Source organism: Spiribacter roseus (assembly GCF_002813635.1).
Classification (GTDB): Bacteria; Pseudomonadota; Gammaproteobacteria; order Nitrococcales; family Nitrococcaceae; genus Spiribacter; species Spiribacter roseus.
This window is the reverse complement of the sequence record NZ_CP016382.1, coordinates 1,128,349-1,186,019: the sequence shown is the minus strand read 5'-3', so window position 1 is coordinate 1,186,019 and position 57,671 is coordinate 1,128,349. Positions and strand designations below refer to the sequence as shown.

General features: G+C 64.4%; 46 protein-coding genes and 3 tRNA genes (2 of these 49 only partly in view). 27 read left to right on the top strand and 22 right to left on the bottom strand.

From position 1 onward, the window contains the following. Positions 1–621: the 5' portion of a histidinol-phosphate transaminase gene (gene hisC / locus BBH56_RS05805; RefSeq protein WP_148122237.1), read on the bottom strand. The gene continues 450 nt to the left of window position 1, outside the view; only the first 621 of its 1,071 coding nucleotides appear in the window; it begins with the start codon at positions 619–621; the stop codon falls past the left edge of the window. A 134-nt stretch (positions 622–755) separates the two neighbouring features. Between hisC and BBH56_RS05800 the strand changes: the two genes are divergently transcribed. Further along, entirely contained in the window at positions 756–2,453 is a 1,698-nt protein-coding gene (locus tag BBH56_RS05800) for an ABC transporter permease (RefSeq protein WP_318262508.1), read from the top strand. Here BBH56_RS05800 and BBH56_RS05795 read toward each other — a convergent pair whose 3' ends face one another. Further along, a complete protein-coding gene (locus tag BBH56_RS05795; RefSeq protein WP_144348207.1) occupies positions 2,454–3,593 on the bottom strand; it encodes an ABC transporter ATP-binding protein in 1,140 nt (379 codons plus the stop codon). Positions 3,594–3,736: 143 nt separating this feature from the next. Here BBH56_RS05795 and BBH56_RS05790 point away from each other — a divergent pair, with 143 nt between their 5' ends. From BBH56_RS05790 to xerD, 3 genes are all read left to right on the top strand, one after another. Next, on the top strand, positions 3,737–4,762 hold the full coding sequence (locus tag BBH56_RS05790; protein ID WP_148122235.1) for a Fe(3+) ABC transporter substrate-binding protein: 1,026 nt from the start codon (positions 3,737–3,739) through the stop codon (positions 4,760–4,762). A 99-nt stretch (positions 4,763–4,861) separates the two neighbouring features. After that, positions 4,862–5,674 (top strand): slipin family protein, encoded by an 813-nt coding sequence (locus tag BBH56_RS05785; protein WP_110883009.1) that lies wholly within the window; start codon positions 4,862–4,864, stop codon positions 5,672–5,674. Continuing rightward, positions 5,667–6,581 carry a site-specific tyrosine recombinase XerD gene (gene xerD, locus BBH56_RS05780; protein ID WP_148122234.1) on the top strand — a complete coding sequence of 305 codons (915 nt, stop codon included), beginning with the start codon at positions 5,667–5,669 and terminating at the stop codon, positions 6,579–6,581. The genes BBH56_RS05785 and xerD overlap by 8 nt, the downstream gene beginning before the upstream one ends. On the opposite strand, the gene fdxA is transcribed toward xerD, so the two are convergent. The 5 genes from fdxA to BBH56_RS05755 all read right to left on the bottom strand — a co-directional run bounded on the left by fdxA (position 6,582) and on the right by BBH56_RS05755 (position 14,489). Then, positions 6,582–6,905: a ferredoxin FdxA gene (fdxA, locus tag BBH56_RS05775; RefSeq protein ID WP_069133923.1), complete on the bottom strand. Its 324-nt coding sequence runs from the start codon at positions 6,903–6,905 to the stop codon at positions 6,582–6,584. A gap of 66 nt (positions 6,906–6,971) precedes the next feature. Continuing rightward, the gene (gene mutS, locus BBH56_RS05770) at positions 6,972–9,578 is read right to left on the bottom strand and encodes a DNA mismatch repair protein MutS (protein WP_318262507.1); all 2,607 of its coding nucleotides are present in this window, start codon (positions 9,576–9,578) and stop codon (positions 6,972–6,974) included. Positions 9,579–9,585: 7 nt separating this feature from the next. Continuing rightward, positions 9,586–12,759, bottom strand: a complete 3,174-nt coding sequence (locus tag BBH56_RS05765) for a hypothetical protein (RefSeq protein ID WP_148122232.1) — start codon at positions 12,757–12,759, stop codon at positions 9,586–9,588. Beyond that, on the bottom strand, positions 12,759–14,045 hold the full coding sequence (locus BBH56_RS05760; protein ID WP_148122231.1) for a metallophosphoesterase family protein: 1,287 nt from the start codon (positions 14,043–14,045) through the stop codon (positions 12,759–12,761). The genes BBH56_RS05765 and BBH56_RS05760 overlap by 1 nt, the downstream gene beginning before the upstream one ends. Positions 14,046–14,138: 93 nt before the next feature. Then, positions 14,139–14,489, bottom strand: a complete 351-nt coding sequence (locus BBH56_RS05755; RefSeq protein WP_148122230.1) for a hypothetical protein — start codon at positions 14,487–14,489, stop codon at positions 14,139–14,141. Between the two features lie 152 nt (positions 14,490–14,641). Between BBH56_RS05755 and BBH56_RS05750 the strand changes: the two genes are divergently transcribed. Continuing rightward, positions 14,642–15,568: a LysR substrate-binding domain-containing protein gene (locus BBH56_RS05750; RefSeq protein ID WP_148122229.1), complete on the top strand. Its 927-nt coding sequence runs from the start codon at positions 14,642–14,644 to the stop codon at positions 15,566–15,568. A gap of 71 nt (positions 15,569–15,639) precedes the next feature. Further along, positions 15,640–16,608: a transporter gene (locus BBH56_RS05745; protein WP_157809110.1), complete on the top strand. Its 969-nt coding sequence runs from the start codon at positions 15,640–15,642 to the stop codon at positions 16,606–16,608. 6 nt (positions 16,609–16,614) lie between these two features. Here BBH56_RS05745 and BBH56_RS05740 read toward each other — a convergent pair whose 3' ends face one another. From BBH56_RS05740 to yqeC, 6 genes are all read right to left on the bottom strand, one after another. After that, positions 16,615–17,211 carry a response regulator gene (locus BBH56_RS05740; protein WP_148122227.1) on the bottom strand — a complete coding sequence of 199 codons (597 nt, stop codon included), beginning with the start codon at positions 17,209–17,211 and terminating at the stop codon, positions 16,615–16,617. Continuing rightward, positions 17,208–18,956, bottom strand: a complete 1,749-nt coding sequence (locus BBH56_RS05735; RefSeq protein WP_198515192.1) for a PhnD/SsuA/transferrin family substrate-binding protein — start codon at positions 18,954–18,956, stop codon at positions 17,208–17,210. The genes BBH56_RS05740 and BBH56_RS05735 overlap by 4 nt, the downstream gene beginning before the upstream one ends. A gap of 55 nt (positions 18,957–19,011) precedes the next feature. Beyond that, positions 19,012–20,052 (bottom strand): NADP(H)-dependent aldo-keto reductase, encoded by a 1,041-nt coding sequence (locus BBH56_RS05730; RefSeq protein WP_148122225.1) that lies wholly within the window; start codon positions 20,050–20,052, stop codon positions 19,012–19,014. A gap of 102 nt (positions 20,053–20,154) precedes the next feature. Continuing rightward, positions 20,155–21,399, bottom strand: coding sequence for a molybdopterin molybdotransferase MoeA (gene moeA, locus BBH56_RS05725; RefSeq protein ID WP_148122224.1), 1,245 nt, complete (start codon positions 21,397–21,399; stop codon positions 20,155–20,157). Further along, positions 21,396–21,998 (bottom strand): molybdenum cofactor guanylyltransferase MobA, encoded by a 603-nt coding sequence (mobA, locus tag BBH56_RS05720; RefSeq protein ID WP_148122223.1) that lies wholly within the window; start codon positions 21,996–21,998, stop codon positions 21,396–21,398. The genes moeA and mobA overlap by 4 nt, the downstream gene beginning before the upstream one ends. After that, positions 21,995–22,831, bottom strand: a complete 837-nt coding sequence (gene yqeC / locus BBH56_RS05715) for a selenium cofactor biosynthesis protein YqeC (RefSeq protein WP_148122222.1) — start codon at positions 22,829–22,831, stop codon at positions 21,995–21,997. The genes mobA and yqeC overlap by 4 nt, the downstream gene beginning before the upstream one ends. A gap of 141 nt (positions 22,832–22,972) precedes the next feature. Here yqeC and dsrO point away from each other — a divergent pair, with 141 nt between their 5' ends. From dsrO to BBH56_RS05655, 12 genes are all read left to right on the top strand, one after another. Beyond that, the gene (gene dsrO / locus BBH56_RS05710) at positions 22,973–23,737 is read left to right on the top strand and encodes a sulfate reduction electron transfer complex DsrMKJOP subunit DsrO (protein ID WP_069133934.1); all 765 of its coding nucleotides are present in this window, start codon (positions 22,973–22,975) and stop codon (positions 23,735–23,737) included. Then, the gene (nrfD, locus tag BBH56_RS05705) at positions 23,734–24,840 is read left to right on the top strand and encodes an NrfD/PsrC family molybdoenzyme membrane anchor subunit (RefSeq protein WP_148122221.1); all 1,107 of its coding nucleotides are present in this window, start codon (positions 23,734–23,736) and stop codon (positions 24,838–24,840) included. The genes dsrO and nrfD overlap by 4 nt, the downstream gene beginning before the upstream one ends. Then, a complete protein-coding gene (locus tag BBH56_RS05700) occupies positions 24,833–27,937 on the top strand; it encodes a molybdopterin dinucleotide binding domain-containing protein (RefSeq protein ID WP_148122220.1) in 3,105 nt (1,034 codons plus the stop codon). Before nrfD ends, BBH56_RS05700 begins: the two co-directional genes overlap by 8 nt. A gap of 376 nt (positions 27,938–28,313) precedes the next feature. Next, complete coding sequence (locus BBH56_RS09710; RefSeq protein WP_148122219.1) at positions 28,314–28,901, top strand: QcrA and Rieske domain-containing protein; 588 nt, start codon at positions 28,314–28,316, stop codon at positions 28,899–28,901. A gap of 85 nt (positions 28,902–28,986) precedes the next feature. Then, a complete protein-coding gene (locus tag BBH56_RS05690) occupies positions 28,987–30,660 on the top strand; it encodes a PQQ-dependent dehydrogenase, methanol/ethanol family (protein WP_148122218.1) in 1,674 nt (557 codons plus the stop codon). A 121-nt stretch (positions 30,661–30,781) separates the two neighbouring features. Then, positions 30,782–31,651, top strand: a complete 870-nt coding sequence (locus BBH56_RS05685) for a substrate-binding periplasmic protein (RefSeq protein ID WP_157809108.1) — start codon at positions 30,782–30,784, stop codon at positions 31,649–31,651. A gap of 8 nt (positions 31,652–31,659) precedes the next feature. Next, positions 31,660–32,610 (top strand): ABC transporter ATP-binding protein, encoded by a 951-nt coding sequence (locus tag BBH56_RS05680; RefSeq protein ID WP_148122216.1) that lies wholly within the window; start codon positions 31,660–31,662, stop codon positions 32,608–32,610. A 13-nt stretch (positions 32,611–32,623) separates the two neighbouring features. Further along, on the top strand, positions 32,624–33,451 hold the full coding sequence (locus tag BBH56_RS05675) for an ABC transporter permease (protein WP_148122215.1): 828 nt from the start codon (positions 32,624–32,626) through the stop codon (positions 33,449–33,451). Next, a complete protein-coding gene (locus BBH56_RS09605; RefSeq protein WP_157809107.1) occupies positions 33,435–34,178 on the top strand; it encodes a type 2 periplasmic-binding domain-containing protein in 744 nt (247 codons plus the stop codon). The genes BBH56_RS05675 and BBH56_RS09605 overlap by 17 nt, the downstream gene beginning before the upstream one ends. Before the next feature lie 891 nt (positions 34,179–35,069). Further along, positions 35,070–37,088 (top strand): sigma-54-dependent Fis family transcriptional regulator, encoded by a 2,019-nt coding sequence (locus BBH56_RS05665; RefSeq protein WP_157809106.1) that lies wholly within the window; start codon positions 35,070–35,072, stop codon positions 37,086–37,088. Positions 37,089–37,119: 31 nt separating this feature from the next. After that, on the top strand, positions 37,120–37,635 hold the full coding sequence (locus BBH56_RS05660; RefSeq protein WP_148122212.1) for an OsmC family protein: 516 nt from the start codon (positions 37,120–37,122) through the stop codon (positions 37,633–37,635). A gap of 583 nt (positions 37,636–38,218) precedes the next feature. Next, on the top strand, positions 38,219–39,505 hold the full coding sequence (locus tag BBH56_RS05655) for a S9 family peptidase (protein WP_159309993.1): 1,287 nt from the start codon (positions 38,219–38,221) through the stop codon (positions 39,503–39,505). 8 nt (positions 39,506–39,513) lie between these two features. Here BBH56_RS05655 and pqqE read toward each other — a convergent pair whose 3' ends face one another. Genes pqqE through pqqA form a run of 5 tightly spaced genes read right to left on the bottom strand, consistent with a single transcriptional unit; the run spans position 39,514 to position 42,673 of the window. Further along, positions 39,514–40,647 carry a pyrroloquinoline quinone biosynthesis protein PqqE gene (pqqE, locus tag BBH56_RS05650; protein WP_148122210.1) on the bottom strand — a complete coding sequence of 378 codons (1,134 nt, stop codon included), beginning with the start codon at positions 40,645–40,647 and terminating at the stop codon, positions 39,514–39,516. After that, positions 40,637–40,921, bottom strand: coding sequence for a pyrroloquinoline quinone biosynthesis peptide chaperone PqqD (gene pqqD / locus BBH56_RS05645; protein ID WP_148122209.1), 285 nt, complete (start codon positions 40,919–40,921; stop codon positions 40,637–40,639). The genes pqqE and pqqD overlap by 11 nt, the downstream gene beginning before the upstream one ends. Then, a complete protein-coding gene (gene pqqC, locus BBH56_RS05640) occupies positions 40,918–41,667 on the bottom strand; it encodes a pyrroloquinoline-quinone synthase PqqC (RefSeq protein WP_148122208.1) in 750 nt (249 codons plus the stop codon). Before pqqC ends, pqqD begins: the two co-directional genes overlap by 4 nt. Beyond that, complete coding sequence (pqqB, locus tag BBH56_RS05635) at positions 41,645–42,559, bottom strand: pyrroloquinoline quinone biosynthesis protein PqqB (RefSeq protein WP_148122207.1); 915 nt, start codon at positions 42,557–42,559, stop codon at positions 41,645–41,647. The genes pqqC and pqqB overlap by 23 nt, the downstream gene beginning before the upstream one ends. A 39-nt stretch (positions 42,560–42,598) precedes the next feature. Next, a complete protein-coding gene (gene pqqA / locus BBH56_RS09705; protein ID WP_148122757.1) occupies positions 42,599–42,673 on the bottom strand; it encodes a pyrroloquinoline quinone precursor peptide PqqA in 75 nt (24 codons plus the stop codon). Between the two features lie 464 nt (positions 42,674–43,137). Between pqqA and BBH56_RS05625 the strand changes: the two genes are divergently transcribed. Both BBH56_RS05625 and BBH56_RS05620 read left to right on the top strand, forming a co-directional pair. Beyond that, a complete protein-coding gene (locus BBH56_RS05625; protein ID WP_148122206.1) occupies positions 43,138–44,439 on the top strand; it encodes a M16 family metallopeptidase in 1,302 nt (433 codons plus the stop codon). Beyond that, positions 44,439–45,701 (top strand): M16 family metallopeptidase, encoded by a 1,263-nt coding sequence (locus BBH56_RS05620; protein WP_148122205.1) that lies wholly within the window; start codon positions 44,439–44,441, stop codon positions 45,699–45,701. The genes BBH56_RS05625 and BBH56_RS05620 overlap by 1 nt, the downstream gene beginning before the upstream one ends. Positions 45,702–46,048: 347 nt before the next feature. Here the strand turns inward: BBH56_RS05620 and BBH56_RS05615 are convergent. Next, positions 46,049–46,123 (bottom strand) — tRNA-Val (locus BBH56_RS05615). Positions 46,124–46,238: 115 nt separating this feature from the next. Between BBH56_RS05615 and gltX the strand changes: the two genes are divergently transcribed. The 4 genes from gltX to BBH56_RS05595 all read left to right on the top strand — a co-directional run bounded on the left by gltX (position 46,239) and on the right by BBH56_RS05595 (position 48,392). Beyond that, positions 46,239–47,663 (top strand): glutamate--tRNA ligase, encoded by a 1,425-nt coding sequence (gene gltX / locus BBH56_RS05610; RefSeq protein WP_148122204.1) that lies wholly within the window; start codon positions 46,239–46,241, stop codon positions 47,661–47,663. Between the two features lie 41 nt (positions 47,664–47,704). Then, a tRNA-Ala gene (locus BBH56_RS05605) sits at positions 47,705–47,780 on the top strand. Between the two features lie 121 nt (positions 47,781–47,901). After that, positions 47,902–47,978, top strand: a tRNA-Glu gene (locus tag BBH56_RS05600). A 75-nt stretch (positions 47,979–48,053) separates the two neighbouring features. After that, entirely contained in the window at positions 48,054–48,392 is a 339-nt protein-coding gene (locus BBH56_RS05595; RefSeq protein WP_157809104.1) for a helix-turn-helix domain-containing protein, read from the top strand. Here BBH56_RS05595 and BBH56_RS05590 read toward each other — a convergent pair. Next, on the bottom strand, positions 48,369–49,727 hold the full coding sequence (locus BBH56_RS05590; RefSeq protein WP_144348226.1) for a TrpB-like pyridoxal phosphate-dependent enzyme: 1,359 nt from the start codon (positions 49,725–49,727) through the stop codon (positions 48,369–48,371). The genes BBH56_RS05595 and BBH56_RS05590 overlap by 24 nt on opposite strands. A gap of 155 nt (positions 49,728–49,882) precedes the next feature. Between BBH56_RS05590 and lon the strand changes: the two genes are divergently transcribed. After that, entirely contained in the window at positions 49,883–52,282 is a 2,400-nt protein-coding gene (gene lon / locus BBH56_RS05585) for an endopeptidase La (protein WP_148122202.1), read from the top strand. 6 nt (positions 52,283–52,288) lie between these two features. On the opposite strand, the gene mdoH is transcribed toward lon, so the two are convergent. Beyond that, the gene (gene mdoH / locus BBH56_RS05580) at positions 52,289–54,187 is read right to left on the bottom strand and encodes a glucans biosynthesis glucosyltransferase MdoH (RefSeq protein ID WP_157809103.1); all 1,899 of its coding nucleotides are present in this window, start codon (positions 54,185–54,187) and stop codon (positions 52,289–52,291) included. A gap of 36 nt (positions 54,188–54,223) precedes the next feature. Here mdoH and BBH56_RS09600 point away from each other — a divergent pair, with 36 nt between their 5' ends. Next, positions 54,224–55,831 carry an alkaline phosphatase family protein gene (locus BBH56_RS09600; protein ID WP_157809102.1) on the top strand — a complete coding sequence of 536 codons (1,608 nt, stop codon included), beginning with the start codon at positions 54,224–54,226 and terminating at the stop codon, positions 55,829–55,831. After that, positions 55,818–56,996, top strand: a complete 1,179-nt coding sequence (locus BBH56_RS05575) for an FAD-dependent monooxygenase (protein ID WP_157809101.1) — start codon at positions 55,818–55,820, stop codon at positions 56,994–56,996. The genes BBH56_RS09600 and BBH56_RS05575 overlap by 14 nt, the downstream gene beginning before the upstream one ends. Here the strand turns inward: BBH56_RS05575 and chrA are convergent. Next, on the bottom strand, positions 56,975–57,671 hold the 3' portion of the coding sequence (gene chrA / locus BBH56_RS05570) for a chromate efflux transporter (protein ID WP_148122199.1). It continues 476 nt past the right edge of the window; 697 of the gene's 1,173 nt are visible here — the last part of the coding sequence; its start codon lies off the right edge, out of view — the gene reads right to left on this strand; it ends in the stop codon at positions 56,975–56,977. The genes BBH56_RS05575 and chrA overlap by 22 nt on opposite strands.

Genomic DNA, 57,671 nt, shown 5'->3' with positions numbered 1-57,671 from the left:
CATCAGGTTGTCGTGCCGGTGGATCAGGGCGGTGACATCGTGATCGGGGTCGGCGAAGTCCACGTAGGCCTCGTCCACCAGCAGCACGCCCTGCAGCGCGTCGGCCAGGGCGCTGATGACATCCGCGGCAAGCAGCCGTCCACTGGGGGCGTGAGGATTGACCAGCAGCGTCAGGGGTACGCCGGCACGGTTCATTTCGGCGGCAAATTCCGCCGGCGGCGCCCAGTCGCTGTCCAGTGCCACCCGGTGCACCGGGCTGTCGTGAATCGCGGCCAGCACGGGGTAGAGGGAATAGCTGGGCTCGGCGATGCCGATGGGCTGCCCGGGCGGGACGAATGTGGTGATGGCAAGCCGCAGCAGTTCGTCGCCACCGTTGGTGGCCACCAGCTGGTTCCGGTTCACGCCATGCAGCGCCGCCGCCTCGTTCATCACCGCTGCCGCGCCGGGGGAGGGGTAGCGGCGCAGGGCCTCGGCGCCGATCGTTGTCAGCGCCTCCATGACCCGGGGCGAGGGCGGCCACGGGTTCTCGTTGGTGTTGAGCTTGATGACGCCCGCGTCGGTGGGCTGCTCGCCGGGCACGTAACCCGCCATACGGCGGATGATGTCGCGTTCGTAAGTCATGGAGGCATCATACCGCCGGCATTGACGGGCGTCAGCGCCGACCCGGCCGTGATGGGCTGAAAAACCCGCCCGAGACCGCTATCATTGTGGACCAATAAGGTCCTGATCCACGATTGCGCCTGGAGTATCCAACAGTGGCAGCGTCTGCGCGTTCGCTCTCGTTCTTCCCCCGCCTGCTTCTCGCCTCGCGGCGCATGAGCATCTGGACGATCATGATGCTCACGATCGCGCTGCTGGTCTCGCTGCCGGTGCTCACGGTGCTGGCGCATGTGTTCGTACCCGCGCCGGATGTGTGGGCGCACCTGGCGACCACGGTGCTGCCGCGTTATCTGCTCAACACCGTGGGTCTGGTGCTGGGCGTGGGTATCGGTGTGCTGGTGCTGGGGGTGGGTACGGCATGGCTGGTGGTGATGTGCCGGTTCCCCGGCCAGCGCCTGTTCGAGTGGGCGCTGCTCCTGCCGCTGGCGGTGCCGACTTACGTCATCGCCTATGCCTACACCGACTTCCTGCAGTTTGCCGGGCCGCTACAGAGCCTGCTGCGGGACCTGTTCGGCTGGAGTGCGGGCGACTACTGGTTTCCGCCGGTGCGCTCGCTGGGTGGGGCGATCGCCCTGCTGTCCCTGGTGCTCTATCCCTATGTCTATCTGCTCACGCGCGCGGCGTTCCTCGAGCAGTCCGTCTGTGTGCTTGAGGTGGGCCGCACGCTGGGGCGCGGGCCGTGGCGGCTGTTCAGCACCATCGCCATTCCGCTGGCGCGGCCGGCCATCGCCGGGGGCGCCGCGCTTGCGCTGATGGAAACGCTCAATGAGTTCGGCGCCGTGCAGTTCTTCGCCCTCGATACCTTCACCACTGGCATCTACCGGACCTGGTTCGGGCTGGGCGAGCGTACCGCGGCGGCCCAGCTCGCGGGGGTGCTGCTGCTGTTCGTGCTGGCGCTGCTGCTGATCGAGCGCATCTCGCGCGGCAGGGCACAGTACTTTCATACCTCCAGTCGCTACCGCGAACTGCCACAGTATGAGCTGCGGGGCGCGCGGCGCTGGCTGGCGGTGGCGGGCTGCGGGCTGCCGGTGGTGCTGGGCTTTGTCCTGCCGGCGCTGCTGCTGCTCGAGATGAGCCTGACCAACGGTGATGGGCGGCTCGGCTGGGCGTTTCTGCCCTACATCTTCAACAGTGTCAGCCTGGCCACCGCGGCCGCACTGGGCGCGGTCGGCCTGGCGGTGCTATTGTCCTACGGCGTGCGGCTGGCGCCCTCGCCCCTCACCGAGGCGGCGGTGCGGGTCTCCGCGATGGGCTACGCCGTGCCGGGCGCCGTCATCGCCGTGGGCATCCTCATCCCGCTGGGCTGGATGGATCAACAGCTCTATGCGCTGTTCCGCGGCGAGTTCGGCTGGGATGTCGGTCTGCTGCTCACCGGCAGTGGCGTGGCGCTGGTGTATGCCTATCTGGTGCGCTTTCTGGCGGTGTCCTACAACGCGGTCCAGGCCAGTCTGACCAAGGTCACGCCCACCATGGATGCCGCGTCGCGCACTCTGGGCAAGACCGCCGGCGGGACCCTGCGCCGGGTGCATGCGCCGATCATGCGCGGCAGTCTGCTGGGCGCCGGTATCCTGGTGTTCGTCGACGTTATGAAAGAGCTGCCGGCGACCATCATTCTGCGGCCCTTCGACTTCACCACACTGGCGGTGCGCTCCTACGAGCTGGCCTCGGATGAACGCCTCAGTCAGTCGTCCACGGCGTCACTGGCGATCGTGCTGGTGGGGATCGTCCCGGTGATTCTGCTCAGCCGCGCCATGCGGCATTCCCGGCCCGGATCGGCCGACTCGGATCACTGATCAGGCCGCAAAGACGAACGTCTGACTGGGGTCGAGGTGGATATCGATGGGCTCGTCGCGCTGGGGCAGGAAAACCCCGGGCATGTGGGCATGCATGTGGAATTCATCATTGCCCTGGTGCACACACAGGTGAATGAAGCTGGCCCCGCCCAGCAGCCGCGACATGAGGACATGGCTGTGGCTGTGATCCATGGGGCCTGAGCGTTTCTCAACGCTGAGCGCCTCCGGGCGGATCAATACCTGGGCATTGGTGCCCTCCGCCAGGTGGCCTGCATCCACAGGGCCCAGCGGGGTCGCGACCTGACCGTCCGTGACCACCCCGCGGACCTCGTTCACATCCCCGAAAAAGCGCACCACGAAGGGATCCTGCGGGTTGCAGTAGATCTCGGTCGGCGTGCCCTGCTGGACGATCCGGCCGTCGCGCATGACGGCGATCCGGTCGGCCATGAACAGGGCTTCCTCCGGGTCATGGGTGACCAGCAGCGTTGCGGTGCCGTTGCGCTTGAGCAGGTGCAGCGTGTCGTCGCGGATGCGGTCACGAAGACGCGCATCAAGGCCCGAGAACGGCTCGTCGAGGAGCATGATCCGCGGCGATGGGGCCAGCGCGCGGGCCAGCGCGACGCGCTGTTGCTGCCCGCCGGACAGGACATGCGGGAAGCTCTCTGCAAAGGGCGCGAGCCCCAGCTGGGCGAGCAGGGCGCGGGAACGCTGCTCGCGCTCGCGCGCCGACATTCTGGGCAACCCGAAGCCCACATTGTCGAGAACGCTCAGGTGCGGGAACAGCACGGCGTCCTGAAAGACAAGACCGACCTGGCGCTGCTCCGGCGGGGTCCAGGTGCTGTCACTGGCGTCGGACATCAGCGTGTTGCCAATCCGTACCCGACCGGCCTGGGGACGCTCCAGCCCGGCGGCGAACCGCAACAGGGTCGTCTTGCCGCATCCCGATGGGCCGAGCAGGCAAAGCAGTTCCTCAGGCTCGACGCTCAGGTTGATGTCGTCGGCCGCGGTCACGGTATCGAACTGATGACTGATCCCCTCGAGCTGGAGGGCCTCGCCGGACGGCGTCGGGCAGGGGGCCTGTACGCCGGCGACGCCACCGGCGGGAAACCGGGAGACAAGATCGTTCTGCTGTGCGCTCATACCGGGAGTTTCGGTCATCACCCGGCGTTTTTGCAAGCGATTCTCATTGGCGGTTGACGGGGGGCGATGGGTTCGGTTTAATCGCTTTCAAGTTGCGAATGGTTCGCATCCGCATTTAACTCGGCAAAAACCAGGAGACTTGCATGTCAACGAAGATCCGAAACACCGCGTGGATGCTCGGCGTCGGCGTGGCGGCGGGAGTCAGCGTCGCCAGTGCCCAGACCCTCAACCTCTACACGGCCCGGCATTACGACTCGGATGAAGCGCTCTATGAGGCGTTCGAGCGGCAGACCGGCGTTGAAGTGAATGTGCTCGAGGGTGATTCCGATCAGCTCATCGAGCGGATCCGTCGCGAGGGGGCGGCGAGCCCGGCGGACATCTTCATGACCGTGGACGCCGCCCGGCTCCAGCGCGCCGAGGCGGCGGGGCTGTTTGCGCCGGTGGACTCGGAAGTGCTCACCGAGCGCATCCCGGCGCCCCTGCGCGATCCGGAAAACCTCTGGTTCGGGTTCAGCGAGCGGGTGCGGATCGTCTACTACGACAAGGAGCAGTATGACGAGCCGCCGCTCAGTCGCTACGAGGAGCTCGCGGATCCGCGTTTCGAGGGCGAGGTCTGCATCCGCTCCTCGAACAATGACTACAACCAGTCGCTGGTGGCCTCGCTGATCGCCGCCAACGGGCCGGAGGCCACCGAAGACTGGGCCGAGGGACTGGTCGACAACATGGCGCGTCCGCCGCAGGGCGGTGACACCGACCAGATCCGTGGGGTTGCCGCCGGCGAGTGTGGCCTGGCGGTGGGTAACCACTACTACTGGATCCGCCTCGCGCTGTCCGACGACAAGGCTGATCAGGCCGTCGCCGAGCGGGCCGGGTTGATCTTCCCCAACCAGGATGGCCGGGGCACGCATCGCAACATTGGCGGCGCGGGCATGGTCGAGGCCGCCCCGAATCCCGAGGCGGCCCGTCAGTTCCTCGAGTTTCTTGCCTCGGACGAGGCTCAGAAGCTGTTTTCCGCTGGCAACAACGAGTTTCCCGCGGTCGAGGGTGTTGAGCCGGTCGCGGCACTTCAGCCCTACACCGACGTCGCCTTCGACGATGTCAGCATGAGCGTGCTGGGTGACTACAACGCCGACGCGGTGCGGCTGATGGACCGGGCCGGCTGGCGCTGATCCCTGATTCCCTCCCCTTGATGGCTTGGCCGCGACGGGAACGAACCCGCTCGCGGCCTTTTCTGTCCTAGAATGGAGGCATACCGATAAGGGGATATCATGTTGATTCCAGGTTTGATTGTCGCCGCTGCGATCCTGCTGATCGTGGTGGCATCGTTTCGTGTGTTCCGCGAATACGAACGCGCGGTGGTGTTTCTGCTCGGGCGCTTCTGGCGCGTGAAAGGGCCCGGCCTACGGCTGGTCATTCCCATCATCCAGCAGGCGGTCAAGGTGGATCTGCGGGTGATCACGCTCGATGTCCCCTCCCAGGACGTCATTTCCAAGGACAACGTGACCGTCAAGGTGAACGCGGTGCTCTACTACCGCGTGATGGATCCCGAGCGGGCGGTCATTCATGTCGAGGATTTCAACGCCGCCACCAGCCAGCTCGCGCAGACGACGCTGCGCTCGGTGCTTGGCAAGCACGATCTCGACGAGATGCTCTCGGAGCGCGACAAGCTCAACTCCGACATCCAGGAGATCCTCGATGACCAGACCAATGCCTGGGGCATCAAGGTGGCGAATGTCGAGATCAAGCATGTCGATCTTGATGAATCCATGATTCGGGCGATTGCCCGGCAGGCCGAGGCCGAGCGCAATCGGCGTGCCAAGGTGATTCATGCCGAGGGTGAGTACCAGGCCTCGCAGCAGTTGCTGGATGCCGCGAATGTGCTGGCGGAGAATCCGCAGGCCATCCAGCTGCGTTATCTGCAGACGCTGAGCGATATCTCGGTGGACAACGCCTCGACCATTGTCTTCCCGGTGCCCATGGAGATGATGAAAGCCCTCGGCCCCGGTGGGCTGCAGACCGGTGGCGCGCCGTTCAGCGTGAACCCCGGCAGCGACGCGGCGCCGGCGGGGGCCAATGGCTGAGCCGGCGCGGGCCGAGGCCCAGGCTGCTACCGTCGAGGCCTTCCTCGACGGCCTGTGGATGGAGCGGGGGCTGGCCGGCAATACCCTGGCGGCCTATCGCAGCGATCTGCTGGCGTTTGCCCGCTGGCTGGATGAATCCGGTGCCCCGGCGCTGCTGGATGTCGGGCGAGCGGAGGTCATGCGCTACCTCGCGGCCCGCGTGGCGGGCGGGGCCAGCCGGCGCAGCAGCGCCCGGCTGCTCTCGGCCCTGCGGCGCTTCTATCGCTTCCAGCTCCGGCAGGGGATGATTGAGCATGATCCCACCGCGCGGGTGGAAGCACCGCGTTCGGGCCGGCCGTTGCCGACATCCCTCACCGAGGCGGAGGTGGAGCGCCTGCTGGAGGCGCCCGACACCGATTCGTTCCTCGGGCTGCGCGACCGGGCCATGCTCGAGCTGTTGTACGCCACCGGGTTGCGGGTCTCGGAACTGGTCGGGCTGCGACTCGATCAGATCAATCGCCGGCAGGGTGTGGTCCGGGTGACGGGTAAGGGCGGCCGGGAGCGCCTGGTACCCTTGGGTGAGACGGCACTCGCCGCCCTTGAACAGTATCTGGCGGATGGCCGTGCGGCGGTCACCCGGGCCGCGGGCGCGTCATCCGTGTTCGTCACCCAACGGGGTCAAGGGATGACCCGTCAGGCTTTCTGGTACCGGGTGCGCGATCATGCCCGCACGGCGGGCATTCACCAACCGCTGTCACCGCATACGCTCCGCCATTCGTTCGCCACCCATCTGCTCAATCATGGCGCCGACCTGCGGGCGGTGCAGCTGCTGCTCGGCCATAGCGACCTGTCGACCACGCAGATCTACACCCACGTGGCCCAGGCCCGGTTACAGGCCCTGCACGCGGCGCATCATCCGCGTGGCTAGCTAGCGCTCGAGGTGCTCGAGCTTATTGGGAACGCCGTCCCATTGCTCGGCATCCGCCGGCGCTTCCTTCATTTCGGTGATCACCGGCCACTTCTGCGCCAGATCGGCATTCAGGTCCAGAAAATGCACCATCTCGTTGGGCAGGTCGTCCTCTGAATAGATCGCCTCGGCCGGGCATTCGGGCTCGCAGAGCGTGCAGTCGATGCACTCATCGGGATCGATGGCGAGAAAGTTGGGGCCCTCGTGGAAGCAGTCCACCGGGCAGACTTCCACGCAGTCGGTGTATTTGCACTTGATGCAGTTGTCGGTGACGACGTACGTCATGGTTCTCTCCGGTCGGTGATCAATCGATGCCCCCGGATGCTAGGGCCGCTGCCGGGTGGCATCAACCTACGGGCGCCGGGGTTGGGTGGGGGCGGATTCGTTCGCCTCAATCTGTTCGCGCAGCTCGTAGAGCAGATCGTGGGCCTGGCGCGGTGTCAGGTCGTCGGGGTTCAGCGCCTCGAGCCGGGCCCGCACGGCGCTCGCCGGCGGGTCGGGATCCGGGGGCGGAACCGGCGGCCCGGATGTTTCACCGAACAGCGAGAGCTGCGGGACCGCCGGTTCACTGGCCTCGAGCCGTGTCAGCTTGTCCCGGGCCGTCTGCAGGACCGCATCGGGCACGCCGGCGAGCGCCGCCACCTGCAGGCCGTAGCTTTGATTGGCCGGCCCTTCCCGCACGCTGTGCAGAAACACGATCCGCTCACCGTGTTCCACCGCCTCGAGATGCACATTCGCCGCGCCGGGCGAGTGTTCGGGCAGGGTGGTCATCTCGAAATAATGGGTGGCGAACAGGCTGAAGGCCCGGATCCGCTCGCAGAGCGCTTCGGCAGTCGCCCAGGCCAGGGCCAGACCGTCGAAGGTGCTGGTGCCACGGCCGATCTCATCGAGCAGGACCAGGCTCTCACGGGTGGCATTGCGCAGAATGTTGGCGGTCTCGGTCATTTCGACCATAAACGTCGAGCGGCCGCCGGCCAGATCGTCCGAGGCGCCGATGCGGGTGAAGATCCGGTCGATGGGCCCGAATGCGGCCTCGGTCGCCGGCACGAAGCTGCCGATATGCGCCATCAGGGTGATCAGCGCGACCTGGCGCATGTAGGTGGATTTGCCGCCCATGTTGGGCCCGGTAATCACCAGCATCCGTCGTTGATCATCCAGGTCGATGTCGTTGGGGATGAAGGGTTGCCCGGTGCTGCGCTCCACGACCGGATGGCGGCCGCCCCGCAGGCGGATCCCGGGGGTCTCACCAAGCCGGGGCTGGACATAGCCGAGGCTGTCGGCGCGTTCGGCCAGCGTGGCCAGGGTGTCGAGTTCCGCCAGCGCCGCCGCCAGGTCCATGAGCGCCGCCAGGTGCGAGCCCAGCCACTGAACCAGTGATTCATAGAGCGCCTTCTCCCGCGCCAGCGCCCGCTCACGTGCCGAGAGCACCTTGTCTTCGAAGCCCTTGAGCTCAGGGGTGATGTAGCGCTCGGTGCTCTTGAGGGTCTGGCGCCGGGTATATCGGCTGGGCGCCTGATCGCTCTGGCTGCGACTGATCTCGATGTAGTAGCCATGGACCCGGTTGAAACTGACCTTCAGCGAACTCAGGCCGGTGGCATCACGCTCGCGGGTCTCGAGGTCGGCGAGGTAGTCATCGGCGTTGCGCGACAGGTCGCGCAGTTCATCGAGCATCGCGTCATAGCCATCGGCGATCACGCCGCCGTCCCGGATCACGACCGGCGGCTGGGTGACAAGGGCGCGATCCAGGGCGTCGGCGGGACCCGCTTGCGGGGCGGCATCGCGGGCCAGCGTCATCAGGCGTGGCTCGTCGTGGCAATCGAGCACCGCGGCCAGCTCGGGCAGCTCGGCAAGCGTGTCGCGCAGGCCGGTCAGATCCCGCGGCCGGGCGGATCCCATGCCGATCCGCGCACTGATCCGCTCAACATCGGCGCACCGCCGCAGCGTCTCGCGCAGCTCGGTGGGGTCGTGGTGGATGAGCGCGGCGATGGCCGATTGCCGGGCCCGCAGCGCCGCCTGGTCGCGCAGTGGGCGATTGATCCAGCGCCGCAGGGTGCGACTGCCCATGGCGGTGACGGTGGTATCAAGCACAGCCGCCAGGGTGTGATCGCTGCCGCCACCCAGATTGGTTTCAAGCTCGAGGTTGCGGCGACTGGCCGCATCAATGGTGATGGCCGCATCGGTGGGTTCGACGCGCAGTTCGCGGATATGCGGCAGTGCCGAGCGCTGGGTGTCGGACACGTACTGGAGAAGCGCCCCGGCCGCGGCGATCGCCAGGGGCATTGAATCCACGCCAAAGCCGCTCAGGTCGCGCGTGCCAAAATGGCGGGTCAGCAGGCGTTCACTGGCCTCGCGCTCGAAATGCCAGGGCGGGCGCCGGGTGACCCCGGCCGGCTGATCGGGCACCACCGGCGGCTCGGCGGACTCGGCAATCAGGACCTCGCGGGGCGCGAGCCGTTCGAGTTCCGCGCTCAGTCCGGCCTCGCCGTGGCCCTCGCTGACCGTATATCGACCCGCTGCCAGTTCCAGGCTTGCCAGGCCCCAGTCGTCGCCATCGCGGGCGATGGCCGTCAGCAGGTTGCTGCGCCGGTCTTCCAGCAGCGCCTCGTCGGTGACCGTGCCGGGCGTCACCACGCGCACTACCTGACGCTCGACGGGTCCTTTGGCGAGCGCCGGGTCACCAATCTGTTCGCAGATCGCTACAGACTCGCCCCGGGCGAGTAGCCGGGCGAGATACCCCTCGTAGCTGTGGACCGGGACGCCGGCCATGGGAATCGGCTCACCGGCCGATTCACCGCGCTGGGTCAGGGTGATGTCAAGCAGTTCCGAGGCGCGACGGGCGTCCTCATAGAAAAGCTCGTAGAAGTCGCCCATGCGGTAGAACAGGAGGATATCCGGGTGTTCCGCCTTGATCCGGAGGAACTGCTGCATCATGGGGGTGTGGCGGGGTGACTGATTCATCCCCGTATCATACGAGGCCGTCCGTGCCGGCAGCCAGCCATGCGCTGATCGTCTGAATGCGCCGCGGGTCGGCCTGATGTCCCAGCCCGTCGAGCAGGCGCCGCGTCAGTCCCGCCGAATCCAGTTGTGGGCGAGGGTCGAGATAGCCGTTGGCCTGCAGCCATTCCTCAAAGGCCTCGATCAGCGACGGACTCAGCCGCTTGACGGCTTTACCGCGGAGCGCCGCGAGCAGGGCGACCGGGTCGCCGTTGTGCTGGTTCGCCTGATCGGTGACCCGCTGTTTCATCGTGTCGCTGAAAACGTCTGACGCCTCGATGGCCGCTCCATCCACGGGAAAAGACCGCCCTTCCCGGGCCAGGGAATGCCAGGCCCGGGCAATGCTGATCCGCTCGCCCAGGCTGGGGCCCGCTGCGATGGTCTGGCTGGCCTGCGCGCCGGCGGGGGTTGCAAGCCAGGTGGCCAGCGGCCCCAGGGTGGCAAGCTGCCAGCGCTCCATCAGGGTGTGCAGGCCATCGAGGTCGTCGCGCAGCAGGTGAAAGAGATGAATCGCCCCGGCATCGGCAAGCGGGTCGACCGCCGGGACGGCGATCCGCTCACCGTAGGCCTCCGCGCTTTGGCCCTCGGGGGCCGGTACCCGGGGGAGGTCGACCGTGGGCAGCGCCGTCGGGGCGCGGTCAGTCGCCTGGCGCAGGGCCCCCAGATCGATGCGATGCGGTGCCGGCTCGACGCTCGCCTCCCACAGGGCCAGATCATCGGCACGCGCAGTCAGATAGAGGATCTGGCGGTCCTCCTCCCGGGCCATGGACTCGAGGTTGTCGGCCACGGCGGCGAAGCGTCGCGCATCGGTATGGGTCAGTGCCTCGTCGAGCACCAGAGGCAGGGTGGGGCCGCTGCCCTCCTGGTCGCGGGCCCAGGCCACCCTTGCCGCCAGCAGCAGCTGCATTCGGGTCCCCGAGGAAAGGGCGGTCAGCGGGTGGCGGCGATCGTTGCGCAGATCCCGGGCCATCGCCTGATAGTGACTGTCCAGCTCGAATGACCACTGGTGATGGGTGAACGCCTCGAATCGCTCGCGGGCGTCGCGCAGCAGTCCCGGCTCGTGGCGTTTGCGGTAGTCGGCCTCGATGTCGCGCAGCAGCCAGTCGCCGAGCTGGGTCTGCAGGTAATGGTCGCGCTGGCGCTGCAGGGCATCCGCCAGGGCCTGTTCATCGGCGAGGGCGCGGGCGAGGGCCCTGTCACTGCCGGCCTGCTCGAGGCTGGCATCCAGGTCGGCGATCTCGCGGCTCAGGGTTTCGAGTTGGGCCGCCGTCTCGCGACGCTGCTCGATGGCGCTGGCGATGGTCTCGGCCTCGGCGTTCAGGGTCCACTCGATAAGCTCGGGCCAGCCTTCGAGGGGCGTCCGCAGCTGCTGCTCCAGCAATTGCGCCTGATCCAGGTCCCGGCGGGTCTGTATGTAGCGTTCATGGGCCTCGAGCCGCGCCGCCAGTCCGGCACGGTCACCCACTTCGACGTCCGCGCGCCGATAGATCTCAGCCCGGGCTGTTAGGCGTTCGTCCAGCTCGCTCTGCAGCCGCTCCTGCTCGCGCGCCAGCTCATCGAGGCTGCGCTGGCATTCGCGGGCCCGATCGAGACGCCCGTCGAGGCTCTCCAGTGTGCTATGCACGGCCTCGGCGTCATCCCCGGGCTCGGCGACCCACGGCGCGAGCAGGCGCTGGAGCGAGGCCTGTTGGCTGACGACCCGCTGTTCCCGTTCGGCCACGCGGGCCGACTCGCGCTCGTGCTCACCGCGGGCGCGGTGACAGTCGCGTACCAGGTCGAGGAATCGTGCAAGCCCCAGATCCCGATAATCGAGGCCCTCGAGCCCGGCATCGGCCAGGGCGGTTTCCAGGGCGCTGCGGGCCTGCGCCGTTGCCTCGGCACGGGCCGTGTCGCGGGCGGTGGGCTCAGGGCGTGACTGCCATCCGGCGGCTGCCGCCGCCGCGGCGGCAAGAAACCCGCCGATCAGAGGAATCGGTGCCGCAGCCAGCGCCCCGGCGACGGCAACCATCAGGGCGCTGAGAATGGCAACCGCGAATAATCCCCGCGTCCCCCGTCGCGCGCTCTGCCCGGAGGGTTCGTCATGATCCTCCCGGTTGCGGGCATCATGATAGCGGCGCAACGTCTCGCCGATGACATCGACAGATGCTGGGGCGAGCGCGGGGGGTGAATCCACCGGGGCACCCAGTGCCTCACAGGAGTGGGTTAACGTGGCCGCCGCCACCGCCTGGTTTTCGGCCGCGTGGCGCCGGTCCTGTTCCGCCGTTCGCAGGCCCTCCAGCCGGTAGCGGGCGTCGCTGATGAGCGCCCGCTCGGGCCGTGATTCCGCGAGCCCCGTGGCCGCCAGGGCGGCATCCTGATCGCGGCGCCGACGCTCGACATCATGCAGCTGCTCGTGGCGGGCGGCGATGGCCTGATCATAGCCATCGACCGCCGCCCCCTCGTCGCCCGTCAGTGCCTGGAGGACCGGCGGAAAACCGGCCTGGTGGCTCTCCAGCGCCCGCCTTTGATCCACCGCTTCCCGGAGCTGCTGGCACTGGCCGAAGCGCTCGAGGGTTGCCTGGGCCTCGCGGGCGGCGGCGAGGCGCTCGGCCCGCTCCGCCCGGCCGTGGCGCTGCTGCTCGAGCTGGCGGTAGTGGGATTCCGTCGCTTCGCGGTGCTTGATCGCCGCCTGCCAGTCGCGACGCTGGTTCTTGGGAAACCCCGGGACCTGCAGATTGGCCTCGCGCCGCACCTGAGCCAGATCGATGCCCCCGGCGAGGGCGGCCCGAAAGCGCTGCTCAAGGGCCAGGTCGTCGTCCTCGTCGGGTGAGATCAGGGTTTCGGCGCGCAACCAGTAGCTGCCCAGGGCGTCGGCGGCGGGCAGGCGCGGCGGCTCGCCTGCCTCGCCGTCGCAGAACCAGCGCTGGTTGGGCCCATCGCGCTCGACGCTCCAGTGATGAGTGGCATCAACAAACGCGGCCCGCAGCCTGAGGGCAGGCGGATCGGTCCGGCGGGCCTCCGCGAGCAGATAGTGCAGCGCACGGATCAGGCTGCTCTTGCCGATGGCGTTCGGCCCAAGGATAAAGTTGGTGCCGGGGGCCAGATCGGTGATCCGGATCGGATCGACGCCCGGGAGCTGCTCAATATCCAGCCGGGTCAGCCGCATCAGTCACGCTCCTGAGCGAGCATGGCGCGGAGGGCGTTCTGGCCGCTTTCACGCAGCCAGTCGGCAAGCCTCTGCCGGTCGGGCCATGGCCCGGGCAGCTGACTCCAGCCCGCATGACCCGGCATGCTCTGCAGGTGCCGGTCGGCGGCTTCAAGCAGGGCGGCCCGGTCGGCGTCGGTGGCGTCGCGCTCGAGCACCAACAGGCGTCTCGCCAGCAGGCCGGGCTGGTCATCGCGCTCCGCGAGGCGGCTGAGCGGTGTGACCGGCCGGGTGTCGATCCGCCAGGATTCGACGAACCACCGGATGGTGCCGTCCAGGCCCGGCAGCTCCATGCTGTGATCGGTCTGTGGGACGGCGGGGGTGATATCGGTCTCGACGAGATCGCAGTCGCCGATGAAACGCAGCCGTAACCCGACCAGATCGGGGCGATCATCGGCCCTGTCGAGCGCACGGGCGAGCGCTTCGAGCCGCGCGTCGAGTCGCTGAACGACATCGGCCTCGCCGGCCGCGCCGCCAATGTCGATGTCGATACGCTCCCAGCGAAGCGGGGCCAGCGGACGTTGCTCGAAACGCTGTATACGGCCGTCGGCAACCTCGATCAGCCAGGGCCCGCGCGCACCCGGTTCACCGGCGTCCAGACCCACCACCGTCCCCAGATAGCCGCTGGCGTTGTCGACATTGAGCCCGTCGGGCTGATGGATATGACCGAGCAGCCAGGCATCAAAGCGGGCATCGCGCAGGGTCTCGCCGGTGACCGGTGCGTAGGGACTGTCCGCCTGATCGCGGTCACAGTGCAGCAGGCCCAGGCGAAGTCCGGTCCCCCGGTCATCCGGCAGCTGGGTCAGGGGATTGTGACGGACGCGCTCGGCAGGGAAGGACCAGCCCCAGAGAGTGGCGGAGTCGCCGTGGCCCGGATCACCCAGCTGCACCGACTCCCATTGGCCATTCCGGCCCAGCAGGTGTGCATCGGGGACGCGGTCAATCAGCGGCGGCAGGATATTGACGTCGTGATTGCCGCTGACCGCGAAGGTCTGGATACCGGCCCGGGCCAGCGCCGCCACACCGGTCTGGAGACGGGGCAGCGCCTCGAAATAGTCATGCCGCGACTCGACCACGTCCCCGGCGAGCAGGACGGCTTCGGCGCCCTCGTGGATGGCCAGGTCGACGCTGCGGCGCCAGGCCTCGGCCGGTGAATAGTCATCGGCCCGGGCGGCGAGATCGGCGGGCAGGCGCGTCGGGCGGCGGCCCAGATGCAGGTCACCCACGGCGAGGAGCTTCAGTGTCATGCCGTCAATGCTCGGAGATCCGGGCGCCCGACACAAGTCGACCGCCGATGCCCTGCGACATCGACGGTCGTTGTGTCGACGATCGGGGGCGTCTTAGTGACGCGTGTCCTGCGCCCGTCGACGGAGCGCATGGGCCTCGGCGGGTGCGCCGCCCTGCCGGCTCAGCCGGATCTGGCCCAGCGGCTGGGAGTAGATCCGCGTGAGCTCGATCTCGCCCAGCGGGCGCCTGCCGGTGGCGCTGATCCCGATATCGGCCTTGAGGTGGTTGTCCAGCCGGGACGGATCGGCGGCGGCATGACGCCGACGGCCCCGCAGCCACTGGCCGATGGCCCGGGACAGACGCATCGGCGGCATGGCCGGCATGACGATCCCCGTGTTGTGTCCCTCAACCTGTTCACGGAGGTTGATGGAATGGTCGTGTCGATTGTTGCTATTGAACATCATCGGTGTCCTCCGTCGGGTTGATTGACCGCCATGGCAGTCAAGGATGTCGCCTCAGTGGACACAGTGTCCCCCGAGATATTTGTTCAGGCAAACGAATAAGAATAAACTCTGGGTTCAAATAAACTGATGCAAACAGCGGATGGGAGATCAGGATGTCGACACCGACGTCACCCAACTCACCCCAGGGCCTGCCGCTTCTGGATATGGAAATCCTCCGGACCTTTCTGGCCATCTCGGAGACCGGGAGCTTTTCCCGGGCCGCCCAGCAGATCCACCGCACCCCCTCGGCGGTGAGCATGCAGATCAAGCGCCTCGAGGAGATGCTGGGACGGGCACTGTTCGTGCGCGAGCCGCGTCAGGTCCATCTGACGCCGGAGGGCGAGACGATGCTCGGGTATGCCCGCCAGCTGCTGGAGATCAATGACGAGGCGGTCGGTCAGTTCCTGTCCCCCCAGGTGGGCGGAACGGTCCGGCTGGGGGCGCCGGATGACCTGGGGACGCGGGTCCTGCCGGGCATCCTGTCACTGTTCAGCCGCAGCTACCCGGCGGTGCAGGTCAATGTGCGCGTGGGCCGGAGTCCGGATCTGATGCGCCGCCTGGATATCGGCGAACTTGATATCGCCCTGCTGGTGGCCGAGGCGGGCAACCGGCCGCATCGACTGGCCGAGCCGATCTATCGCGAGCCACTGGTCTGGGCCGGGCGCGAGGGGGGCGTGGCCCTGCAGCGCTCGCCGCTGCCGATTGCCGTGGCGGACCGCGGTTGCCCGTGGCGCCGCATGGCGCTGGAGTCGCTCACCCGCAGTGGGCACCGCTACCGCATTGCCTACACCTGCGAGCACACGGCCGCTCAGGAGGCGGCGACTGGCCAGGACATCGCCATCACGCCGCTCCCGAGGGGGTTGGTGCATGCCCCGCTGCGCGTCATCGAGGAAGACGAAGCGGGGCTCTCCCCACTGGGTGACTACGAAGTGCTGATGCTGCGCATGCCCGCCCGCGGGGCCGCCGTGGAGGCCCTCGCGGAGCACATCATGGATCATTTTGCGGGCACGCCGAACGCCGCGGCGGCAGCGGTCGTCTAGCCGATCAAAACTTGCTGATTGCGACCATTCCTGTCATTCATAAAGCAATGATGGGAAGCGGTAAGTCGACGTTGGCAGGACAAGCAGCGGGCGTCACCGGGCGGTGGCGGGCATGGCTCATTGGCGTGGTGTTGATCGCGGGCCTCGGGGGCCAGACGGGTCGCGTGGACGCTCTGGATCTGGGGCCGCTCAGTGGCATCGCGCCGCCGGCGGGCGTGACCGGCCTGAGCCTTGAGCTCTCGGAACGGTCATTGTCCGGGCGCCTGGATGTCGGCGCGGGTATGAGCGTCGATGCCACCGTCGATCGACGCAGCGCCAATCTTCGTCTCGGTCAGGCCTTTTCGCTGGGGGATCGACCGGCCTATGTGTACGGCGAGCTCCCTTTTGTCGACTATGACCTGAGTGGCGAGGCCGCTTCGCAGTTCGATCTTGACGGCGGTCACGGTGTCGGCGATGCCGCGCTGGCCCTGGCGGTATGGCCGCTGGCGGATCGGGTCGCCGGCCGCTTTCTGGGTGTTGCCGGGTATCTGATTGCCCCGACCGGCGAGTACAAGGTGGATCGCACACTGGGGGCCAACCTCAACCCGGGCAGTAATCGTTACGCCGGGATCCTGCAGGCCGGCTTTCATCAGCGTCTGCCGGCAGGATTCGAATGGAGCCTGGCGGCTGATGTGATGGCCTTCGGCGACAATGATGACTACATCGGCGATCGCGTGACGATGGGGCCCGAGGGACTGGTCCCAGCGCGTCCGGCGACGCTCGAGGTCAAGCCCTATCACAGCTATCAGACGTCGCTCGCCTGGCGTGGCCATCCGGCGGTGACCCTGGCCGCGAGCTATTACATCGACCGCGGCGCTGCATCCCGCGTTGACGGTGGCGACTGGGGGCCGTCGATCAATCGCGACCGATACGGCCTCTGGGGGCTTTTCGCCCTCACGCGCCAGACGCGGATCAATGTCAGCCTTAAACGGGCTGTCAGCGATCGCAGCGCCCTATCACTGGATTCCGCGGTGCAGGTGCGACTGGTGCAGTTCTTCTAGCCGCTGTCAGGCTTCGAGGCGCTGCCACAGCGCGGCCAGTTCAGCACTGTTGGCTGCGCCCATTTTCTCGACCACCCGCGAGCGGTGGACCTCGACGGTGCGGACCGCGATATGCAGCGCCTCGGCGATTCCCCGGTTGGTCAGGCCCTCGCTGACCCAGCGGGCGATCTCGCGTTCCCGCTCACTGAGGGTGGCGGCGAGGTCACGGATCCGCCGATCGCCGGCGCACTGGCGGGCACGGGCGAAAGCCGAGTCCAGGGCCCGCTCCATGGCCCTGGCACCAACCGGTTTCTGCAGAAAGTCCACAGCGCCGCGTTTCATCGATTCGACCGCCATGTCGATATCGCCATGACCGGTGAGGATGATGACGCCGAGGCAGGCGTCGGCGGCCCGCAGCCGCTCGTGGACGGCCCTGCCATCGATGCCCGGCAAGCGCATGTCGAGCAGTACGGCAGCGGGTTCGTCGAGATTGGCGCCGGCCAGAAAGTCCTCACCACTGCGCCAGTCAATGACCGCGAGCCCCAGGCCCTCGAGAAGGTAACGGCAGGCTTCGGCCACGCCGGCATCGTCATCGACCAGATGGACGGCCAGCGTCTCGCTCATTGCGATGCCTCCGCGCTTGGGATGCGCACCGTGATCTCCGCGCCGCCCCGGGCATGGTTGCCGACGCTGATGTCGCCACCCTGGCGCTGCAGCAGGCGGCGGGTGATCACCAGCCCTAACCCCATGCCCTGAGCGCGCGTGGTGTCGAGGGGCATGAACGGTCGCGCCAGTCGCTCGGGGCTGAAGCCCCCGGCGTTGTCACGGATCGTCAGCGTCACCTGGCCGGGGTCTGCGGCGCGACGCGCATCGATGTGGATCCAGCCGCATCGGTCAGCGGCCTCGAAGGCGTCGAGGCTATTGCCGATGAGGTTGCCAAGGACCTGCTCCATGGCCAGACGATTGCCGAGCACAGCCAGGTTATCGGGCTGGATGGAGCGATCGAGGGCGACATCGAGCCGTTTCAGCCGCGGCTGGGCCAGCGCCCGGACATGGTCCAGCAGGCCATGCAAGGGCAGGCGCTCCGGAGCCGGGGCGTCGCGCCGGATCCATTGCCGGGCCTGGTCGATGATGCCGGCACCGCGATCGGCCTCATGACCGATGCGTGACAGCGGCTCGAGAAGGGGGCTGTCGGGGGCTTCGCGCTGCAGGCGCAGGACACTGCCCTCGGCATAGTGACGGATGGCGGCAAGCGGCTGGTTGAGTTCATGGGCAAGGGTGGTGGCCAGCTCGCCGGACACGTTCAGGCTCTGGGCATCGGCCAGTTCCCGTTCGCGCTCGCGCAGCGCCAGCTGCGTCGCCTCGAGGGCCCGCCCGTGGCGGCGGGCCTTGCGTTGCAGCCATGCGTGGTACATCAGCGCCATCGCGAGCAGCACGAGGGCCGCCACGCTGTAATGCCAGTAGCGCTGCAGGGCGTCCATCAGCCGCGTGGACAGGGGCTCGCCCAGCAGGTGGAGCGCCAGATCATCGAAGAGCGTCGCCACCCGGGCGGCCGAGACGGGCGCGCCCCAGCGCGCGGTATCCTCACCGTCCATCGCGAGCAGGCGGCGGGCCACATCGCCGGTCAGCGCCTCGCTGACATGGGGCAGGGCGGCAAACGTCCAGTCGGGATAGGCGGGCGTACTCGATACGCACCCGCCAAGAGGCTCGTCCGTCGCAAGGGCACGAAAGTCATCGCGCCTGACGAGTCCCTCGCTGACCATCTGCTCGAGCATGCACACGGGCATGATGGCCGCCTCGGCCTGTCCGTCACGAAGCTGATAGACCAGCGCATCCACCGGATAGCCCAGAAAGTCCACCGCAATCTCGTCGCTATCCACGCCGGCGGCCTGCAGCTCGGGCCGCATCAGCAGATAGCCGCCGAAGGCGCGCTCGTGAACCGCCACGATGCGCCGCCCGGTGAGCTGCTCGGCGCGGCGGTAAGGGGACTCCGCCCGCACCCACAGGACCGAGCCAAGGGCCGCACGGGCCGAATTGGCGGGGTTGGAGCGCAGCGTCGCCAGCCAGCTCAGCGCATAGGGCGTGCCGAGCAGCACGAACTGTCCGGGATTGGTCAGGACAAAATCCACCTCGCCCTGCGCCACGGCCGCGGCGATGCCGTCGAGCGTCATCGCACGGGCGGTGAGGGTGATCCGCGGGATGGCATCGCCAAGGGCGTCAAGGGTGGCCTGCCACTGCGCGAGGGTATGGGCCTCGCCGCGGGGGGCAAGGATGCCCACGGTGACATCGCCGGCATTGACAATGGCATGGCCGCCATCGCTGTCTAGGGCATGAGCCGCCGTAGCGGCGACCGGGCCGAGCAGGGCCATCAGGCCGCTGAGCAGTATGCCCGCGAGCCTGACCCGCCGCCCGGTCGGCAACGCGCTAGGGGCAGGGGTTGGGCGCGTCGGCATGAATGGCTTCGATGGCGTCCAGTACCTCATCGCTCAGATTGACTTCGGCGCTGTCGATATCGTTCTCGAGCTGCTCGAGCGTCGTGGCACCGATGATGTTGCTGGTCACGAACGGTCGGCCCGTCACCCATGCAAGCGCCATCTGCGCCGGGTCGAGACCATGCTCCCGGGCCAGCTGCACGTAGGCCTCGGTGGCGCGCACGCCGGGTGCCTTGGTGTAGCGCGTAAAACGGTCGAACAGCGTCAGCCGGGCATTCTCGGGTTGACCGTCGTCGAGGTATTTGCCACTGAGCACCCCGAACGCCAGGGGCGAATAGGGCAGCAGGCCGACCTGTTCCCGGTGCGAGACCTCGGCCAGGCCCACCTCGTAGCTGCGGTTGAGCAGGTTATAGGGGTTCTGCACGCTGACCATGCGCGGCAGGCCATGGCGCTCGGCCAGTTCCAGGAACTTCATGGTGCCCCAGGCCGATTCGTTGGATAGCCCCACATGACGGATTTTGCCGGCGGTGACCAGCGACTGCAGGGTCTCGAGGACCTCGAGCATCCCGTCCACGGGATCGGGTTCGTCGCCCCGCGGAGTGAATCCAAGTTTGCCAAAGAAGTTGCTGTTCCGCGCCGGCCAGTGCAGCTGGTAGAGGTCGATGACATCGGTCCGCAGGCGCTGCAGTGACTCGTCAACCGCCGTGCGCAGCTGCTCCGCGCTGTAGTCGCCCTTGCCATTGCGCACCGTGCTGAGCCCCGGCCCGGAGATCTTCGTGGCGATGACCAGGTCGTCCCGCCGGCCCCTCTCGGTCAGCCAGCGCCCGATCATGGTCTCGGTGTCGCCCTGGGTTTCGGTTTCGGGGGGAACGGGATACATCTCAGCGGTATCAATGAAGTTGATGCCGCGCTCGACCGCGTAGTCGAGTTGCGATGAGGCGTCCTGCTGGGTGTTCTGCTTGCCGTAGGTCATGGTCCCCAGACACAGGGCGCTCACATCGATGTCGGTATGGCCGAGTTTGCGGTATTCCACTCAATGACTCCTGTTGCACGGAAGTTGCCGATCAACGGCTAGTCTGCCGGGGTGACCGGGGTCAGTCGACCCGTCGCTCCGGGTTTCGCCACCGCCTTTGTTCTAGGCAATCAGGGGTGCGGCGAACGGCTCGACCTCAACGATCTCTCCGGCCTCGACCGGGCCGCGCTCGGCGGGCAGCACGATAAAGCAGTCCGCCTCGCTCATCGAGCGCAGAACGCCCGAGCCCTGATGCCCAACGCTGACCACCTCGAGCTCGCCATCCGTGCCCTCGACGAGTCGCCCGCGCTGGAAATCCTGGCGGCCGGAGGTCTTTCCGAGGGGGCTCCGGGTCGTCACGCGCATGCGACGGGCGGGACGTTGTGCCTCACCCGCCAGACGCCGTAGCGCTGGCGTGATCAGTTGCGTAAATGTGGTCATGACCGATACCGGATTGCCGGGCAGGCCGAAGTACCAGGCCGAGTCGAAGCGCCCGACGGTGACGGGTCGGCCGGGCTTCATGGCGATGCTGCGAAAAAGCAGCTCACCGTGCTCTCCGAGCAGCGAGGGGAGATGGTCGGTATCGCCTACCGAGACACCGCCGGAGGTCACGATCGCGTCAGCGTCGCGCGCACCCTGGCGCAGGGCGCCGGCCAGGGTTTCGGGGTCATCCCGGATCGTGCCCAGATCCAGTACCTCGACGCCGAGTTGCGTGAGCATGCCGTAGAGGCTGTAGCGATTACTGTCGTGGATCTCACCCGGGCCGAGGGGCTCACCGACACCGCGCAGCTCATCGCCGGTGGAGAAGAACGCGACGCGCAACGGCCGCTTGACGTTGAGCTCAGCCCGACCGGTGGAAGCAATCACCCCCAGATCCGCCGCCGTGAGCCGTCGCCCCGCCTCGAGAATGCAGTCACCGGCCTGCAGGTCTTCGCCGGCCCGCCGGATGTTGTTGCCCGCCGGCGGCCACGGTTCGGGGGTGATGGCATCGCCATCCCGGCTGACGCGCTCCTGCATGACCACCGCATCGGCGCCGGCGGGTACCACGGCCCCGGTCATGATGCGCACACACTCGCCCGCACCGACTGTGCCGGTGTAGGGATGGCCGGCGGCGGCCGTGCCAACCCTCTGCAGCGGGACGTGCCCGGCATCGGCATGCCGGAGCGCATAGCCGTCGACCGCGGAGTTGTCGTGAGCCGGCACTGAAACGGCCGTGCGCAGGGGCTCGGCCAGTATCCGTCCGAGTGCCGCGCGCAGGGCGACCCGGTGGTAACCACTGATCGGTTCGATGGCGGTGACAAGTTCGTGGACGGCGGCGCCCAGGGAGCGGTCGGATCCATGGGGGTTGCCGTGAGCGGGTGGAGTCATTGGTCTTCCTGTTGCCGGCCGGGCAGCCGCGCCGCCATCGCGGCGTGCTGCTCGGGTGTGTTCACGTTATCGAAGGCATCGCGGTGATCCGAGAAGTCGACGATGCGGGTGTCAAGGGTGGCATACCAGGCATGAAGCCGTCGGTCACCCTGCGCCATGAATCCCGTGAGCGGGTGGGCGACACCGGCGCTCAGCAAGCCATGAGCCGGTTGCAGCCGCTGGCCATCATGGGCGATGGCAGCTGAGTGGCCATCGATCTCCGCGGCCAGCCGCCGGGGCAGTGCGGCGGGAATGGCGGGGGTGTCGCAGGGCACGGTCAGCAGCCACGGGTTACGACAGGCCGCCAGGCCGGCGGCAAGGCCCGCCAGGGGGCCGGCGGTCCCGGTGTCATCATCACCGATCACCGGATAGCCGAACGATCGGTATGCCTCGACGTTGCGGTTGGCGTTGATGATCACGGCACTCACCCATGGGGCGACTGCCTCGATCACCCAGGCAATCATCGGCCGCCCGGCGAGGGGGATCAGTCCCTTGTCCCGGCCCCCCATTCGGGTCGCGCGGCCGCCGGCAAGGATGACCGCCGTCACGGGAAGCGTCATGGCCCGCCATCGGCGCGTGTCTGCCCCGGATCAATGACCTCGATGACCGGTTGGGCGGCGGTCATGGCGGTCAGTACCACCCGGTCGGGTGGGCAACGACCGGCGAGTGCGGCCTTGGCCGCCCGCCGCGCCGCGTCGAGTCGGTCGGTGTCATCCACCTGGTTGATCACCGCAATCAGTCGGGCCGTGCCGACATGCTGGCGGGCGCCGGCCGGCTCACTCAGCAGTCGGCCGATGTGTTCCGGCGTGATGACCTGACCCACCAAAAGATCGAGTAATGCCGCGAGCTCGGGCACGCGGTGGGCCAGCGAGGCATCCAGTGGTCTGCCGATCACGCTGGCCCCGACCAGAAACAGCACGCGGCGACAGCCGGGCACCAGCGCCGGCTCGTGAGCCCGGGGCGCCTTGATGCTGCGCATTCGTGCGCCATCGGCCTTGACCAGTGTCGTACCGAAACCCGCGCGGGCATGCATGGCGGCGATCACTCCGGGAGGGACACCGGCATGGCGATCAGGCTTTGCGCCCGGGCAGGCGAACGCCACCCGGCGGGCGGCGCGTGCCACTGCCGGCACGTCGTCGGCCAGCTGCTCCGGCGTGGCCACGCACTCGGCGTCGATCAGTGACGGGGGCACGGGCGTGAGCGCGGTGGTCGCCGTCATTCCCACGCGGCCGCCAAGCTGCTCGAGCAGGCGATGCAGGGTGGTCTTCTTGCCGCCGGCGCCCACTGCACAGACGATACCGCCGCCTGCCTCAAGGGCATCGGGCAATGCCAGGGGCGGGCCTTTATCGCAGGCCTGCATCGTCACTCCTTTGCGGGTCGCTGCGCTGATCATAGCGAGCCGGTTCCTGTCGGCAGCCGCGATGTCGCTCTGACTTGCTGCAAATCAATTTTATGGGCCTTGTGTGGTTTTCCACAATTCGCGGCGGTGCGGCGAACGCCGACAGTGGGGGCAACGCTACAACGGAGCCCCGCAATGGATGTATCGCGCCGGCAATTTCTTGGCAAGGCCGCGGCAGTCACCGCCGGTGTTGCCGTGATGCCCCTCTCGGAGGTCGAGGCCGGCCTCAACGATCAACCCCCGCGGCGTGGCGGCGATCCCGGCAAGCGCTACGGCATGGCCATCGACCTGCGGCGCTGCATCGGCTGTCAGGCCTGCACGGTGAGCTGCTCGATCGAGAACCAGCCGCCGGTGGGTCAGTTCCGCACCATCGTCCATCAGTACGAAGTCACGGATAACGCCTCCGAGGAAACGGCGGCGGTGATGCTGCCACGCCTCTGCAACCAGTGTGACAACCCACCCTGCGTGCCGGTCTGCCCGGTCCAGGCGACCTGGCAGCGCAAGGACGGCATCGTGGTGGTGGACAGCGATCAGTGCGTGGGCTGTGGCTATTGTGTGCAGGCCTGCCCCTACGACGCGCGATTCATCAACCACGAAACGCAAGTGGCCGATAAGTGCAACTTCTGCGTGCACCGGCTGGAGGCCGGGCTGCTGCCGGCCTGCGTCGAGAGCTGTGTCGGCGGTGCGCGCATCATCGGCGATCTCAACGACCCCGACAGCCATATCAATCGGGTGCTCAGCGAGAACTACGACGACGTCAAGGTGCTCAAGCCCGAGCTCGATACCCGACCGCATGTGTTCTACATCGGCATGACCGACGCTTTCATCGAGCGCATCCAGGGCGAGAGTGGCCTGTGGTTCGATTCCGAGCACGGCGGCGTCATGGGGGCCGTGTCATGAACATCGCCGAAATCATCGTCCCGCAGCAGGAAGTCGCCTGGCTGCCCTGGGCGGTGCAATACTTTTTCCTTGTCGGGATGGCCGCAACCGCGGCGATACTGGTCGCCATCGGCGAGTTTGTCCGCGGCGGCCGCTGGCAGCGTCTTCAGGCCCCGGCGCTGGTCGTCGCGATCTCCACGGGCGTGATCGCGCCCATCGCGCTGCTGGCGGATCTGCATCAACCCGGGCGGTTCTATCACTTCTACACCGACATCACGCCCTGGTCGTGGATGTCGCTGGGTGCGCTGATCCTGCCGGTGTTCATGACCGGCCTGCTCGGCTACTGGGTGCTCTGGCAGCGCGCGGTGTTCAAGGCCGGGGGCGCGCCGCGCTGGCTCGCGCTGTGGGCGGCCGGCAACTGGTCGGGACAGGCGCTGCGGCCATGGATTGCCGGCGTGATGTTCATTGGCGCTCTGGGGATCCTGCTCTATACCGGCTCCGAGGTGATGATCGTCAAGGCGAGGGCGCTCTGGCACACCGAATGGATGATCGTCAATCTGGCCCTCACCGCCTTCATGGCGAGCCTCGCCGCCATTGTCTTTACCCAGGCGCGGATCTTCGCCGCGACGCCCGGCGATCAGCGTCTCACCGTACGGCTTTTCGTGCTGGCGCTGATCGCCACCGGCGTCGGTGCGGTTGGCTGGGCGGTGACTGGCTGGATCAATGGCTCGGTGTCATTCCAGGCTTTTCTGCGCCTCGTCGAGCAGTTCGCCTACTGGCGGATCGTGTTTGCCCTGTCGGTGGCCGTGGGCGGCGGACTGCTGCTGGCGGCGCTGTGGATGCTGCGCACGCCCAGGGGGATCGCGCGGGCATGGTGGCTGGCGCCACTCGCACTGCTGGCCGCATGGTCATTCCGCTGGGCCGTGTTGATGGACGTCCAGAGCGTGCCGAAATACGGAGCAGGGCTCTATCCCTATCATTTACCGCTGGGCAGCGACGGGCTGCTCGGCATTCTGGGTGTATTCGGTCTATGGCTTGCGGTGCTGATGATCCTGCCGGGAATCATCGCCAATCGCGGCGCCGTCCACCCCAACCCATCAATGCGTGAGGTGGCTCATGGATAAGAATCGTCGCAACCTGCTGAAAGGGGGCGTCGCCGCCGGCGGGCTTGGAGTGTTCGGTGCGGGCTATGTCGGGCCGGTCAAAAAGGCCACCGAGGGGCTACTGAGCGGCAGCGCCGGCGAGCCGACCACGGACCGGATCACCGGCAATGCGCTGACTCCGGAATTTCATATCGACGCCGATACCGGTGAGCTGACGCCGGCTGACGGCCAGGTCGTCAGCCTCACCCAGTGCCTGGGTTGCTGGACCCAGTGCGGTATCCGGGCCCGGGTGGACACGGTCAACAACCGGGTCCTGCGGATCGCGGGCAACCCCTACCATCCCCTGTCCCACGAAAATCCGCGGCCGTACGCCGACTCGGTCCGTGCGGCGTACACCGGGCTCGGCGGTGACGCGGGGATCGACGGCCGATCGGCCGCCTGCGCGCGTGGCGCGGCGATGCTCGAGCTGCTCGATAATCCCCAGCGCATCACCCAGCCGATGAAACGGGTCGGCCCGCGGGGCGCGGGCGAGTGGCAGACAATCAGCTTTGAGCAGCTGATCGAGGAGGTCACCGAAGGCGGCGATCTATTCGGCGAGGGGGCGGTCGATGGACTGCGGGCCATTCATGACACCGAAACGCTCATGGATCCCGAGAACCCCGAGTACGGGCCGGTGGCCAACCGGCTGCTGGTCACCGACGCCGGCCCGGACGGCCGCCGCGATCTGGTCAAGCGATTCACCTTCAATGCCTTCGGGACCCGCAACTTCGGCCATCACGGTTCGTACTGCGGCCTTGGCTATCGCGTGGGTTCGGGTGCGCTGTTCGACGACATGAAAGGCTTCACCCATGCCAAGCCGGACTGGGATCACGCCCGGTTCGTGATCTTCATGGGCACGGCGCCGGCGCATGCCGGCAACCCTTACAAGCAGCAGGGCCGTCAGCTGGCAAGCGCCCGCACCGACCGGCGGTTTGAATACGTGGTGGTGGCGCCGTCGCTGCCCAACTCTTCGAGTCTCGCGACCCGCAGCAACAACAACTGGGTACCGATCCGTCCAGCCGGTGATTCGGCAATGGCCATGGCCATGATCCGCTGGATCATCGATCACGAGCGCTATGACCATGCCTACCTGTCCCAGCCCGGGCCCGCAGCCCGCGACGCCGCCGGCGAGCCCAGCTGGAGCAACGCCACTCACCTGGTCGTGAGTACCGAGGAACATGAACTGACCGGTCGCATTCTGCGTGGTCGGGACCTGGGCTGGACGGACAACGCCGATGACTCGGTGGTGATCGATGCCGAGGCGGACGAGTGGATGGCCCATACGGCACCGCGGCCGGCGGCGCTGTTCGTGACCCGCGAGGTGACGCTCGCTGATGGCAGCCGCGTGACCGTCAAATCGGCGATGCAACGCCTGACCGAGGAAGCACGGCGTCTGTCGCTGGCGGAGTACAGCGCCGAGTGCGACGTCCCCGAGGCCACCATCGAGGCGCTGGCGCGCAAGTTCACCAGCCACGGCAAAAAGGCGGTCATCAACACCCATGGCGGTGTGATGAACGGCAGTGCCTTCTACACTTCCTACGCCATCGTCATGCTCAACGCCATGGTGGGTAACCTCAATGCCCCGGGGGGAACCTTCGTCAAGGGCCAGCCGTTCACCAATACCGGTGCCGGCGAGCGCTATGACATGGCCAACTTCCCCGGCAAGGTCGGCCCGCAGGGGATCTTTCTGTCGCGCAGCCGCACGACTTACGAGGCGAGCAGCGAGTATCAGCGCAAAGTCGCCGCCGGGCGCAACCCCTATCCCGCGAAGGCCCCGTGGTATCCGGTCTCCCCGCCGCTATTCACCGAACATCTGTGCTCGGCGCTCGAGGGCTACCCCTATCAGGCAAAGATCTGGATCAACCACATGGGGAATCCGATCTACGGCCAGGCCGGGTTGCGCAAGGCGATCGATGAGCGCCTCAAGGATCCCAGCCGCATCGGCCTGATCATCGGTATTGAGCCGTTCATCAACGAGACCAACGCCTACGCCGATTACCTGGTGCCGGATCTGGTGACCTACGAGGGCTGGGGGTTTTCCAAGGCTTGGGCGGGCGTCAAGCAGCGCATGACCAGCGCACGCTGGCCGATTGTCGAACCGCGCGTTGGCAAGACCCCGGACGGCGAGCCGCTCAGCATGGAGGCTTTCCTGATTGCCGTCTCGAAACGCCTGGGGCTACCCGGTTTTGGCGATAGGGCCATTCCCGATGCCGAGGGCAACCTACACCCGCTCAACAGTGCAGCGGACTGGTATCTGCGTGGCGCCGCCAATGTGGCCTGGGACGGCGGGGCCGTGGCCGAGGCCGCCGAGGATGACATGCGTCTGACTGGCGTCGAGCGGATCGCCGGGACACTCCAGTCGCATCTCAAGCCCGAGGAGTGGCGCCGGGTGGCCTATGTCTTCTGCCGCGGCGGACGTTTTGGCGAGGCGCCGGCCAAGGATGCCGGCCCGGTGACCCACTGGGACCGCCCGGCCACGGTGTGGAACGAAACGGTTGGCAGCCAGCGCCACTCACTGAGTGGTGAGTACTTCACGGGCTGCCCCACCTTCCATCCGCCACGTTTCGCCGATGGCTCGCGCGTCGAACGCCACTATCCGGTCGATCACTGGCCCCTGCGGTTGACCTCGTACAAGTCGCACCTCCAGAGCCCGCACTCGATTGCCGCTTCGCGACTCCGCCAGATCCATCCCTACAATCCGGTGGGAATCAATACGCGGGACGCTCAGGCCGCCGGTATCGACACCGGTGACCGGGTGCGGGTGGTGACCCCCGGGGGATCGGTTGAAGGCGTCGCGATGCTGCGTGACGGCGTCAAGCGTGGCGCGGTGGCCATCGAGCATGGTTATGGGCATCGCGAACTGGGTGCGCGCACGCACACCATCGACGGCACGGCATTGCCCGGGGACGAGGCCATCGGCGCCGGCGTCAATCTCAATGATCTGGGGCTGGTGGATCCCACGCACAGTTCGGGCAATGCCTGGCTGGACTGGGTGACGGGTGCTTCGGTGCGTCAGGCGCTGCCGGCTCGGATCGAGCGGGTCGCATTGCACAGCCCGAAGGACGGGCGTTTTGAGTGACATCACCGATGTCGGCACGGCGATGACGGCTGACCGTCGAATAAAATCCTCCAATGTGTGCCCATGCACCTGATCGTAACTTAATACCGACCATGTCCTGCAGATGTTTGCGCCGAACCATTCTGTTGTTCACCGCAGCCGCTGCTACTTCGCTCCTACCGAGTGCGTTATTACGGGACAAAGTGTGTCACACGCTAGCTTGCTCGTGTCAGATTGTGAGCTGAACCTGACTTGTCTGTCCACACACCGCAACGAGCACCCGCATAGAACAGAGTTCTAAAGCAGTTGGCACGCGATTTGCCAGCTCAAACTGCGAGCTCCGAGAACAAAGACTCGCGTGGCATAAGTCAAACACAAACACCTCATGGATAGGTGAATGGCGTGGGAGGTTAGGCCTGATATGGCAACTGACAGCGAAGGTTTCAACAAACAGCGTCGGATGTTATTGGGCGCGGGCGTCACGGGATGCGTCGGCGCGATGTTTGGTGCGCGGATAGAGCAGGTTAAGGCGGCTGCCACGGCCTCCGCCGGAGATGTGTTGGTGCATTTTAAGGGAGATAACACAGGTCTTCCAATTGATCCGGCTGGTCTTAAATTCCTTGAGCCAGTGCTCGCAAAGCCGCAATCGCCTGACGGGCAAGTGCGAGATGCTCGAGAAAACATAGTTACGGTGGTGCGGGTTCCAAGGGAGGAGCTCGAAGCGGAGTTCGAATCTATGGCCGCCGGAGACATTGTGGCAGTGTCTGCGATTTGCTCGCATCAGGGATGCCTTGTATCTGACGTGGGTACGTTTGGAACCGCTGAGGGCAAACTTGCATGCACTTGCCACGGCAGCATCTTCGAGCCCCGCGCGGGAGGGAAACGGGTGGCTGGACCTGCCGAACGTGGGCTGCCGATGTTACCCGTGACTGTGGACGGGGCGAAATTAATCGCTACCGGCGGTTTCGCCGGGAAGGTTGGATAAGCATCGTCAAAGAATCGGTGATGAATAGACCGTTAACAACCAGCCTCGAGGTTGAGGATCTGGGACCTAGGAGGAGAAAGCAGTGATGATGAAAAAAAGCATAATGCTGTTGACTGCGGCGGCTCTTACCGCGGGCTTTAACAGCGCTCATGCCACTGACAGTTACTCATCTGTAACGTCGGACCGACTCAAAGCCCCAGAAGCCAGCAACTGGCTCCATTGGCGGGGCAACTACGAAGGATGGGGCTATAGCCCGCTCGATCAGATTGACACGGACAACGTCGCCGATCTGGAGGTCGCCTGGACGATTTCCTCCGGCGTCACCCAGGGACACGAAGCAGCGCCCATCGTTAATGACGGAATGATGTTCGTTACCGCCGCCTACAATAAGCTTTATGCGATGGATGCGGCGTCGGGGGAGCTGATTTGGGACTACGAACGGCAGTTGCCCGACGATGTTGCTGTTTGCTGTGACGTGGTTAACCGGGGAGTCGCCGTACACGGGGATACTGTGTACATGGGTACACTTGATGCGCACGTGATCGCGTTTGATGCCGAATCCGGTAAGATCAAATGGGATACGACCGTTGATAATTACAAGGAGCGCTACGCTATTTCCTCCGCACCGATCGTTGTCGATGACAAAATCATCGTCGGCGTCCACGGAGGCGAATACGGGGTTCGGGGCTATGTCAGCGCTTATGATGCTGAAACAGGGGCCGAGGTCTGGAAAGCACACACCGCGGTCGATGATGGAAGCTGGCCCGGTGATACGCACGAGACGGGTGGTGCAGCGCCCTGGCTTACTGGGACCTATGATCAGGATACACACACCCTGTACTGGGGAACCGGAAACCCGTCGCCATGGATTGATCCGGCCCGCGGCGACGAGCATGATCTGCACCATTCTGTCTCGGTGATCGCTATCGACCCGGACAACGGTGAGATAACAGATGCCTACCAGTACAGCCCCAGCGACGCTTGGGATTTTGACGGAACGAATGAGCCCATGCTCATTGACATTGATGGTGAACCCTCGATCGCTTCGCCACAGCGTAACGGGTGGTTGTACCGACTCGCCCGCGACAAGGGCGAGGTTGATTTCGTTAATGCGTGGCCCTATGCCGAGACCAATATCTTCGAAGAGGTGGGGTCCAACGGTAGGCCAATCATTGACGCTGCTCACCGACCAGCTATTGGAAAGACCGTCGACGCCTGCCCGGCCTTCCTCGGTGCGAAAAACTGGAACCCATCTGCCTATGATCCGAACACCGGTTTGATGTACGTACCGACCAACGAGTGGTGCATGAAAATCCGGGGGGCGCAGGTAGAGTACAGCGCAGGTGCTCCGTACGTCGGGGCAGAGTTCGAGATGTACCAGGTCCCCGGCAACGACCACGTTGGCATGCTGCAGGCGATCGATCCGGCAACGGGTGAGCAGGCCTGGTCGCAGGAGTTCACCGCACCGCTTTGGAATGGCGTGCTCACCACAGGTGGCGGTGTTGTATTCTCAGGAAATCTTGACGAGCGCAAGTTTATGGCTTTCGACGCCGAGAATGGTGAAGAGCTGTGGAGCATGACCACCAATTCGGGCGTGACCGGGACACCGGTGTCCTACGCCGTCGACGGAGAGCAGTACGTTGCGGTGTGGTCCGGTTTCGGTGGCGCGATTCCGCTCTGGGCTGGTCCAGTAGCCGAGCTCACCAACAACATTCCAATGGGCGGCACGCTCTGGGTGTTCAAGCTAAGTGAGAGCTAACTCAGGTGACGTCGTAAAGTGTATTTGCGGCGCCCTCTCCGGGGCGCCGCTGCTTTCTGAGCCGGTTGCAGATCAGCTTCGCTGAGGTGTTACAATGCACATTAGAACTGTGAGAGCGGTCATGGTCGCCGTTTTTTTTCTTGCCGTTTCGGCGCCTGGTAGCGCCAAGGACTACCCCGACCAGTATCCTTTCCCCAACAGCCGGCTCCAGACGAGCCCTGAATTACGGTTTTGCATTGACAAGCGTGATCCCACCTGGCGGGCGCAACAGGCCATTGCGGACGAAATCGCTCTGAGTGTCGGCAGACCCGCAAATTTTGTCGTGACCCGCGAAGAGGAGGAGCGAAGCGGTTACCAGATGGTCGCCACGCGCAAAGAGTTCCTAGTCAGGCTGGCGACTCAGTGCGATGCGTTCATGGGCTTACCGGGCAGCACAACGGCTGCATTCGATTACCCGGCCGACGAAGAGATGCTCGCCAGTCAGCCGTTCTTTCGGACGGGCTTCCAGTTTGTGTCAAGTGAATCCTCGGTCGAGGGCCTTACCGACCTTTCCGCGGACGATGTGCTTGCTCTGCAAGGTCGGGGTGTCCCCTACATGCTCCTCATGACCACCCGTCCGGACAGTGTCACCGTGAAGAGGTACCAGTCATCCGATGCGATTGCGTCAGCCCTGAAGCAAGGCGAGGTCGACCATGCAATCGTGTACGCGCCGCCACTGTACGCAGAGATCACTGACCTGGAATCCGAGGGGCTGTCCGCTCATCCGGTCACTAGCCTGCCGAACATGGAGTGGTATGTGTTTGCCGGTCTGCGCAGCGATCGCCCAACTCTCCGCCAAAAGTTCGATCAGGCGATATCCCGCATGATCGAGACGGGCCGGATGGAAGAGATCATCACCGAAGCTGGGTTTTCTGCTGACGCTTTTCAACCAGCGGCCGCCGATGCAATCTTGCCAGATGACGATTTCGGGGATGATGACGACGATGACTGAAAAATCCCATGGATAGTGCCGCCGTCATCGAGGTCTCGGATCTGCGTCACAGTTACAGCAGCGTTGAGGCATTGCGCGGGGTGAGTTTCTCGGTTCCAAAGGGAAGTTTCTTCGCGTTGCTCGGGCCAAACGGCGCTGGTAAGACAACGCTAGTGCATGCGTTGTGTACACTGCTGCGGCCAAGCGGGGGCAGTGTCTCGGTGGCGGGGCTCGATGTGCGGCGTGCTCCTCGCGCGGTGCGCCGATCTCTCGGCCTGGTCTTTCAAGAGGCCAGCCTTGATGATCGGCTGACCGTATTCGAGAACTTGATCTTTCACGCCAGGATTTACCAGGTACCGCGCCGGGAGCGGCGTCGGCGTGCTTGGGGAGTCTTGGAACTTGTTGAACTGGAGCAGTGGGCAAACGCTCCGGTTAGCAATCTTTCGCGCGGCATGAAACGCCGTCTGGAAATTGGCCGCGCCATGCTCCATGAACCGACGGTGGTCGTATTGGATGAGCCGACTACCGGCCTGGATGTCCAGAGCCGCCGGCGTATTTGGGAATATCTCGAGCGCCTGCAAAAAGAGCATGGGGTAACGCTGTTACTCACCACGCACCAGATCGGCGAAGCAGAAGGAGCTGACTGGGTCGCTATAATCGATCGCGGTGCGCTTCAGGCCTTAGACCATCCCTCTAAGCTCCGCCAGAGTATCGGGGGTAAGCTGATTAATTTGTGGATAGGCGATGAGTCCTCCCGACAGGCTGTGCTCGACCGCTTTCCGGGGAAATGCAAGCAACGGGACTCGGTGATACAGGTTGAGTCGGAAGACCCGGAGGCGCTGCTTCAGGAGCTCGTCGCAGACGAACACCAGTGGGGCATGGTTGATAGTCTCGAGGTTGTCGATCCAAGCCTCGAGGATGTTTTTATCGATCTGACTGGTCGCGGGCTGCGTGATCGCACGACTGACATGGGGATCTGAAGGGGTTTCTCAGATGACAGTACTGAAACCCCTTCTGCAATACACACATGATTTCGTGGCTACGACACACGCAGTATGGCTGCGGGAAGTCCTGCGCATGCTTCGCGACAGTGGGCAGATCGTTGGTGCCTTCAGCCGGCCTGTTCTGTGGGTGATGATTTTCGGCATCGGTTTGACGCCGTACTTCCGGACTGGTTTGCGTGAAACCACTTTCATGGTGCCTTTCACTTACATTCAGTTCATCCTGCCGGCGGTTGTTGTGCTCAATCTGATGTACCCCGCCATCCAATCGGCGGTGTCGCTCATATGGGATCGTGAATTCGGGTTTTCGCGCGAGGTGTTTGCTTCGCCCACGCCACGGGGTGCGATCTTTTTTGGCAAGCTTGTCGGCGGTGCTACGATTGCCATGGCTCAGGGGCTTTTGGTGATGATCCTGCTCCCGGCCGCGAATGTGCCGGTTTCTTATACAAGTTTGTTTGCGGCGCTACTTCCCATGGTGGCGGTTGCGTTGGCGTTTACTGCCATTGGTCTATTGCTTGCATCACGGATGAGTAGTTTTCAAGGTTTTGGAGTGTTCGCCAACACACTTATCTTGCCCGCTTTTTTCCTAGGGAGTTCAATTTTTCCGCTGGATCCATCCTTGTCGATGGAGCAAGCGCTACAGAGCTTTCCGGCCTGGTTGGTGTTCCTGGTACATGCCAACCCGGTTACCTACGCCATTGATGAGCTCCGTTGGGCAATGCTGAGTTATCGCCAGTTTGATCCAGTCACGGCCCGAGTGGTGCTGTCGGCTTTTGTTCTCATCCCGATTGCCTTGGCATACCATGCGCTTCGCCGCTAAACGCGTTCACTGGATATTGCGCCGCATCGGTCGGTCCGGCCTGCTCATCATTGCCGGGGTCATCATGCTGCTCGTGGTCCGCGAACTGCCACCCGAATCTTCTCTGGCGCAGGTGCGCGAGGGCGGTGCTTTGACTGTTTGTGTTCCACCGTCGCTCCCGCCCCTTTTGACGCCCGATTCCGGGGTTAACCAGTACCAAGGGAGCGAGGCTGAACTCGTTCGGTTGATTGCTGCGGATATTGACGTGTCGGTTCAGTGGAATCCTCAGCCGGGCTGGGGCGACACCATCGATCCGAGCGATTGGGGCATGCGTCCGTCGGCTTGCCAGCTAGTCGTGGGCGGCATTGTTGGCTCGGAGGAGACGCGGGCACTTATGGAGCTCGTGCCCTATCGTACGGCCGAATGGTCCATTGTTGGTGACCCGGGCGCAGGGCCGACGGGGCTTTACGTTCCTTTTTGGGGGATTGACCGCGGGCAGGCGGCACGATGGATCCGCGATCAGGGCTACGAGCAGCTTTTTTTGTTTGACGCTAGAGAGGCGCGGGATGCTCTGCAGCGCGGTGACGTGGGGGCGATTGTTTCGCTCCGGCCGGTGGCACGATGGCTTGCGGGCGACCGACAGGTTAGGACAGTGACGGGGTTACCTGTTGAGACGCTAGCACTCGCCACATGGAAGGGACGGACAACGATTAACCGTGAGGTCCGGCGAGTCGCTCCGTCCCCTTGATGATACCTGGGCTGCCCAATCTCCCGATCGCGATGGTGCATCCCAGAAGCACGGCGGCAAGCCCGCCGTATAGCAGTAAAAGTACTGGGCTCCAGTACAGCGTGTAGAACCGAAGTTGGCTGCCAAGACCCTGAGTGAGAGAAATCATTTCGGCAACTATTAACATTAAAATAACAGTGCGAAGTGCATACCTCGCCCGTTCTAGCCGCTCCAAGTGACTCAGCTGACGGGGAGCGAGTGAGCCGGTTAGCCAGGCGCCGCCACCCACTGCAGCCATTACTACCATTTGTTCGCTTTCCAGCCGAAGGTGAATCATCATATTGACGGCAGCCGCCAGAAGGACCCACGGCACAGCCAGAAGGGTTAGTAAAATCGGCGTGATGGTGGCCTCTAAACCCGGCAGTCGCCGAGAGGCAACTGACAGCGGTATGCCGAAGACGAGGGCGATGAGTAACGCCTCCACAAGTCTGCCGAGGCTGATGGAAAGGTGACGCATGGCGCCGTTCCATTCGACGAGAACCCACGCGATCTCGGAGCCTCCCGCCAATGTTTCGATAGCCAGCCACCCCCCGATGCAGAGCACAACGGCGACTGACACTGTCGTATACCAGAGGCGGCTTGCCATTGACCGAGGGTGCGTCATTTGGTCCGTCCAAATTCGTCTTTTCCATAACCAAATCAACACAATGCAAAAGCCGTGCCCGCATTTGGAGTCGATTTCTGTTAAGGATTGGCACACTATGTCATGGAATAGAGCAGCCGACTCAATGTCATGGAATAGAGCAGCCGACTCAGCGTCTTGACACCCACCACAAGAGCATTCACCGTCAGAACATAATATGAGCGATAGTCACAGGCGGACTCTGTAGATTGTTGCTGGAGGAGAGCACAATGGGGTTTGATTACAACCACTCTAAGCAGGTGGAGGAGTCTGTTCGACGGGTGAGCGCGCATACGCCGAGCCGGATGATCCGACCGGAGGAAGTTCGGGTCGCCTTATCTTGGAAGCGTTCCCTCGTCGAGCACTCTCTAGACCCCGGACTGCCTGGGATTGAGGCCGTCCTCGAAGAGCCTCACCTTCGGCGCCGGCGCGATCAGCTGGGGGAATTATATTCCATTGCTAGGGCCGAGATGAGAGACCTCTATCGGCAGATCGCTCAATCGGGGCACTCCGTCCTGCTGACTGATGCAGATGGATATGTTCTGGATCGGCTGGGTGATCCCGGGCTTACTAAGCAGTTTGAGCGAGTTGGGCTACTGCCTGGAGCCGACTGGAGCGAGTCGACGGTCGGCACGAATGGGATCGGTACCTGCATTGCCGAAAAACGCTCGGTGACAATCCATCGGAACGAGCATTTTCTTTGCCGTAATATGGAGCTGTCGTGCACGGCGGCGCCGATTTGTGATCCGCATGGCCGCATGGTCGCGGTTCTCGATGTTTCCTCGGCTCAAGCGAGCTGCGACCGTGAGGTTCCAATTCACACAATCGCTCTCGTGCGGACGTCGGCGCGGATCATCGAAAATCTTTTTTTCCTCAATTATTACCGCAACGAGATTGTACTTCGATTTAACGAAACGGCATCTTCGATCGATTCTCCTAGTGCAGGAATGGTGGCGGTCGATCGAGATGGTCGAACACTCGCATTCAACAAAAGAGCGCGTGATCTATGCGCAATACGGAGCGCCGACTCGGTAGTGAATGAGTCCGTCGAGGAGCGGTTTGGAATAACAGCCAATTCGCTGCACAAGACCGCGTTGGTCCAGGGCGATACCCCGATGCGCCTGCGCGATATTCGCTCCGGCATGGAGCTCATCGGCACATTGCGGGGCCCTTCGATAAAAGCGTCTCCGAACGTAAGGTCTAAGAGAGTTGGTGACGACCCAGCTGGTGGAGAATGTGGCGAGGCTGGGGAACTCTCACTCGATGCGATGGCCCACAATGCCGACGAGCAGGTCAGGCGGATCGTCCGCTGTGCACGTCGCGTGCTAGACCGGGATGTCCCCATCGTCTTGTGCGGGGAAACCGGTACCGGGAAAGAGGTTCTCGCTAGGGCGATTCACAACGCCAGTACACGTCACAAGCGCCCTTTTGTCGCCATGAATTGCGCCGCTATCCCGGAGTCGCTGATTGAAAGCGAGCTCTTCGGCTATCGCCATGGGGCTTTCACTGGCGCGAAGCGAGAGGGTATGCGGGGGAAAGTGCTCGAATCTAGCGGAGGCACGTTGTTTCTCGATGAGATCGGCGATATGCCGTCGGAACTACAGACGCGGTTCCTGCGGGTGCTCGAGCAGAAACAGATCACGCCACTTGGTAGCGAGGAAGTGGTGCCGGTTGAGCTGAATGTCATCAGCGCCACTCACAGAAACCTACAGCAGTTGGTCGAGGACGGGCTGTTTCGCGAAGATCTTTACTACCGCCTCAACTCCATTGCACTCGAGCTTCCGGCGTTGCGGGAGCGGAGCGACAAAGACAGGGTCATCACCGCTGCGCTCACTGCTGAAAGCGGGGGTGATCAGGACGTCTCGATCGATGAGGCCGCGTATCAGCGACTCCTAGACTACCGGTGGCCTGGTAATATCAGGCAACTCCGGCATTGTCTGAGAACGGCTCTTGCACTCTGTGATGACGGCATCATTCGAGTTAGAGACCTGCCTAGGGTAATCGTTGGGGAGGAAGATTTTATTTCTCCCGCTGTGTCAGGCGGCGTATCCGGTCGGGACTCGCTCGAAACGGTTGAAGATGCTTATGGGCAGATTAACAGTCCTTTGGAGGACGCTGAGCGGGACACTCTGCTCAGGGAGCTCAGAAGGCATCGCTGGAACATCACAAAAACCGCGGATAAACTAAACATCAGTCGCAACACGCTGTACCGAAAGCTCAAGAAATACCGCATAGATACCGAGAGCTGAACTCGTTTAAAACCTGAAAGGACACAGATTCATGGACGCACAAGAACTGCGTGCATACCAACAGCCGCTCAAAGAGCACTATAAGGACGAGCCCGAATCGGCGCGAGTCCCCGTTAGTGTCGAGGCGCAGTTGGCCAATGAGGACATCGCGTGCAAGCTTCAGACTTGGTCAGGTGAAGTGGTTGCTGGTCTTCACGCCGCGGCAGGAGGAGATGGTTCACGGGCATGCTCCGCCGATATGCTCCTCCAGGCGCTCGCCGCTTGCGCCGGGGTGACGCTCAAGAGTGTTGCAACGGCGATGGGCATCGAGCTGAGGGAGAGTCGAGTGATCGCTGAGGGCCATTGGGATGCACGCGGCACGCTGGCGCTGGACCCGGAAGTGCCGGTGGGGTTGCGCGACGTCCATTTGCGCTTCGAACTTGAGAGTGACGCGGATGATGCAAAGCTCGGTAAACTGATTGAGTTAACCGAGCGTTATTGTGTGATCTACCAAACACTTGCTTCACCGCCACATCAATCGGCTCGGTTCGTCCGTTCCGACACCTGATGCGCCAAATGCTCTTGTGAACCATACCGTCCTTCCTTGGAGAGACTGGCCTGGCACCGTAGGGGTGGAGGCGCTTGCCGGTCAAAAGCGGGTGACTGGCTTTGCTGTCACGCCAGACGGTTCATCACTCGCTTGGTCAGAGCATGACCCCGCTGACGGTTCGACTCGTCTGCGTGTCGCTGATCGTGACGTGACCACCGTGTGGTCGCCCGACGGCGTCGCGCCGAGATGCCGGGTGCACGGATACGGTGGGCGAGCGATTTGGTCCGGCACCCGGGCCTACCCCTGGATTTTCATACAGGATGAGGACCAGGGCGTGTGGGCCCTGACATCTCAGGGTAAGTCGGTACCGTTACACACGGTGTCTGGCTGCCGCCACGCAGATTGCGATGTCCACCCACCGACCAGCCGCTTGGTGTTTTTGCAGGAGGCCCCGGGTGAGGATCTGACGCGGCTTGTCTTGCTGGATCTCCAATCTGGTGACGCTGTTCACCCGGTTGCTGAGGCCGAGCCCTTTTGTGCCAGTCCTCGTCTCAGCCCGGATGGTCGTTGGGTCGCCTGGATTTCGTGGGCCGAGAATGAGATGCCCTGGACCCGCTCGCGTCTGTGGCGCCTGGACATTGAAAGCGGCACCTACGAGGCATTGACCGACGGTCAGTCTTCGGTAATCGAGCCACGGTGGGGCGCTGATGGATCGCTGTACTACCTCGATGATCGGGCGGGCTGGTGGCAACTTTATCGCCTGGCCGGTCAGTCACGCAGACGATTGGTTGAACTTGCTGCCGATATCGGCCGGCCGCCATGGCAGCTGGCCCACGGGCATCACGTTGGCATCGCGGATGACGTTACGATTGCTGTACAGGTGAACTCGGCCCGTTGCGCTGTTGTAAGTATTCAGCAAACTGGCGTTGTTCGGGACTTTGGCGTTGCCGAGGTGGATATCACGCAGCTTCAGTCTGGCGGCGACGATGTCTGGTATCTCGGCAGCCGAGAAGACGCACCGGCTGCAGTATGTCGACTGGATATGGCGTCGGGCAAGGTCGAAAGAGTGGTCTGCCTGGAAGCCCGCCCGGATTCGGATAGTGTATCGCGGCCGGAGAAGATGGTTGCACAAGGCATGCAGGGCGAGGTTCATGGCTATCTTTACCGCCCCCACTGTCCGGATGTTAGCGGCCCAGAGGCTGGACGGCCGCCGCTTTTGCTACGGGCACATGGCGGGCCAACAGCCATGCGCAGTCCGGCGTGGAATCCAGAGGTCCAGTTCTGGACCGGGCACGGTGTTGCGGTGCTGGAGGTCAATTATGGCGGCAGCAGCGGGCATGGTCGTCACTACCGGGAACGTCTGCGCGGCAACTGGGGCATTACCGACCGTGATGATTGTATCTGTATGGCAGATGCGGTTGCGGCCAGGGGGTTGTGCGATCCCGGGCAGATGTTTATCGCCGGGAATAGCGCGGGTGGGCTAACCGTGTTGAATGCATTGCGTCAGACCGGGCGTTTCCGAGGGGGGTTGTGTCGGTGGGCCGTGACTGATCTGGCTCGGTTGTCTACCCTCACCCACCGCTTTGAACGGGGTTACCTTGACTTTCTGGTCGGCGACCCAGTGCGCGATTCGGCTCGGTATGCCCGTCGCTCGCCGGCGCTGAATGCCCATGAGATCACAACGCCGGTCCTGCTGATCCAGGGCGACGTTGACCGGATCGTGCCCCTCAGTCAGGCAACTGCGATGGCCGATGCGATGATCGCCAATGGTGGCAGCGCAGAGCTTCACGTCTATCCGGCCGAGGGGCACGGTCTGCGCAACGCAGCAAATATCCGGTCCGCGGCGAGTAGCGAGTTGGCGTTCGTCCGGGGAATGCTCGGACATTGAGCATTCCATCACGATAGTGAGCGGCTGTTTTTGACATTGCGCATCACCAACGGGAACTCGTTCTTCCTCTTGTCGGCTGCTTCGACTTCACGGACGACCCGCTCATGGAGTGGCGACTTCGGACAGACCGGGTCGGTCGCCCACGCGTCACCGGCGAGCAGTAAGGCCTGGCAGCGGCACCCTCCGTGGCAGCTATGCAGTAATTCGCAACTACTGCACGGCTCTGGTTGCCAGTCGTGACCGCGGAAGACATTGAACGCATGCGAGTCCTCCCAGATTGCCTGTAAGCGCTCGTCGCGGACAGATGGGAGTTCGATCGGTAGCTCTGCTGCTCCATGGCATGGCATGGCCCGACCATCCGGAGCGACGCCGAGAAACGTTGTGCCCCAGCCGTTCATACACGGTTTAGCGGTTTCGTCGTAGTAATCGGAACCGACGAAGTAGATCTGCATGCGGTTGCCGGCTTTCTCACGCCAATGCTGCGTCACCGCTTCGGCGCGCTGGATCTGCTCGCGTGTAGGCATCAGTGCTGCACGGTTGTGATAAGCCCAGCCGTGATACTGCGTATTTGCAAGCTCAACATAATCGGCACCAAGATCCCAGGCCAGCTGCAGAATGCTGTCAACACGATCGAGGTTGTGGCGGTGCATAACGACGTTGAACACCATCGGGTATTCATGTGCCTTGATTGCCTGAGCCATCCGCTCCTTCGTCGAGAAATGGTGGCCACCCGCGATCTCGTCCGAGGGGCCACCGCTATCGGCTTGGAAGCTAATCTGAATGTGGTCAAGCCCTGCGCGTTTTAATTCGCCAAGACGTGCCTCATTTAACCCCACTCCTGATGTAAGCAGATTGGTATAGAAGCCAAGCTGTCGAGCGTGTCCAACGATCGTCTCAAGGTCTTTACGCAGCAGCGGCTCACCCCCAGAAATGCCAAGTTGAAGAGCGCCCATTGCTCGCGCCTGATCCAGTACCGACAACCACTCCTCGGTCTCAAGCTCGTCGCGATATCGTGCAAACGCAATTGGATTCGAGCAGTAGGCACACTGTAGCGGACAGCGATAAGTTACCTCAGCCAACAACCACAGTGGGATGGGCGTCGCATTGGCAACGGCCCGCACTTCGCTCTCCTCAATAGCCATCGTCTTCCCCTTTCGTTGTTCTCAGCCAGCCCTTGGAGTCGGCCTCTTCCAGAAAAGTGATGACATCCGCTGTCAAATCGGCGCGTGGGAACGCCTGCTGTAAATCGCCGATCAACGCGTCCACAGTCCGGCCGTCGCATCGAGACAGGATCTCGCCGGCCGGCTCGTTGAGTTTGATCATTCCCTCTGGGTAGAGCATGACGTAAGCCGATTGGGCGGTTTCCCATTGAAGACGCATGCCGGCACTCAGCCGGACTCGTACATCGCCGTTCATGGGTCTTCGATCGCCTGATATGGCCGCATACCAATAACAAACGCCAGATACATGGCATCAAGCATTGACCAGAGCACATCCAGTTTGAAGCCGAGCGTCTCCAGCGCCCGTTGCTGAGCCTCGGCACTGCGAAAATGTGCCTGAGTGATTGACAAGCCATGCTCGACATCTCGCCGAGCCTGACCCAGGCGGTTCCGAAAATAGTCAAGCCCGTCACTATCCACCCAAGGATAGTGCTGCGGCCAGGTGGAGAGGCGCGAGCGGTGGGCTTCCGGTGCAAAAAGCTCTGTTAGAGAGGAACAGACCGCCTCCTCCCAGGGCCGTTCACGGGCAAAGGTGATATATCCGTCCACCGCGAAACGCACGCCGGGAAGGACCTCATCGAGAGAGAGCAGTCGCTCACGCGACACACCTACCGCCTCTCCCAACCGCAGCCATGCCTCAATACCGCCAGGATCGTCATCGCGGCCGTCATGATCGATGATTCTCTGCACCCACTCGCGGCGTATCTCCGGATCGGGGCAGTTAGCGAGCAAGGCAGCATCCTTGCGAGGAATGCTGACCTGGTAGTAGAAGCGGTTGATGACCCAGCCCTGCAATTGCTCGCGGGTCAGCTCGCCACGGGCCATCATCTGTTGGAAAGGATGGTGGAGATGGTAATACCGCTCCATTGCTCGTAACCGGCGCTCGAACTCATCGGCCGACAGCGCAGCGGTTATCGGTTCAGAAGCGGATGTCCATGCCATCGTAAGATACCTCGATACCCATCGCCTCTAACCGAGCCCGCTCAGCGGATTCGGGGTCGAGCACAGGGTTAGTGTTGTTGATGTGGACGAGTATTCGGCGAGCGAGAGGGTAGTCGGCGAGCACATCAAGCATGCCGCCCTCGCCGGTCAGCGGCAGATGACCCATTTGGCGCGAGGTCTTTTTGCCGCCGACGACCTTGGACATCTCGTCATCCGTCCACGTCGTGCCGTCCACCATAATAATATCGGCGCTCGCCATCCAGGCGCTCAAACGGTCGTCGATTTCACCCAGCCCAGGAGCGTAAAAGGCTCGTTTTCCGGTATCGGGACTATCGATGACGAACCCTACATTGTCCCCGGGGCGTGGATCTTGCCGGTGGCGTGAGTAAGGAGGCGCCTTGCTGGTGAGCGGGATTGGGAGAATTCGAACGCCGGGTGTTTCGTCGGGCTCGATCGAGTGCCCGTCTAGAGGCAGGTGTGTGACCGACGCACGGCAGTAGTGGCTCAGCATCTCGAAAATCGGAAACCCGGTCCGCAGATCCTCTTCGGTCCGCTTGGTGCAATAGATAGACAGAGGCTCGTAGCTTTCGCGCATCATTAAGAGCCCTGTGACATGGTCAATCTGACTGTCCATCAATGCGATGGCCGCAATCCCAGAGCTTCGCACTGCGCCGGATGGGTGCAGCATTGTATTGTCCAGGATCTGTTGGCGGATATCGGGTGATACGTTTACCAGCAGCCAGTGATGGCCGTCTTGTGATACTGCAATTGATGACTGCGACCGGCGTTCACTGACGAGTCGGCCGCGACGCGCGGCTCGGCAACGGGGCGAGTCGCAGTTCCACTGCGGAAATCCTCCGCCGGCGGCGGAACCGAGAACGCGTATATGCATGGTTGTAAAGCGGGGGCAGGAATCCGCCCCCGCAGGGTCTTATCGAGCTGTTACGTAAAGGTTGACTTCAAAACCCAGACGCATTTCCTGATACTCAGGTTTATTCCACTCCATTTTCTTTTCCTCCTCTCATGACATCTCACCGAGTTTACCCGGCAGCGGTCGACCGTGTCGGCCACCACTGGATATGCAAGGGCCATACCAACCCAAACCATACGCTACATCATTCGAATTTGTTCCGAAATTACACTACGATGCCTCAGGGCTAAGGAGCCCTGTCACGGTTGTGACACACAAAGTCGGGCCGCGCAATCCAGCCTTTCCAATCAGCGACGGGTGGCCGAGCGGTTGCCTCGCCATTGACGGTGATGTCATCTAAAAGATGACATAAAATACCGGGGTTGCTCCCTGGGCCGCGTCCCTGGGCGCGGCCCATCCCCTTGGGCCCTAGCCATTGCCCGCCCATCCCCCGTTCCGCCGGACAGATACCGACACCTGCGTTAGCCATATACTGGCCGCGGCAACCGTGGCTGCTAGACTGTCGATATATTGATTTTCACCCGACCGCGGGAGGAGCCATGTCAACGACCATTGCGCCGTCGATCGAGACTATTGAAAGTACGGTGCTGGACAATGGACTGCGCGTGTTCGTCAAGCCCGACAGCCGGGCTCCGATCGCGGTGTCACAAATCTGGTATCGGGTCGGTTCAAGCTACGAGCAGCGAGGTGTTACGGGGATCTCCCACCTGCTTGAACATATGATGTTCAAAGGCACACCGCGCTACCCGGAAGGTGTGTTCTCGGAAATCGTATCCCGACAGGGCAGCCGCGAAAACGCGTTCACCGGGCGGGATTTCACCGCTTATTTTGAGATACTTGCCGCCGACCGTCTGCCGGTTGCTTTTGAGCTTGAGGCCGATCGGATGGCCAACCTTGATATTCGCGATAAAGCCTTGCAGACCGAGCGCCAGGTGGTTTTGGAAGAGCGCCGGCTTCGGACGGATGATAGGCCCGAGGGTCGGTTTCTGGAGCGCTACGGAGCAGTGGCGGAGGCAGGCACCGCTTATGCGCACCCCGTCATCGGCTGGGCTGACGATATCAATGCCATCGATGAGCATGACCTCAAGCATTGGTATTGGCAATGGTACACTCCTGCCAATGCCAATCTTGTGGTGACCGGCGCGGTGGATCCGAGTGAGGTTTTTGAATTGGCAGAGGCGCACTTCGGGATCCTGCAAGGGCCGCAAGCGGTTCAACCCTGCGATCCGCGCGCCCTGACGCCACCCGGAGAGCGACGCCTTGTTTATCGAGACGCCCAGAGTCAACTCACGCATCTGCGGATTGGCTATCGGGTGCCGTCTTTCGCTACGGCTGAAACCGAAGAGGATGCTTACGCACTAATGATGCTTGCTGTCATCTTGGATGGCGGCGAGGGTGGGCGGCTGACCGATGCGCTTGTCCGTGGCAGCGGTCAGGCAACGATTGTCAGTTCAGCCTACAACGGAATGACACGATTGGATGCGGAGTTCACGTGTCACGCTGTCTGCCCGAACAATCAAACCGAGACGCTTGAGCAGTCCCTAAAGTCACAAATTGCACGACTCTCCGGTGAACCCATTTCTGAAAGCGAATTGCGGCGCGCCAGAAGTCAGCTTATTGCCGATCACTTTCTCAATGCGGATGATATTTTCAATCAGGCCATGCAGATTGGCCAACTTGAAGCGATTGGCGCCGGTTGGGAGACATTTTCGAAGCTCGAGCATAAGGTGCAATCCATTTCTCAGGCGCAGCTACAGGCTGTAGCAGGGCGTTACCTCAAGGCCGAGAATTCCGTTGTCGGCATTCTCAGCCCGTTCGAATCTGAGGCTAAGTGCGAGTAATGGAACTATCGATACAGCATTGGTGTACCGACAATGGTGCCCGTGTTTTTTTCGTCGCTCGCCACGGTCTGCCGATCGTGGATTTACGTATCGCCTTCAACGCCGGCAGTGCTCGGGACAGCACAATGCCAGGTCTCGCGCGCATGACTAGCAATCTTCTGCTTGAGGGAACCGCTGACCGGACAGCCAGTGAGATCTCGCAAGCGCTGGAGCAGCATGGCGCCCGCGCCCAAATCCGCTGCGGCCGTGATACCGCCGATATCAATGTACGATGCTTGAGTAACAGGGTGCATCTGGAGCCGGTCATGCGCACAGTTGGAGACTGTGTTGGTTGTGCTCACTTCCCGTCTGACTCCGTCGATCGCATTCGTCAGCGAATGATCGCTGGGCTTAGCCAAGAGGCAGCCGCGCCGATGGAGAAAAGCGAAAAAGGCTTTACGGCCGCGATCTTCGCCGATCACCCTTACGCAACGTCCCCGGGCGGCGAATTCGATAGCCTGAAAGCGATCGATCCGCAGCGCTTACGGTCGTTTCATGGGCGTTACTTCGCGGCAACCAATGCAACGGTGACGCTTGTGGGCGATCTGTCCAGAGAGCAGGCCGAACGCATTGCCGAACAGATCGTGGTTCGATTACCCGTCGGGGAACGTGCACCGGCCTTGCCCCCTGTCAGACCATTGAGCGCACGGCCCGTGTTGCGGCTTCCCTTTGAGGCCGAGCAAACCCATGTCTCGATTGGCGGGGTTTCACTGTCCTACGGCCACGCGGATCACCCGGCGCTGCATCTCGGTTGCCATATTCTCGGCGGCGGTGGTCTGACCTCGATACTTGCGCGCCGGATGCGCCGTGAGCGGGGCCTCTCCTACAGCAGTGCTTGCAAGCTCACGGCTGGCGCCGCCGGTGGTCGATTTCAGATGAAAACACATGTCCGCAATGAGGCGCTTAGTGAAGCACTCTCAGTCGTGCGGGCGAGCCTTTGCGAGCTACTTGAACAAGGGCCGGATACGGATGCACTCGAATTGGCACGAGAGAATCTGCTGGGGAGCCTACCGTTGCAGTTGGCCAGCAATCAGGACTTGCTCGAACAAGTCGCGATAATCGGTTTCTACAACTTGCCCGAGGACTACGTTCATCGTTTCAGTCAACAAGTCCGGACCTTAGGTGGTGAAGACGTCAGAGCGGCGTTGCGGCGCCACCTCGATCCCGATTTGATGGCGACTGTGTTGGTGGGGCCACAGCCGGTGATCAGCCTCGTTGGGTAATGGTTGTGTTCTTCCGTGTCTCAACCGCTCCGGTCGATGCTCGCGCTGTGCTCGCCATTCTGGCGGAGACAAACCTTCAGCGGCTGGTAAACGCGTCGGCCGCAGACGCCCGCCGTTGCCTCAACGCAGGTTGCACCTTCAGCGGATATTGGCCGGAGCGCGTCCGTCTCGGCGTGGTCATCGCAGCCTTCGCTCAGCATCAACGTGATGTCGTCTGCGATTTTAATCCTTCGTTATTGCGGTTTGCCGCTTCGGCCTGACGTGTGGCTTGATTGCTGGCGCGTTCGTGGTTGCGCGGCTGCCGCGCGCCAAGATAAGGGATCAAAAACATACAGGTCAGCGTAAGTTGGTGGGCGGTGCTGGGATCGAACCAGCGACCCCTGCCGTGTGAAGGCAGTGCTCTCCCGCTGAGCTAACCGCCCAACAGTCTCATAGTTTAGGAATCAGCCGGGGGGCTGTCAATCGCTGATGACGCCCACTGGCCCGTGACCCCGGTCACTCGCTAGACTGGTGTCTTTCCAGACAGCGAAGGCCGATATGTCCGTCACCACTCGTTTTGCCCCCAGTCCCACCGGTTATCTCCACATCGGCGGTGCCCGCACGGCGCTTTTCTGCTGGCTCTACGCCCGTCGGCATGGCGGCCGTTTTGTGCTGCGGGTCGAGGATACCGACCGTGAGCGTTCAACGCCCGAGGCCATTAACGCCATCCTCGAGGGCATGAGCTGGCTGGGCATCGATTATGACGAGGGGCCGCTCTACCAGACCGAGCGTTTCGCGCGCTATGGCGAAGTGATCGATCGCATGCTCGAGGAGGGCACCGCCTATCGCTGCTACTGCTCGCGGGAGCGCCTCGACCAGCTGCGTGCCGACCAGCAGGCGCGCAAGGTCAAGCCCCGCTACGACGGCCGATGCCGGCATCTGACCGAGCGGCCTGCGGATGCCGAGGGCGATCCGGTCATCCGCTTTCGTCAGCCCCATGAAGGGCACACCGTGGTCGACGATCAGGTCAAGGGCCGGGTGGCGTTCGACAATGCCGAGCTCGATGATCTGATCATCGCCCGCGCGGATGGCTCACCCACCTACAATTTCGTCGTGGTGGTGGATGACATGGACATGGGCATCAGCCATGTCATCCGTGGCGATGATCACCTCAACAACAGCGCGCGTCAGGCGAATATCCTCAAGGCGCTGGGGGTCGAGCCGCCGGTCTATGCGCATGTGCCAATGATCCTGGATGCGCAGGGCAAAAAGCTCTCCAAGCGCACCGGGGCGGCCAGTGTCATGGAGTATCGTGATGCCGGATATCTGCCCGAGGCGGTGATCAACTATCTGGTTCGCCTGGGCTGGGCCCATGGCGATCAGGAGGTATTCACGCTTGATGAGCTAATTGAGTATTTCGACATCGGCGAGATCAATCAATCCGCCTCGAGCCTCAACCCCTCGAAACTGGACTGGCTCAACCAGCATTACCTCAAGACGCTGCCGCCGGCGCATGTCGCACGCCACTTTGCATGGCATCTGGGTGCGCTGGGGATTGATCCCGGTGCCGCTGACGCGCCGAACATCGAAGCGGTGGTATCAGCCCAGGCCGAGCGCAGCAAAACGCTGGTCGAGATGGCCGAGAACAGCCGGTTTTTCTATACCGAACCGCAGGCTTACGACGAAAAGGCGGCGCGCAAGCACCTGCTCGGCGCCGGTGATGTGCTTGACGCATTGACCAACGCGTTGGCGGAGGTGGAGCACTGGAAGGCCGACGCCATCCATCAGGCGATAACCGGCGTTGCCGAGGAGCAGGGGCTGAAGATGGGCAAGGTGGCCCAGCCCCTGCGGGTGGCGGTGTCCGGCGGCCCGGTATCGCCGCCCATCGATATCACGCTGGAACTGTTGGGGCGCGAGGCCGTCCTGCGGCGTCTTGTCCGTGCCCGCGAGTGGGTGGACCAGCCGGAGCCGGATCGGCATTGACACCTAGCCCGTGTGTTCCTAAACTCTCGCTCATTGATTCAGGGGCCATAGCTCAGCCGGGAGAGCGCCTGCATGGCATGCAGGAGGTCGGCGGTTCGATCCCGCCTGGCTCCACCAATCCTTTCCAGCAGCAACACCTCCCCCAGCGTGCCACTCATTCCCGATTACGGGGATTGTGTCCTGTTCTGCCTTGACGCAGACCCGGTTTCTGCTATTATTCGCGTCGTCTTCAGGACGTGTCCCCATCGTCTAGACGGCCTAGGACACCACCCTTTCAAGGTGGCGACACGGGTTCGAATCCCGTTGGGGACGCCATTTCTTCGCCTGCTCCACGTCACACTCCTGTCATGTATCCGGCGGCATAATCCGGAAAACATCAGGAGACGGCCCGTGACTAAAGCCCATTCCCGAACCGAGACACTGCGCGGCGTGGACTTCCATCGCATCATCAGCGACGGGGATCGCCTGCGTATGCTGACCTGTCTGCATCATGCCGGTGAGCTCAAGGCCGACGAACTGGCCCGGGTCATGCCTCAGCCGCCTGCCGATACCCGCCAGATGCTGGGTGATCTGGCGGCTCGGGGATTGCTGGCGGCCCGTCACCAGCATCCGGACATCCACTACCGCCTGGCGGATGATCTGCCCGTGTGGGTGACCATCGCCCTGGGTGCGGCCAATGACTGGAACGGCACCGGCCGTGCCGGGCTACACGCCGGGCAGCCCCGATAGCGCCATCGACTGCTCGGCCATCTGCTCGGGTTCGTCCTCGAGCCTGCCGGCGAGATAGTCGGTGTAGGCCTGCATATCGAAGTGGCCATGCCCGCAGAGGTTGAATAGTAGCGCCTTCGACTCGCCGGACTCACGGCAGGCGATCGCCTCGTCGATGGTCGCCTTGACCGCGTGGTTGGCCTCGGGTGCCGGGATGATCCCCTCCGCCCGGGCAAAGGTCAGACCAGCGGCAAAGCAATCGAGCTGGCCATAGGCGCGCGGCTGGATGTAGCCGAGGTCGGTGAGGTGGCTGATCTGCGGCGCCATGCCATGGTACCGGAGCCCACCGGCATGAAAGCCCGGGGGCATGAAGGCCGAGCCGAGGGTGTGCATCTTGGTCAACGGCGTCAGGTGGCCGGTATCGCCCCAGTCATAGGCAAACCGACCTTTGGTCAGGGTGGGGCAGGCGGCCGGTTCCACTGCGATGAACTCGGTCGCCGGCCCGCCTCGCAGCCGCTCGCCGAGAAACGGAAAGGCGATGCCCGCAAAATTCGATCCACCCCCGGTGCAACCAATGACCTTGTCCGGGTAATCATCCACCTGCTCGAGCTGCCGCTGGGTTTCCAGGCCCGACACGGTCTGGTGCAGCAGGACGTGATTGAGCACGCTGCCCAGGGCGTACTTTGTGTCATCGCGCTGGGCGGCCAGTTCGACGGCCTCACTGATGGCGATGCCAAGGCTGCCGGTGGCGTCGGGCCGTTCAGCCAGGACGGCGCGGCCGGCTGCCGTGGTGTCGCTGGGGCTGGCGATGCAGTGCGCGCCGAAGCTCTCCATGAAGGCCCGGCGGTAGGGCTTTTGGTTGAAGCTCACCTTGACCATGAACACTTCAATGTCCAGGTCGAACATCGCCCCGGCGAGCGCCAGTGACGACCCCCACTGACCCGCGCCGGTTTCGGTGGTGATGCGTCTGACGCCCTCGGCCTTGTTATAGAACGCCTGGGCGATGGCGGTATTGGGCTTGTGGCTGCCGGCGGGGCTGACGCCCTCATACTTGTAGTAAATGCGGGCCGGGGTGCCCAGCGCCTTTTCCAGCCGACGTGCCCGGTACAGCGGCGAGGGCCGCCACTGGCGGTAGACATCGCGGACCGGCGTCGGGATCTCGATCTCGCGCTCGGTGCTCATCTCCTGTTCGATGACCGCCTGCGGGAAGATCGGCGCCAGATCATCCGGCCCTACCGGGGCATAGTTGTCGGGCCTCAGCACAGGGGCCATCGGGGCCGGCAGGTCGGCGTTGATGTTGTACCAATGCCGGGGGATCCCGGTCTCGGGCAATGTGATCTTGACGGTCTCGTCCATCGCTGGGGCATCCCTTGAATCAGTGATCCGTAGAACGCCAAGCGTACCATTGCGATGGCTCTGCGTGCCCGGTGGATGACTTGAATCCACCGCCGGCAGCCTCCATTTCTGACCGTGTTACCCGGCAAGTGGCCGGCGATCTTCGGAGGTGTCCCATGCAGACTCTTGAAAACGAGGGCGTTGAGCCGTCCCGCAGTCTGGTCATCCCGCGGCTTCCTGGCGACGCGATGATCCTGCTGCCCATTCGCAACATGGTGCTGTTTCCGAACATGCTGGTGCCCGTGGGGATCGGTCGCGCGCGATCGATCCTCGCCGCGCGCCAGGCGGCGCAGAACGAGCAGCCCATGGGCGTGGTCATGCAGCGGGATGCCAGCGTCGAGGAACCCGGTCCCGATGACCTGCATGCCGTCGGCACGGTGGCCAATGTCATGCGGTTCGTGAACGGCAATGAGGGTCACCATCACCTGGTCCTGCAGGGCGAACAGCGCTTCCGCGTCATCGAGCACCTGCACGGCTATCCGTTTCCGGTGGCGCGGATCGAGCGTATTGCCGAGGAACAGCCCGTGGGGCAGACCGTGGATGCCCACATGGTCGCGCTGCGCGACAAGGCGCTCGAGGCGCTCGAGCTTTTGCCACAGGCGCCTCAGGAGCTGGCTGGGGCATTATCCAGCATCAAGGAACCCGGTGCGCTCGCCGACACCGTCGCGGGCTATCTTGACCTCGAGAGTGCCGATCGCCAGGAGTTGCTCGAGACCCTCGATATTGAGACGCGTCTCGAGCGGGTGCTGACACTGGTCGACTACCGCGTTGAGGTGCTCAAGCTCTCGCAGAAAATCAGCGAGCGGACTCACGAGACCATGTCCGAGCGCCAGCGTGAGGCACTGCTGCGCGAGCAGCTGCGCTCGATCCGCGAGGAGCTGGGCGAGAGCGATGACAAGGGCGAGGAGATCCGCGAGCTCGAGGCCCGCATCGATGCGCTACAGATGCCCGAGGCCGTTGACGAGCAGGCGCGCAAGGAGCTCAAGCGCCTCGAGCGGATGCCCGAGGGTGCCGGCGAGTATTCGATGGTGCGTACCTATCTTGACTGGCTGCTTGAGCTGCCCTGGTCCACCACGCGGCCCGAGGACATTGATATCGCCCGGGCCCGGGAGATCCTCGACACCGATCACTACGGCCTTGAGCCGGTGAAGCGGCGCATCCTCGAGCATCTGGCGGTGCGCAAGCTCAACCCCGAGGGGCGCAGCCCGATTCTCTGCCTCGTCGGGCCGCCCGGCGTGGGCAAGACCTCTCTGGGGCAGAGCATCGCCCGCGCCACGGGTCGCGACTTTGTGCGCTCGAGCCTGGGCGGTGTCCACGATGAGGCCGAGATCCGCGGGCATCGACGCACCTATCTGGGGGCGCTCCCGGGCAAGGTGGTCCAGAGCCTGCACAAGGCGGGGTCACGCAATCCAGTGCTGATGCTCGATGAGATGGACAAGCTCGGCGGCGGCATCCAGGGCGATCCGTCGGCGGCGCTGCTGGAAGTGCTGGACCCGGCGCAGAACGGGACCTTTCAGGACAATTATCTCGGCGTCCCCTTTGATCTGACCGGCGTGCTTTTCATCGCCACCGCCAACGTCCCCGATCAGATACCGGCGCCGCTGCGCGACCGCATGGAGATGATCGAGATCCCGGGCTATACCCAGGAGGAGAAAGCGGAGATCGCGCGGCGTTATCTGCTGGACCGCCAGCTCGAGGCGGCCGGCGTGACCCGCGGGCAGCTCGAGCTGACCGATGCGGCGATTGACCGGGTCATCGCGGAATACACCCGCGAGGCTGGCTGCCGGCAGCTGGAGCGCGAACTGGGCGCCATCGTGCGGCATTTTGCGGTGCAGTTCGCCGAGGGCACCGCCGAGCAGGCACGGGTGGACGCCGATGCCGTCGCGACCGTGCTGGGCGCGCCGAAGTTCGAGGGCGAAACGGCCATGCGGACCAGCGTCCCGGGGGTCGCCACCGGGCTGGCCTGGACGCCGGTGGGCGGAGATATCCTGTTCATCGAGGCGAATCGCTATGCCGGTAACGGCAAGCTGGTGCTGACCGGTCAGCAGGGCGATGTCATGAAAGAGAGTGCCCAGACGGCGCTCAGCCTGATCAAGGCGCGCGCGGACGAGCTGGGGATCGACCCCACGGCCTTCTCCAGCGATGACATCCATGTCCACCTGCCGGCCGGGGCCATCCCCAAGGACGGGCCAAGTGCCGGTGTGGCGATGTACAGCGCGCTGGTCTCGCTGGTGACCGGGCGGTGTGTTCGCGAGGACGTCGCGATGACCGGCGAGATCACCCTGCGCGGTCTGGTGCTGCCGGTCGGCGGTATCAAGGAAAAGGTGCTGGCGGCGCGTCGGGCCGGCATTCACACGGTGCTGCTGCCGGCCCGGAACCGCAAGGACTACGAGGACATCCCCGAGTCCGCCCGTCAGGACATGACCTTCCACTGGCTTGAGCACGTCGGCGAGGCCACCGCGCTCGCCCTGCGCGAGACGTCGCCCGGTGAGGCGGCGACCCAGGCTTCGGCCTGAGTCGGTTCAGGCCCGGCCTGCCGGGATAGACAGCGGCTGCAGCGGCATGGGTCGATAATCCTCGGCCGGTGGCGGGCAGACGCTGGCCGCTGACGGCCGTGGTGACCGGCCCACAGCGATCGGGTTGACGGGCACCAGCCGGCGCGACTCCGCCGGAGTCGCCGGCAGCCATGCCGGCGCCAGGAGGCTGGTCACCTGCAGGAATAGCGGAAATAGCAGGGGTCCCGCCAGCGCCGGCAGCAGCCACGGCAGCAGTGACGGCGCCCCCATGGCGACGGTCAGGCCGACGGTCAGCGCCCCGGCCGCAATGGGCGTGCCCAACCGCCACGCCTCACGCGCCGGGATGCGCCGCCGGCCGCGCAGCGAGGTATCCCAGCGGGCCGGGCGTCCGGCCAAGATGCGCAGGATGAAGCCGCTGTAGAGCACCATCATGAGGGGGGATCGGAGAATGCCGAAGCCCAGCTCCAGAAGGCTGCCACGCAGCAGCGACCAGCGCCGGCCGTATCCGCGTTGCTCCCGGGTGGCAAGGGCGATGCCGATCAGCCGCGGCAGAAACAGAACCATCAGGCTCAGGCCGATCAGCGGCACAACGGTGTCGGGCCGTGTGGTGGCGGCGTTCACCCAGCGCCCCTGATCCGGGGAGACCACCGCGTCGAGGATGCCGGCGCTGATCATCAGCAGCCACAGCGGCGCGGTCAGGTAGGCGAGCCCGCCGAGCAGAAAATTCAGCCGCGTGACGGGTCGCCAGCCGCGCCCGGTCAGCAGGCGCAGATGCTGGAGATTCCCCTGGCACCAGCGCCGCTCGCGTTTGAGATCGTCGATGAAATTGCCGGGCATGCCCTCGAAGCTGCCGCCGATTTCGGGGAGGACGTAAACGCTGCGGCCCGCCCGGCGCATCAGCCCGGCCTCGACATAGTCGTGACTCATGATGTCGCCGCCCAGGGGCGGCCGGCCGGGGAGCGGCGAGAGTCCGCAGCAGGCCTTGAAATCGGCGATGCGGATGATCGCGTTGTGGCCCCAGTAGTTCGTGCTGTTGCCTTGCCAGAAGGCCAAGCCGTTGGCGATGTGACGGGCATGGAGGCTGGCCGCGAGCTGCTGGAATCGGCCCAGCACCGTGCGCTGGCCGACTGGCAGCGGGACCGTCTGGATGATGCCCGCCTGGGGGTTGGCGACCATGCGGCGCACCAGGGTGAGCAGGGCCTCGCCGGTCATGCGGCTGTCGGCGTCCAGCACCACCATGAACTCGTAGCCGGCGCCCCAGCGCTCGCAGAAGTCCCGGATGTTCCCCGGCTTGCGGCCGGTGTTCTCATCACGGGCCCGATAGTAGAGCCCGGGCCCCGTCGGGAATCGACGCTGCAGTCGGGCCATCGCCTCGCGCTCACGCTCGCGCTGGGCTGGATCGTTGCTGTCGCTGAGCAGAAAACAGTCGAACGCTTCGCTTTGACCGGTGTCCCGCAGGGACTGCAGTGTCGACATCAGGCAGTGCACGACGTCGCCCATGTCTTCGTTATAGGCCGGCATCACGAGTGCGGTCCGCGCCAATGGGGGCGCGTCTTCGGCCGCAGGGGCGCCGCGCTGCAGGGTGACTGGATGCCGACCGGACAGCCGCAGGGCAATACCGGCCATCATGGTCCAGAATGCAATGCACGAGAACCCGAAGGTGACCGAGAAGGCCGCAATGACCAGCCCCTCCAGCGCATCAATGCCGCCGCCGCCGAGCAGCGCGGTGAGCCAGTGGATCCCCAGTGCCGTGGTTGCCATGGCGAGCGCCGCCATGACGCCGCGCCGCAGTGGCAGAGCGGGTTCGGTCAGTGTCCAGCTCGATGGTTGGATGGCCTCGCTCCTGTGCTGCATCAACACCCTCCTCGGTAGGGCGTCGACAGTGCCACGGGGTGGAAGTTGCACCGACGCGGCGAGTCGTCGGACGGGACGGTGGCCCGGATGATGCGCCCGGTCGTGGCGGGGCTGCTCATCGCGCTGGGTATCAACCTGCTGCTGGTGGTGCCCGAGTGGTGGATGCCTTATACGCAGTTCCCATCGCCGTGGCTGGCGGCGGAGACCCTGATCGTGCTCGGCATCATCTGGAGCCTGCCGGTGGCGCTGGCACGCGGCGTTGCGCCCATGCTCAGCTCCGTGATCCTGGTGGCGGTGGCTCTTGCGCTGTCGGATCTGGGCACCGGCTGGGCGCTGGGCCGGCCCATGAATCTTCTCATCGATATCCCGCTCGCCACCTCGGTCGAGCACCTGCTGCGGGGTGCCATCGGTGCGCCGCTGGCCTGGCTGACATTGGTTCTGGCGGCGCTGGCCGTGGTGGGTGTCTTTGCCCTGCTGGCGCGGACACTGCGACGCGGGATCCCACCGCGGGGCGCCTGGCGGCTGCGCACGGTGGGTTTGCTGGTATTGGTCGCCGGATTGCTGCTGCAGCACCACCGGGATATGCCGGCAATCGATCGCGCGGTGGATGCGCCGGCGGTCATCCGCTTCAACGACCAGACCCACCGGGTGCTGGAAACGGCCCGTGAGCGCCAGCGATTCGCCGATGCACTGCGGCGTACACCGGACCCGGTCGCCCCATCACTTGATCGACTGGCCGGACGCGATGTGATCCTTGGTTTCATCGAGTCCTACGGCACCGTCATGCTCGATGACCCGCGGTATCGCGCCACCGGGCGGGCGGCGCTCGAGCACTTCGGCGAGTCGCTGGACGCCGCCGGTCTTGCCGTGGTGACCGGGCGTTTCGAGTCGCCCGTACAGGGCGGGCAGTCGTGGCTCGCTCATGGCACCGTGCTGAGCGGGCATTGGATGAACAATCAGATCCGTTATGACCTGTTCCTGAATGCCGAGCGGCCATCGCTGATCGAGGATTTCGATCGCGCCGGTTATCAGACCGTGGCCCTGATGCCGGCCATCACCGATCCATGGCCCGCCGGCGGGCAATGGGGCTATGACCGCATCGACGATCATGCGCGCATCGACTACGCCGGCCCCCCGCTCAACTGGGTCACCATGCCGGATCAGTACACCTGGCATTACCTGCAGTCGGCGATCCGCGAGGCAACCCCTGAGCCGGTGTTTGCCGAGGTGGCGCTGATCAGCAGCCACGCGCCGTGGACGCCGATCCTGCCGATCCTCGACTGGGCGCGGATTGGCGACGGGGCCGTCTTTGAGCGCTGGGCCGATGCCGGGCCGCCCCCCGGCGAGGTCTGGAGCGAGGGGGCGCGCATCCGTGATCATTACCAGCGGGCGGTGGATTACGCCCTTCGCACCGCCGGCGAGTGGGCCGGACGGTCTCTGGGTGATGGGGTGCTGATCCTGCTGGGTGACCATCAGCCGGCGCCGCTGATCACGGGTGACTCCACCTCGCGCACGGTGCCGGTGCATGTGGTCGCCCGCGATCCGGCGCTGCTCGAGGGTTTCGAATCGATGGGATTCCGTGCCGGTCTGGAGCCCGGCCCGTCGACGGCGGGAACGCTGGCGGATCTGCGCGCTAGAATACTCAGTGTGTTTTCCAACCCCGGACAAGGGAGTCGTTCCAATGAACAGCAATGATGTGCTGGTGGTCGGCGGTGGCATGGTCGGCGCCGCGGTTGCGGTGGATCTCGGCCGTCGTGGCATCCCGGTGCGGCTGCTCGAGGCCCGTCCGGCGACCCGGCCCACGGCCGATGAGCCGCCGCGGCTCCGGGTCTCGGCCCTCAACGGCCGGTCCATCGAGTATCTCCAGTCGCTGGGCGCCTGGCCGGCGCTGGACCAGGCGCGGGTGGCGACCTTTGATGAACTGGCGACCTGGGATATTTCGGCACCGGGACGGCTCGCATTCAGCGCCGATGAGCTGGGTCTGGATGGGTTGGGCGTGTTCGTTGAAAACGACCACCTGCAGGCGGCCCTGCTGGAGACCGCTGCCGGGCTCGAATCGGTGCGGCTGGATGTCCCGGCCCCGACGCTCGACGTACAGCCCGGCACCGATGGCCCGCGGTTGTTCCTTGAGGGGGAAGGGGCGTTGACGCCGGCATTGACGGTGGCGGCGGACGGTGCCGGGTCGCGGTTGCGGGATGCGGCGGGTATCGGCGTCTGGGAAGGCGATTATCACCAGCACGCCGTAGTCGCGACTGTGCAGCCAAACCCGCCGGCGGGCACCCAGACCTGGCAGCGCTTTACCCCGGATGGCCCGCAGGCACTGCTGCCGCTCGCCGGTGGCGCGGCGTCGCTGGTGTGGTATGTCTCGCCATCCAAGGCCCGCCTGCTCACCGCGATGAGTGAGGCCGATTTTGTGGATGCCGTGGAAAGCGCCTTCCCGACGGATCTGGGTTTGATCGACCAGGTCTACGGGCGGGGCAGTTTTCCGATCCGCCGGCTGCATGCACAGCGCTACTGGCGCGATCAGCTGGTGCTGGTCGGCGATGCGGCGCATGTGATTCATCCGCTGGCCGGTCAGGGGGTCAACATCGGGCTGCGCGATGCGCGGGCGCTCGCCGGGCAGATTGCCGAGTCGCTGCGCCGGGGGCTGCCGGCGGCGCACCCGACCGGGCTGGCCGCCTACGAGCGCGGGCGGCGTCCCGATAATCAGCTGATGCAGTCGGCGATGAGCGCGTTTCATGTCGGCTTCACGGCGCCGCTCGGGCCGCTGGCGCCGGTGCGCGGGCTGGGCCTGCAGATCGCGGGCTACGGTGGTTGGCTGAAGCGCCGGGTGCTGCGCTATGCCATGGAGGGTAGATAGCCGAGGCCGGCGCCGGCCAGTGCACACCCCAGAACCACCGCCCAGGGTGGGGTGCGGGTCAGCGCCAGCGCCAGCAGCGCGACAAGCGCAATGGCGGCATCCGCCACTGAGCCGATGCCGCTGGTGATGACCGGGTCCCACAGCACCGCGGCCAGCAGTCCCACCACGGCGGCGTTGATGCCGGGCAGTGCGCGGCCGGTCGCCGGGTAGCGGCCGGCCGCCTTCCAGAATGGCAGAAGCCCCACCACCAGCAGCAGTCCGGGCGCAAAGAGCAGGACGGTCGCCAGCATCCCCGTCACTAAGGGGGCCTGATCGGCGACTCCGGCGCCGACGAACCCGCCAAAGCTGAACAGTGGCCCGGGCAGAGCCTGGGCGGCGCCGTAGCCGGCGAGAAAGCGGTTGGCATCGATCAGCCCCGGCGCCACCAGCCCGCCCTCGAGCAATGGCAGCACCACATGGCCGCCGCCAAACACCAGGGCGCCACTTTGATAGAGCACCGCCCATAACGGGGGAAGGCCGAACGGGCCGACGAGGGCGATCAGTCCCATGCCGAACAGCGCCAGGGCGGCGAGGGCCTGGCGGCGGGTGACGCGCGCGCCCAGATCGGCATGGGCGGATGTCGGGGACGGAAACAGGACCAGGCCCGCCAGGGCCCCGCCGATGATGACCACGAAC

Excerpts from the sequence above, each read along its gene's own strand:
- BBH56_RS05790 (WP_148122235.1), top strand. The coding sequence starts at position 3,737 with ATGTCAACGAAGATCCGAAACACCGCGTGGATGCTCGGCGTCGGCGTG.
- BBH56_RS05785 (WP_110883009.1), top strand. The coding sequence starts at position 4,862 with ATGTTGATTCCAGGTTTGATTGTCGCCGCTGCGATCCTGCTGATCGTG.
- mobA (WP_148122223.1), bottom strand. The coding sequence starts at position 21,998 with ATGACGCTTCCCGTGACGGCGGTCATCCTTGCCGGCGGCCGCGCGACC.
- BBH56_RS05575 (WP_157809101.1), top strand. The coding sequence starts at position 55,818 with ATGAACAGCAATGATGTGCTGGTGGTCGGCGGTGGCATGGTCGGCGCC.
- BBH56_RS05665 (WP_157809106.1), top strand. The coding sequence starts at position 35,070 with ATGGGGTTTGATTACAACCACTCTAAGCAGGTGGAGGAGTCTGTTCGA.
- BBH56_RS05740 (WP_148122227.1), bottom strand. The coding sequence starts at position 17,211 with ATGAGCGAGACGCTGGCCGTCCATCTGGTCGATGACGATGCCGGCGTG.
- BBH56_RS09605 (WP_157809107.1), top strand. The coding sequence starts at position 33,435 with ATGCGCTTCGCCGCTAAACGCGTTCACTGGATATTGCGCCGCATCGGT.
- moeA (WP_148122224.1), bottom strand. The coding sequence starts at position 21,399 with ATGACTCCACCCGCTCACGGCAACCCCCATGGATCCGACCGCTCCCTG.
- BBH56_RS09710 (WP_148122219.1), top strand. The coding sequence starts at position 28,314 with ATGGCGTGGGAGGTTAGGCCTGATATGGCAACTGACAGCGAAGGTTTC.
- BBH56_RS05795 (WP_144348207.1), bottom strand. The coding sequence starts at position 3,593 with ATGAGCGCACAGCAGAACGATCTTGTCTCCCGGTTTCCCGCCGGTGGC.
- pqqE (WP_148122210.1), bottom strand. The coding sequence starts at position 40,647 with ATGGCTATTGAGGAGAGCGAAGTGCGGGCCGTTGCCAATGCGACGCCC.
- BBH56_RS05750 (WP_148122229.1), top strand. The coding sequence starts at position 14,642 with ATGTCGACACCGACGTCACCCAACTCACCCCAGGGCCTGCCGCTTCTG.
- BBH56_RS09600 (WP_157809102.1), top strand. The coding sequence starts at position 54,224 with ATGATGCGCCCGGTCGTGGCGGGGCTGCTCATCGCGCTGGGTATCAAC.
- yqeC (WP_148122222.1), bottom strand. The coding sequence starts at position 22,831 with ATGATCAGCGCAGCGACCCGCAAAGGAGTGACGATGCAGGCCTGCGAT.
- dsrO (WP_069133934.1), top strand. The coding sequence starts at position 22,973 with ATGGATGTATCGCGCCGGCAATTTCTTGGCAAGGCCGCGGCAGTCACC.
- BBH56_RS05760 (WP_148122231.1), bottom strand. The coding sequence starts at position 14,045 with ATGACACTGAAGCTCCTCGCCGTGGGTGACCTGCATCTGGGCCGCCGC.
- BBH56_RS05685 (WP_157809108.1), top strand. The coding sequence starts at position 30,782 with ATGGTCGCCGTTTTTTTTCTTGCCGTTTCGGCGCCTGGTAGCGCCAAG.
- pqqC (WP_148122208.1), bottom strand. The coding sequence starts at position 41,667 with ATGGCATGGACATCCGCTTCTGAACCGATAACCGCTGCGCTGTCGGCC.
- BBH56_RS05690 (WP_148122218.1), top strand. The coding sequence starts at position 28,987 with ATGATGAAAAAAAGCATAATGCTGTTGACTGCGGCGGCTCTTACCGCG.
- pqqB (WP_148122207.1), bottom strand. The coding sequence starts at position 42,559 with ATGCATATACGCGTTCTCGGTTCCGCCGCCGGCGGAGGATTTCCGCAG.
- nrfD (WP_148122221.1), top strand. The coding sequence starts at position 23,734 with ATGAACATCGCCGAAATCATCGTCCCGCAGCAGGAAGTCGCCTGGCTG.
- BBH56_RS05700 (WP_148122220.1), top strand. The coding sequence starts at position 24,833 with ATGGATAAGAATCGTCGCAACCTGCTGAAAGGGGGCGTCGCCGCCGGC.
- fdxA (WP_069133923.1), bottom strand. The coding sequence starts at position 6,905 with ATGACGTACGTCGTCACCGACAACTGCATCAAGTGCAAATACACCGAC.
- xerD (WP_148122234.1), top strand. The coding sequence starts at position 5,667 with ATGGCTGAGCCGGCGCGGGCCGAGGCCCAGGCTGCTACCGTCGAGGCC.
- BBH56_RS05675 (WP_148122215.1), top strand. The coding sequence starts at position 32,624 with ATGACAGTACTGAAACCCCTTCTGCAATACACACATGATTTCGTGGCT.
- BBH56_RS05765 (WP_148122232.1), bottom strand. The coding sequence starts at position 12,759 with ATGCGGCTGACCCGGCTGGATATTGAGCAGCTCCCGGGCGTCGATCCG.
- BBH56_RS05590 (WP_144348226.1), bottom strand. The coding sequence starts at position 49,727 with ATGGACGAGACCGTCAAGATCACATTGCCCGAGACCGGGATCCCCCGG.
- mutS (WP_318262507.1), bottom strand. The coding sequence starts at position 9,578 with ATGAATCAGTCACCCCGCCACACCCCCATGATGCAGCAGTTCCTCCGG.
- pqqD (WP_148122209.1), bottom strand. The coding sequence starts at position 40,921 with ATGAACGGCGATGTACGAGTCCGGCTGAGTGCCGGCATGCGTCTTCAA.
- gltX (WP_148122204.1), top strand. The coding sequence starts at position 46,239 with ATGTCCGTCACCACTCGTTTTGCCCCCAGTCCCACCGGTTATCTCCAC.
- BBH56_RS05625 (WP_148122206.1), top strand. The coding sequence starts at position 43,138 with ATGTCAACGACCATTGCGCCGTCGATCGAGACTATTGAAAGTACGGTG.
- BBH56_RS05735 (WP_198515192.1), bottom strand. The coding sequence starts at position 18,956 with ATGGCCCTGCTCGGCCCGGTCGCCGCTACGGCGGCTCATGCCCTAGAC.
- BBH56_RS05620 (WP_148122205.1), top strand. The coding sequence starts at position 44,439 with ATGGAACTATCGATACAGCATTGGTGTACCGACAATGGTGCCCGTGTT.
- BBH56_RS05660 (WP_148122212.1), top strand. The coding sequence starts at position 37,120 with ATGGACGCACAAGAACTGCGTGCATACCAACAGCCGCTCAAAGAGCAC.
- lon (WP_148122202.1), top strand. The coding sequence starts at position 49,883 with ATGCAGACTCTTGAAAACGAGGGCGTTGAGCCGTCCCGCAGTCTGGTC.
- BBH56_RS05655 (WP_159309993.1), top strand. The coding sequence starts at position 38,219 with ATGCCCTGGACCCGCTCGCGTCTGTGGCGCCTGGACATTGAAAGCGGC.
- BBH56_RS05680 (WP_148122216.1), top strand. The coding sequence starts at position 31,660 with ATGGATAGTGCCGCCGTCATCGAGGTCTCGGATCTGCGTCACAGTTAC.
- BBH56_RS05755 (WP_148122230.1), bottom strand. The coding sequence starts at position 14,489 with ATGATGTTCAATAGCAACAATCGACACGACCATTCCATCAACCTCCGT.